50 protein-coding genes, 3 pseudogenes and 3 riboswitches (1 of these 56 running past the window's edge) are annotated in these 57,392 nt (G+C 70.8%); of the genes and pseudogenes, 22 read left to right on the top strand and 31 right to left on the bottom strand.

Translation table 11 applies throughout. From position 1 onward, the window contains the following. A protein-coding gene (locus ACZ6I3_RS16070) for an amidohydrolase family protein (RefSeq protein WP_469415104.1) crosses the window boundary here: on the bottom strand, positions 1-1,104 show its 5' portion. 33 nt of this gene lie to the left of the window's left edge; the window shows 1,104 of its 1,137 coding nt (coding positions 1-1,104); it begins with the start codon at positions 1,102-1,104; its stop codon lies off the left edge, out of view. A 466-nt stretch (positions 1,105-1,570) separates the two neighbouring features. On the opposite strand from ACZ6I3_RS16070, the pseudogene ACZ6I3_RS16065 reads away from it, so the two are divergent. Further along, a pseudogene (locus ACZ6I3_RS16065) lies at positions 1,571-2,378 on the top strand (IS5 family transposase). A gap of 59 nt (positions 2,379-2,437) precedes the next feature. Next, complete coding sequence (locus ACZ6I3_RS16060; protein ID WP_469415406.1) at positions 2,438-2,596, top strand: hypothetical protein; 159 nt, start codon at positions 2,438-2,440, stop codon at positions 2,594-2,596. A gap of 189 nt (positions 2,597-2,785) precedes the next feature. Here ACZ6I3_RS16060 and ACZ6I3_RS16055 read toward each other — a convergent pair. From ACZ6I3_RS16055 to ACZ6I3_RS16040, 4 genes and pseudogenes are all read right to left on the bottom strand, one after another. Next, a pseudogene (locus tag ACZ6I3_RS16055) lies at positions 2,786-3,142 on the bottom strand (inositol monophosphatase family protein); the annotation flags it as partial. Between the two features lie 36 nt (positions 3,143-3,178). Continuing rightward, positions 3,179-3,601, bottom strand: a complete 423-nt coding sequence (locus ACZ6I3_RS16050; RefSeq protein WP_189721349.1) for an acyl-CoA thioesterase — start codon at positions 3,599-3,601, stop codon at positions 3,179-3,181. 96 nt (positions 3,602-3,697) lie between these two features. Further along, a complete protein-coding gene (locus ACZ6I3_RS16045; RefSeq protein WP_469415102.1) occupies positions 3,698-4,336 on the bottom strand; it encodes a hypothetical protein in 639 nt (212 codons plus the stop codon). A gap of 106 nt (positions 4,337-4,442) precedes the next feature. Further along, complete coding sequence (locus tag ACZ6I3_RS16040; RefSeq protein WP_469415100.1) at positions 4,443-5,699, bottom strand: MFS transporter; 1,257 nt, start codon at positions 5,697-5,699, stop codon at positions 4,443-4,445. 129 nt (positions 5,700-5,828) lie between these two features. On the opposite strand from ACZ6I3_RS16040, the gene ACZ6I3_RS16035 reads away from it, so the two are divergent. Next, positions 5,829-6,713 (top strand): winged helix-turn-helix transcriptional regulator, encoded by an 885-nt coding sequence (locus ACZ6I3_RS16035; protein ID WP_469415099.1) that lies wholly within the window; start codon positions 5,829-5,831, stop codon positions 6,711-6,713. A 57-nt stretch (positions 6,714-6,770) separates the two neighbouring features. Here ACZ6I3_RS16035 and ACZ6I3_RS16030 read toward each other — a convergent pair whose 3' ends face one another. Both ACZ6I3_RS16030 and ACZ6I3_RS16025 read right to left on the bottom strand, forming a co-directional pair. Next, positions 6,771-6,968, bottom strand: coding sequence for a DUF397 domain-containing protein (locus ACZ6I3_RS16030; RefSeq protein WP_469415393.1), 198 nt, complete (start codon positions 6,966-6,968; stop codon positions 6,771-6,773). Beyond that, entirely contained in the window at positions 6,968-7,792 is an 825-nt protein-coding gene (locus tag ACZ6I3_RS16025; protein WP_469415391.1) for a helix-turn-helix domain-containing protein, read from the bottom strand. Before ACZ6I3_RS16025 ends, ACZ6I3_RS16030 begins: the two co-directional genes overlap by 1 nt. A gap of 196 nt (positions 7,793-7,988) precedes the next feature. On the opposite strand from ACZ6I3_RS16025, the pseudogene ACZ6I3_RS16020 reads away from it, so the two are divergent. From ACZ6I3_RS16020 to ACZ6I3_RS16000, 5 genes and pseudogenes are all read left to right on the top strand, one after another. Continuing rightward, a pseudogene (locus ACZ6I3_RS16020) lies at positions 7,989-8,447 on the top strand (ATP-binding protein). Between the two features lie 30 nt (positions 8,448-8,477). After that, positions 8,478-9,668, top strand: coding sequence for a hypothetical protein (locus ACZ6I3_RS16015; protein WP_469415098.1), 1,191 nt, complete (start codon positions 8,478-8,480; stop codon positions 9,666-9,668). 60 nt (positions 9,669-9,728) lie between these two features. Then, a complete protein-coding gene (locus ACZ6I3_RS16010) occupies positions 9,729-10,985 on the top strand; it encodes a GmrSD restriction endonuclease domain-containing protein (RefSeq protein WP_469415097.1) in 1,257 nt (418 codons plus the stop codon). Continuing rightward, entirely contained in the window at positions 10,982-12,112 is a 1,131-nt protein-coding gene (locus tag ACZ6I3_RS16005) for an AAA family ATPase (RefSeq protein ID WP_469415095.1), read from the top strand. Before ACZ6I3_RS16010 ends, ACZ6I3_RS16005 begins: the two co-directional genes overlap by 4 nt. A gap of 36 nt (positions 12,113-12,148) precedes the next feature. Then, positions 12,149-13,081 carry a hypothetical protein gene (locus tag ACZ6I3_RS16000; RefSeq protein WP_469415094.1) on the top strand — a complete coding sequence of 311 codons (933 nt, stop codon included), beginning with the start codon at positions 12,149-12,151 and terminating at the stop codon, positions 13,079-13,081. Between the two features lie 43 nt (positions 13,082-13,124). Here ACZ6I3_RS16000 and ACZ6I3_RS15995 read toward each other — a convergent pair whose 3' ends face one another. Then, positions 13,125-14,333: a pyridoxal phosphate-dependent aminotransferase gene (locus ACZ6I3_RS15995; RefSeq protein WP_469415093.1), complete on the bottom strand. Its 1,209-nt coding sequence runs from the start codon at positions 14,331-14,333 to the stop codon at positions 13,125-13,127. 88 nt (positions 14,334-14,421) lie between these two features. On the opposite strand from ACZ6I3_RS15995, the gene ACZ6I3_RS15990 reads away from it, so the two are divergent. Further along, positions 14,422-15,048: a winged helix-turn-helix transcriptional regulator gene (locus ACZ6I3_RS15990; RefSeq protein WP_469415092.1), complete on the top strand. Its 627-nt coding sequence runs from the start codon at positions 14,422-14,424 to the stop codon at positions 15,046-15,048. Positions 15,049-15,115: 67 nt separating this feature from the next. On the opposite strand, the gene ACZ6I3_RS15985 is transcribed toward ACZ6I3_RS15990, so the two are convergent. Genes ACZ6I3_RS15985 through ACZ6I3_RS15975 form a run of 3 tightly spaced genes read right to left on the bottom strand, consistent with a single transcriptional unit; the run spans position 15,116 to position 18,740 of the window. Beyond that, on the bottom strand, positions 15,116-15,919 hold the full coding sequence (locus ACZ6I3_RS15985) for a hypothetical protein (RefSeq protein ID WP_469415091.1): 804 nt from the start codon (positions 15,917-15,919) through the stop codon (positions 15,116-15,118). Continuing rightward, complete coding sequence (locus ACZ6I3_RS15980; protein WP_469415090.1) at positions 15,919-17,199, bottom strand: VWA domain-containing protein; 1,281 nt, start codon at positions 17,197-17,199, stop codon at positions 15,919-15,921. The genes ACZ6I3_RS15985 and ACZ6I3_RS15980 overlap by 1 nt, the downstream gene beginning before the upstream one ends. A gap of 44 nt (positions 17,200-17,243) precedes the next feature. Then, positions 17,244-18,740 carry an IucA/IucC family protein gene (locus tag ACZ6I3_RS15975; RefSeq protein ID WP_469415089.1) on the bottom strand — a complete coding sequence of 499 codons (1,497 nt, stop codon included), beginning with the start codon at positions 18,738-18,740 and terminating at the stop codon, positions 17,244-17,246. A 147-nt stretch (positions 18,741-18,887) separates the two neighbouring features. Between ACZ6I3_RS15975 and ACZ6I3_RS15970 the strand changes: the two genes are divergently transcribed. After that, a complete protein-coding gene (locus tag ACZ6I3_RS15970; protein ID WP_469415087.1) occupies positions 18,888-20,384 on the top strand; it encodes an IucA/IucC family protein in 1,497 nt (498 codons plus the stop codon). On the opposite strand, the gene ACZ6I3_RS15965 is transcribed toward ACZ6I3_RS15970, so the two are convergent. The 8 genes from ACZ6I3_RS15965 to ACZ6I3_RS15930 all read right to left on the bottom strand — a co-directional run bounded on the left by ACZ6I3_RS15965 (position 20,368) and on the right by ACZ6I3_RS15930 (position 28,593). Further along, positions 20,368-21,159: an ABC transporter ATP-binding protein gene (locus tag ACZ6I3_RS15965; protein WP_469415086.1), complete on the bottom strand. Its 792-nt coding sequence runs from the start codon at positions 21,157-21,159 to the stop codon at positions 20,368-20,370. The two genes, ACZ6I3_RS15970 and ACZ6I3_RS15965, sit on opposite strands and share 17 nt — an antisense overlap. Beyond that, positions 21,156-22,232, bottom strand: coding sequence for a FecCD family ABC transporter permease (locus tag ACZ6I3_RS15960; RefSeq protein ID WP_469415085.1), 1,077 nt, complete (start codon positions 22,230-22,232; stop codon positions 21,156-21,158). Before ACZ6I3_RS15960 ends, ACZ6I3_RS15965 begins: the two co-directional genes overlap by 4 nt. Positions 22,233-22,258: 26 nt before the next feature. Further along, positions 22,259-23,269 (bottom strand): ABC transporter substrate-binding protein, encoded by a 1,011-nt coding sequence (locus ACZ6I3_RS15955; RefSeq protein WP_469415084.1) that lies wholly within the window; start codon positions 23,267-23,269, stop codon positions 22,259-22,261. Positions 23,270-23,299: 30 nt separating this feature from the next. Further along, a riboswitch (cobalamin riboswitch) is annotated at positions 23,300-23,481 on the bottom strand. A gap of 54 nt (positions 23,482-23,535) precedes the next feature. Beyond that, positions 23,536-24,285 (bottom strand): class I SAM-dependent methyltransferase, encoded by a 750-nt coding sequence (locus tag ACZ6I3_RS15950; protein WP_469415082.1) that lies wholly within the window; start codon positions 24,283-24,285, stop codon positions 23,536-23,538. Continuing rightward, complete coding sequence (locus tag ACZ6I3_RS15945) at positions 24,254-25,474, bottom strand: MFS transporter (RefSeq protein WP_469415081.1); 1,221 nt, start codon at positions 25,472-25,474, stop codon at positions 24,254-24,256. The genes ACZ6I3_RS15950 and ACZ6I3_RS15945 overlap by 32 nt, the downstream gene beginning before the upstream one ends. 22 nt (positions 25,475-25,496) lie before the next feature. Then, a complete protein-coding gene (locus ACZ6I3_RS15940; RefSeq protein WP_469415079.1) occupies positions 25,497-26,723 on the bottom strand; it encodes an ATP-grasp domain-containing protein in 1,227 nt (408 codons plus the stop codon). Further along, positions 26,720-27,742, bottom strand: coding sequence for a cysteine synthase family protein (locus ACZ6I3_RS15935; protein ID WP_469415078.1), 1,023 nt, complete (start codon positions 27,740-27,742; stop codon positions 26,720-26,722). Before ACZ6I3_RS15935 ends, ACZ6I3_RS15940 begins: the two co-directional genes overlap by 4 nt. Continuing rightward, positions 27,739-28,593, bottom strand: coding sequence for a GHMP family kinase ATP-binding protein (locus tag ACZ6I3_RS15930; protein WP_469415077.1), 855 nt, complete (start codon positions 28,591-28,593; stop codon positions 27,739-27,741). Before ACZ6I3_RS15930 ends, ACZ6I3_RS15935 begins: the two co-directional genes overlap by 4 nt. A gap of 73 nt (positions 28,594-28,666) precedes the next feature. After that, positions 28,667-28,773, bottom strand: a riboswitch (cobalamin riboswitch). Between the two features lie 108 nt (positions 28,774-28,881). Here ACZ6I3_RS15930 and ACZ6I3_RS15925 point away from each other — a divergent pair. Continuing rightward, positions 28,882-29,856 (top strand): ferric reductase-like transmembrane domain-containing protein, encoded by a 975-nt coding sequence (locus tag ACZ6I3_RS15925; protein WP_469415076.1) that lies wholly within the window; start codon positions 28,882-28,884, stop codon positions 29,854-29,856. Between the two features lie 15 nt (positions 29,857-29,871). Next, positions 29,872-29,994: riboswitch (cobalamin riboswitch) on the top strand. A 46-nt stretch (positions 29,995-30,040) separates the two neighbouring features. Beyond that, positions 30,041-30,412 (top strand): (2Fe-2S) ferredoxin domain-containing protein, encoded by a 372-nt coding sequence (locus tag ACZ6I3_RS15920; protein WP_469415075.1) that lies wholly within the window; start codon positions 30,041-30,043, stop codon positions 30,410-30,412. A gap of 13 nt (positions 30,413-30,425) precedes the next feature. On the opposite strand, the gene ACZ6I3_RS15915 is transcribed toward ACZ6I3_RS15920, so the two are convergent. The 11 genes from ACZ6I3_RS15915 to ACZ6I3_RS15865 all read right to left on the bottom strand — a co-directional run bounded on the left by ACZ6I3_RS15915 (position 30,426) and on the right by ACZ6I3_RS15865 (position 43,739). After that, positions 30,426-30,851, bottom strand: coding sequence for a universal stress protein (locus tag ACZ6I3_RS15915; protein WP_469415074.1), 426 nt, complete (start codon positions 30,849-30,851; stop codon positions 30,426-30,428). A gap of 2 nt (positions 30,852-30,853) precedes the next feature. Next, positions 30,854-32,353 (bottom strand): APC family permease, encoded by a 1,500-nt coding sequence (locus tag ACZ6I3_RS15910; RefSeq protein WP_469415073.1) that lies wholly within the window; start codon positions 32,351-32,353, stop codon positions 30,854-30,856. 84 nt (positions 32,354-32,437) lie between these two features. Then, positions 32,438-34,513, bottom strand: a complete 2,076-nt coding sequence (locus ACZ6I3_RS15905) for an iron ABC transporter permease (protein ID WP_469415071.1) — start codon at positions 34,511-34,513, stop codon at positions 32,438-32,440. Between the two features lie 45 nt (positions 34,514-34,558). Next, positions 34,559-35,542: an ABC transporter substrate-binding protein gene (locus tag ACZ6I3_RS15900; RefSeq protein WP_469415070.1), complete on the bottom strand. Its 984-nt coding sequence runs from the start codon at positions 35,540-35,542 to the stop codon at positions 34,559-34,561. Then, positions 35,539-36,408, bottom strand: coding sequence for an ABC transporter ATP-binding protein (locus ACZ6I3_RS15895; protein ID WP_469415069.1), 870 nt, complete (start codon positions 36,406-36,408; stop codon positions 35,539-35,541). Before ACZ6I3_RS15895 ends, ACZ6I3_RS15900 begins: the two co-directional genes overlap by 4 nt. A gap of 59 nt (positions 36,409-36,467) precedes the next feature. Continuing rightward, a complete protein-coding gene (locus tag ACZ6I3_RS15890) occupies positions 36,468-37,019 on the bottom strand; it encodes an MSMEG_1061 family FMN-dependent PPOX-type flavoprotein (RefSeq protein ID WP_469415067.1) in 552 nt (183 codons plus the stop codon). An 81-nt stretch (positions 37,020-37,100) separates the two neighbouring features. Then, entirely contained in the window at positions 37,101-37,907 is an 807-nt protein-coding gene (locus tag ACZ6I3_RS15885) for a hypothetical protein (RefSeq protein WP_469415066.1), read from the bottom strand. A gap of 1 nt (position 37,908) precedes the next feature. Then, complete coding sequence (locus tag ACZ6I3_RS15880) at positions 37,909-40,281, bottom strand: hypothetical protein (RefSeq protein WP_469415065.1); 2,373 nt, start codon at positions 40,279-40,281, stop codon at positions 37,909-37,911. After that, on the bottom strand, positions 40,278-41,915 hold the full coding sequence (locus ACZ6I3_RS15875) for a GH3 family acyl-acid amido synthetase (protein WP_469415064.1): 1,638 nt from the start codon (positions 41,913-41,915) through the stop codon (positions 40,278-40,280). The genes ACZ6I3_RS15880 and ACZ6I3_RS15875 overlap by 4 nt, the downstream gene beginning before the upstream one ends. Position 41,916: 1 nt before the next feature. Continuing rightward, entirely contained in the window at positions 41,917-42,645 is a 729-nt protein-coding gene (locus ACZ6I3_RS15870; RefSeq protein WP_469415063.1) for a DUF6182 family protein, read from the bottom strand. Beyond that, complete coding sequence (locus ACZ6I3_RS15865) at positions 42,642-43,739, bottom strand: hypothetical protein (protein WP_469415061.1); 1,098 nt, start codon at positions 43,737-43,739, stop codon at positions 42,642-42,644. The genes ACZ6I3_RS15870 and ACZ6I3_RS15865 overlap by 4 nt, the downstream gene beginning before the upstream one ends. A 244-nt stretch (positions 43,740-43,983) precedes the next feature. On the opposite strand from ACZ6I3_RS15865, the gene ACZ6I3_RS15860 reads away from it, so the two are divergent. From ACZ6I3_RS15860 to ACZ6I3_RS15820, 9 genes are all read left to right on the top strand, one after another. Then, positions 43,984-45,567 carry an MBL fold metallo-hydrolase gene (locus tag ACZ6I3_RS15860; RefSeq protein WP_469415060.1) on the top strand — a complete coding sequence of 528 codons (1,584 nt, stop codon included), beginning with the start codon at positions 43,984-43,986 and terminating at the stop codon, positions 45,565-45,567. A gap of 2 nt (positions 45,568-45,569) precedes the next feature. Then, entirely contained in the window at positions 45,570-46,877 is a 1,308-nt protein-coding gene (locus ACZ6I3_RS15855) for an aminotransferase-like domain-containing protein (RefSeq protein ID WP_469415059.1), read from the top strand. Positions 46,878-46,979: 102 nt separating this feature from the next. Then, the gene (gene dpgA / locus ACZ6I3_RS15850) at positions 46,980-48,131 is read left to right on the top strand and encodes a 3,5-dihydroxyphenylacetyl-CoA synthase DpgA (protein ID WP_469415057.1); all 1,152 of its coding nucleotides are present in this window, start codon (positions 46,980-46,982) and stop codon (positions 48,129-48,131) included. 23 nt (positions 48,132-48,154) lie between these two features. After that, positions 48,155-48,853, top strand: a complete 699-nt coding sequence (gene dpgB / locus ACZ6I3_RS15845) for an enoyl-CoA-hydratase DpgB (protein ID WP_469415055.1) — start codon at positions 48,155-48,157, stop codon at positions 48,851-48,853. Next, positions 48,850-50,205, top strand: a complete 1,356-nt coding sequence (dpgC, locus tag ACZ6I3_RS15840; protein ID WP_469415054.1) for a (3,5-dihydroxyphenyl)acetyl-CoA 1,2-dioxygenase DpgC — start codon at positions 48,850-48,852, stop codon at positions 50,203-50,205. The genes dpgB and dpgC overlap by 4 nt, the downstream gene beginning before the upstream one ends. Next, positions 50,202-51,008 carry an enoyl-CoA-hydratase DpgD gene (dpgD, locus tag ACZ6I3_RS15835; protein ID WP_469415053.1) on the top strand — a complete coding sequence of 269 codons (807 nt, stop codon included), beginning with the start codon at positions 50,202-50,204 and terminating at the stop codon, positions 51,006-51,008. The genes dpgC and dpgD overlap by 4 nt, the downstream gene beginning before the upstream one ends. Positions 51,009-51,113: 105 nt before the next feature. Beyond that, complete coding sequence (locus ACZ6I3_RS15830; RefSeq protein ID WP_469415051.1) at positions 51,114-51,917, top strand: alpha/beta fold hydrolase; 804 nt, start codon at positions 51,114-51,116, stop codon at positions 51,915-51,917. A 28-nt stretch (positions 51,918-51,945) separates the two neighbouring features. Next, entirely contained in the window at positions 51,946-52,899 is a 954-nt protein-coding gene (locus ACZ6I3_RS15825; RefSeq protein ID WP_469415049.1) for a VOC family protein, read from the top strand. A 529-nt stretch (positions 52,900-53,428) separates the two neighbouring features. Then, entirely contained in the window at positions 53,429-53,794 is a 366-nt protein-coding gene (locus ACZ6I3_RS15820) for a hypothetical protein (protein WP_469415047.1), read from the top strand. A gap of 25 nt (positions 53,795-53,819) precedes the next feature. Here the strand turns inward: ACZ6I3_RS15820 and ACZ6I3_RS15815 are convergent, their stop codons facing one another. Next, a complete protein-coding gene (locus ACZ6I3_RS15815; RefSeq protein ID WP_469415046.1) occupies positions 53,820-54,665 on the bottom strand; it encodes a transcriptional regulator in 846 nt (281 codons plus the stop codon). A gap of 793 nt (positions 54,666-55,458) precedes the next feature. Here ACZ6I3_RS15815 and ACZ6I3_RS15810 point away from each other — a divergent pair. Further along, the coding region (locus ACZ6I3_RS15810) for a condensation domain-containing protein (protein WP_469415044.1) at positions 55,459-57,392 on the top strand (1,934 nt) is incomplete at its 3' end.

The raw sequence follows: 57,392 nt of genomic DNA, 5'->3' as shown, positions 1-57,392 counted from the left end.
CTCTGCATTTCGGAACGCGATCTTTTCCTTGTCTTCGCGTGGCAAATCGACTCCGCGGAACCAGTCGGTCTGCTCCTTTATGTTCGCGAACGGGTAGTCGGTTGCGAACATCACTCGATCCACGCTTATGTACTTCAGCAGGAGATCGAGCAGTTCGGTCTGGGGGAATGCGCTGGTTGTGACCCAAAAGTTGTCCTGGAAGTATTGCCCGATGGGCTTCTCGAGCGAGTCTTTGGTCGGCTCGCCCATGTCATTGACGATCCGCTCGTAGTAGAAGGGAAGACCTTCGCCCATGTGGCCGATGATGATTTTCAGTTTGGGGAATCTGTCGAAAACCCCGTACGCGATCATCCGAATGCATTGGGTCAGCACCTCCTGGTGCCAGCCATACCCAGACCCACTGAAAATGTAGTCTTGGTACTCTTCCGTGTATTTAGACCGTGTGGTGCTGTAGTAGATCTTGAAGACCTCGTCAGCTGGATAGCCGGGATGCAGGTAGATCGGCACATCGAGAGCAACGGCACGTGCCAGCACGGGCTCGAAATCGGGATGATCGAGATACTTCTTCGCGATGTGTCCGTTGGTCAGTGCGCCCAGGAAGCCATCTTCCCGCACCGAGCGTTCCAGTTCGTCCGCCGCCGCCTCCGGGCTCTGTAAGGGCAAGGTGGCGAAAGCTCTGAAGCGGCCCGGATATTTGGCGATTGGCCCGTCTACAAGTTGCCGGTTGAGACGATGGGCAAGGTCGATGCCCCTTTGCCCAGGGATATTTTGTGCGGAGGGTGTATGGGCAGAGAGGATTTGAACGTTGAGTCCCCCCGCATCCATATCGCCGATGCGGCGTTGACCTAGATCCGAAAGGCCAATTTCCTCAAGGAACGCTATGTGATCCTGATTGATGGAGTTCAGCTTCAACAACGTAGGAGTCGAAAAGGTCTCCTCCGTGCCGATGAAGGGCAGGTCCTGGTCCCGCCGTGAAATGTCCGAAGTCTTGTCCGAAGTCGCGTTCTCGCTCGCTTCCGAGGCAATGGCGTACGTGGACAAGCCGGCACCAATGCCAAGTGCCGTGCTGGCGGTGAGAAAGCCGCGGCGTCCCATGGGTTTCATGTCAGTCCCTCTCTTCAGGCGTTTGTGCGGTGAGGTATCCGTACGGCATCCGTCTGCGAAATACTTCAGGGAGTCTTCGTATCCTGCTCGCGCACCGCGGCAGCGCTCAGGTCGAGGAACCGCTCGCCGGTGCGCAGCGGCTGTGGTGGAGCTGACGACCGCCCGAGTGCGCGCTGTGCGGGCCGGCTGCGGCGGGCCCCGCACTGTTGTCGGCGTGTGACCCTGCATGCGGCGACAGGGAACGCCGTCGCCAGCGCCCTGGTGGCCGCCTCGAACCGCAACCGGCCGGGCTGCGCTTTCCCCGATGGTGATGCGTCGACTGCCGTCACTAGCCTCCCGCATACGGGTTGCATGGCTTTTCCGCATGCCTACTTCCTACCGAGCGAACCTGAGGCGAACGTTAGAGAGCTGCTCACGCGCTCTGCTGAGACCGTGTCCTACGTGGTGAGGCGTCGTTGAGCTCGGCATGGGGCGGGGCACGTGGAGTTGGGTCGTTCCGGACGGGTTGTGGGAGATCGCGAAGCCGCTGATCCCGCCGTCGAAGGTGCGGCCGCAGGGTGGCGGAACGCAGGACACGCCTGATGAGACGCTGTTATCTACGTCCTGGTCAGCGGCTGTGCCTGGCGTCAACTGCCGCCTTGCTTCGGCATATCGAAGTCGACCGCCCACCGCCGGTTCTTGATCTGGTCGAGAGCCGGCTTCTGGGGGCGGCTGCATGAGGCCGTGCTGCACCGGCTCGATGACGCCGGCCTCGTCGACGTCACCCGCGTCGTGCTGGACACCGCCCATGTCAGGGCGAAAAAGGGGGCGAACATACAGGTCCGAGCCCCGTGGACCGGGGCAAGCCGGGTTCCAAGATGCACATCCTGCCGGACGCAAACGGCTTGCCCCTCGTTGTCGGCGTCTCGGCCGGCAATACCCACGACAGCGAAGGACTGAAGCCGATGGTGGAGGGTCACCAAACGAGACACGACCCCCACAACGGCCGGTACTTCAAGCCCCAGCGTCTGCACGCGGACAAAGCCTACGATCGGGCCGACCTGCGCAGATGGCTCCGCGGCAAGCGCATCGGTGTCCGCATCGCCCGCAAAGGGATCGAGTCCAGCGAACGATTAGGACGCCGCCGCTGGGTCATCGAGCGGACCATGTCCTGGCTGTCCGGCTACCGAAGACTCAGCCCCCGCTACGAACGCGGCCCCCGCAATTACCTGGCCTTTCTCGGCCTCGCCGCAGCCATGTGCTGCTACAAGCGACTCGTCCGCCTCACCACGTAGGACACGGTCTAAAGTCGAGTACTCGTACGACGGCGACGGCAACCTTGTAGGTGTAGGTGGTGCCGCGCGGGCAGCCCTGGTCAGCGGGCCGCTTCTCCTACGCCAAGGAGGAGAAGTCCGGAACGGTCACCGACTCCTGGCAGTACTGCTACGACCTGTCCGGCAACCTCACCTCGCAACAACGGTGCAGGGGCGCCGCTGATCGGTTTGGCCCCTGACGCTGCGCATCTGCGCCCCGCTCCATCGGGACCGACTCCTCGCGGTAGCCGCCGTGCTCATGAGCTCGTCCGAGAAAGCGCCTCGTCTCCGGCAGCTTCAGCTTCAATGCTGGGGACGAGGCGCTCTGGGGGAGCCTGAACTACAGCACGATCCGGATGTGCTCCACGTCGGTGAACTCCACGCTCAGGCAATCGGGTGGTCGGCGTGGGCGTCAGCAGTGCGTCGTCCGACCTGTCATGCCGCACCCAGGCGATCTCCCCGTCGGTGAAAAGGGCCTCGCCGCTGAACGGGTCGGCCACCGCCGCCGCCCCATCGCGCAGCGCCACATTGACGGCCACCAGCATGTTGCCGACGGCGTAGTTCAGCGTGCCGCACAGGGGATCCACCAACCACTGGCGGACAGTGTCGGCGGCACCCTGCTGCCCGCCCTCCTCGCCGAGGATCGCCTCCTCTGCCTCCACGTCGGCGGCAGTGGCAAAGTCTCCGGCACCCTTGTCAATGCGGCTGAGCCGCTGGCCGTACATGTTACGGACCACGTCCGCGATGAGTCGATCATGCCGCGCAGATTTCCGGTCAGAGCACTAGAGGCCGAACAGGCCCGGGTCCGTGGCCAGTTCCTTGAAGACCTTCGCGGGGTCGGCGACCAGTCTGCGTTCCTTGAGGTCCAGGATGCCGCCGACCGCCGTGATCTCGGCGGCCACCGTGCCGTCGGTCTTGCGGACGGTCTGCTCGATACGGAACGTCTTGCCGCTGCCCCAGTCGAAGGCGCAGGTCACCTCGACCTCGTCGCCCGCGAGCAGCTCACGCTTGTAGCGGATGGTCGTCTCCAGGGCCACCGGGCCCACGCCGGTCCCCGTGAGCGCGGACTGGCTGATCCCCGCGGCGTGCAGCAGCGACCAGCGGGCGTGCTCCGCGTAGTTCAGGTACACGCTCTGGTTGAGGTGACCCTGCACGTCGGTCTCGTAACCACGGACGGTCACAGGGACGGAAAACGGCTCGCTCACGGCATTCCCTTCTCGCACCGGACTCTGACGCACCGGACTCTCATGCACCGGACTCTTCATGCATCGCACAACGATCCACCGATCTTGGCATGTCCATCACGCTCGGCGCGGCGAAGCCAGGAGATACCGGGTTCCGGTGCGCGGTTCGCGGTGGTCACTCACCTGCCAGCCTGCCCCCTCCAAAGTGGCCGCGCAGGCGCGCAGCGCCTCGCCGTCCGGCTCGTGCACGGCCACGGCCTCCGGCTGCGGGGTCGTCCGCACGCGGTACCCGGAGACGCCGGGCCCTGGCCCGGCCGGCTGCTGACCGGCCGCCTCCAGGGCGAGCGCGGCGGCCTCCGCCAGATGCGCCCGCTCCCAGCCGCAGGGCCGGTCCGTGGCCCCGTCCGGGTTGGTCATCCGGCGCAGCTCCAGCAGCCCCTGCCAGGCGCTGTGCACCTCACGGCGCCGGGCCGGACGCCCGGTTTCCGGCGCCGTCTCCTCGCCCCCGACGCGCGCCGCGAACACCCCCGTCGACGCGGGGGCCTCACCGGCCGGCTCGGGCGCCCCCGTCACGCCCTGCCGGACCCGGTGCCCCTCCGGCGTCAGAAAGTGATCGTGCGGCGGCCGGGGGTGCCGGAAGGCAAGACCGCGCTTCACTAGCGCCGTGAGCTGCGCCTCCGTGCCTCTGAGCCGCCCGGTGACCGGGTCGGCGGCGTCGATGACACGCCGCTGCGCGACGGTCGGCGGTCGGGTCACGGCGCGCTCCTCTCCGGCCTCGGACAGTCCCCGGGGCACTCGCCCCACCTGCTCGAAGGCTACGACCCGCCACTGACAATGCGCGCCGGAGCTCGGGGCGTCTGTGTCAGACCAAGTCCCGGCGGCGGCCCACGGGTGCCGTGAGCAGGTACAGCGGCGGCAGGAGAGCGGCTGAGCACACCATCCACAGCGTCGCGTGCGTCCCCGCGTATGTGGCGAGCAGGCCGGCGGTGAGGGCCCCGAGGGGCTGGGCGCCCCAGGAGACGAAGCGGACGGTGGCCATGACCCGGGAGAGAAGCGCGGGCGGAGACTCGGTCTGGCGGTGGGTGCGGGTGGTGATCGACCCGATGGCGGTGCCGAAGGCGAAGCCGGCGCTGCCCAGGGCGAACCAGTACGCGTCGGCGGCGGATGTGGTCAGCGGGGCCAGCAGGGCGGCACCGCCGCCCGCCAGTGCCGCACCGACGAGGCCCCGGGCCGTGCCGAACCGCCGGGTGAGCCGGACCGCCACCGCGGATCCCGCGAGAGCGCCCACTCCGTCCATGGCGAGCACCAGGCCGAGTTGTGCGGGCGTCAGTCCGGCCTCCCGCACCAGGTACAGGGGGGTGAGGGCGACCAGGGCGGCGCAGACGAAGTTCGTGGCGGTGGCCCAGAGCATGCAGGGCAGCATCACCGGATGCCTCGTCACATACGTCCAGCCCTCGCGGATCAGCCGGAGGGTGCCGTCGCCGGAGGGCGGAGCGGGACGGCGCTCGGGGAGGGTACGCAGCAGTACGGCGGAGAGCAGGTAGCTGGCCGAGTCCACGAGCAGTGCGCCGACCGGGCCCGCGGCGTGCACGAGGAGACCGCCCCCGGAAGGCCCGCCGGTCTCGGTGACGGCGTGGGTGCCGGACATCAGGCTGTTGCGGGCGGCGAGCTCCTTGTCCGGGACGATGGCGGGCAGGAAGGTCGAGTTGCCGATGTCGAAGAGTACGGTCGCGGCGCCGGTGACCAGAGCGGCGAGCAACAGGTGCTGGTAGGTGAGCCGGTCGAGCCACCAGGCGAGCGGGATCGATCCGACGGCGGCGAACCGTACGAGATCGAGGGCGACCTGGAGCCGGCGGAGCGGGACGCGCTGGGCGATCACTCCGGCCGGGAGGCTGAGCAGCAGCCAGGAGATCTGTCCGGCGGCGGCGAGCAGGGCGGCCTGTAACGCGGTGGCGTCCAGGACCGTGAGGGCGACCAGGGGCAGGGCGAGGGCGGTGACGGCTGTGCCGGCGCTGCTGACGGTGGCAGCGGCCCAGTAACGCCAGAAGACGGCCGGAGGCGGAGTCGCGTGGTGAACGCTGCGGAGATCGCGCTCCGGGACTGTCGGCGTCTCGCTCATACGATGCCCACCCTTCAGTGAGTCTCTTTTGGGAACTTACTCGACCACAGGTCAGTTCCTATCCGGAACTGACCGTATGGCGCAAGATGGTTGAAAGCCCGGACGTCGGATCCGCGAGACAGGAGACCCATGGTCAGGTCGGTGCCCGAGCGGGACGCCGCCTGTGCGATCGCGCAGGCGGCGGCGGTGGTCGGCGACTGGTGGAGCCTGCTCCTGGTTCGGGAGGCCGCACGCGGGCACCACCGGTTCGACGTGCTTCAGGAGGAGTTGGGGATCTCCCGGAAGGTGCTGACCGAGCGCCTCGCGCACCTGGTGGAGGCGGAGATCCTGGAGAAGGTGCCGTATCAGCGCGGCCCGGTGCGGTACGAGTACCGGCTGACGGAGAGCGGGCGGGGGCTGCTGCCCGTGCTGCTCTCGATGCAGGACTGGGCGGACCGCTGGCTGCTCGGTGACGGCTCGCTGAGCGGCACGGCCGACGGGGAGAGCGCGGAGGCGCTGCGGGTGGCGGGCCTGGTGGGTGAGCGGCTGCCGACCCTCGAACTGCCGGGGCACCGGGACGGTGAGTCGCTGGACCCGGTGGCCGAGGCCGCAGCCACCGTGCTGTTCTGCTACCCGGCGACCGGCCGCCCGGGTCCGTTGCCGGACGGGTGGGCCGACATCCCGGGTGCCATCGGCTGCACGCTGGAGAACCGGTTGTTCCGGGACGCGTACGACGACTTCCGCGCGGCGGGTGCCGAGGTGCGCGGCGTGAGTACCCAACGCCCGGACGAGCAGCGGGTGTTCGCGGTCGAGGAGGGCATCCCCTTCACTCTGCTCTCAGACGTCGACCTGCGCCTCGCCGCCGCTCTGCGCCTTCCGGTGTTCCGCGCCGGGCAGACACTGCGGCTGAAGCGGGCGGTGCTGGTGGTGGACCGCGAACGCGTCGTGCGTCAGGCGCGCTTCCCGGTGACGGACATCCCGGGGGCGGTGCGCGAGGCGCTGGCGGTGGTACGGGCGGTGGCGGCGGGGAACTGAACGTGCCGACGCCCCGGGCCGGTACGGAACCGGACGCGGGGCGTCAGTGGGAGTACTTCAGTGATCCGCGGCGTACGAGACGAAGGCGGCCCACTGCTGAGCCCCGAAAGCGAGTTGCGCGCCCTGTACGCGCTTCGAGTCCCGTATGTGAATGCTCTGGGGCGCGAAGGCGACTTCCACGCACTCCGGGCCCTCGTTCGTGCTGTAACTGCTCTTGAACCACTCCAGCGCGGTCCCCGCCGAGGGGTTGGACATCATGTCTCTCCCAGCACTTTCTCGATGAAGGCCAGCGACTCACGGGGTGTGAGGGCTTGGGCGCGGATGATTCCATAGTGGATCTCAAGGAGCTGGATGTCTTTGGGATGTGAGATCAGCCGACTGATGAGGTGGGCCTCGTTGTGTCCCACGGTGTCCCCTTCCTTGAGCCGGAGCATCTGGAACGGCCCTCCGAGACCGGCGTGGTCCTCACGATCCGTGGGCATCACCTGGATCTCCACGTTTCGCCGCCGGCCGACCTCCAACAGGCGTTCGAGCTGCCTCCGCATCACCATTCTGCCCCCGAGGGGGCGGCGCAGTGTCACCTCTTCCAGGACGAAACTGAAGACGGGGCTCGGCTGCCGGTCGAAGATCTCCTGCCGCGCCAGGCGCGCGGCGACGAGCTGTTCGACCTCGTCCTCGGCGAAGGGCGGACGCCGCATCCCGTACAACGCTCCCGCGTACTCCGGTGTCTGGAGCAGGCCGTGGACGACGGAGTTGGCATAGGCGCACAGCTCGACCGCCTCCGCCTCCAGCTTCGCCAGATCCCGCACCTTCTTCGGATGCCGGGCCTCCTCCACGTCCCTGCGCAGCCCGACGATCAGTCCTCCGGCGTCCAGCACTTCATCGGCCGCCTCCAGAAACGTCCGGCTCGGCGCCCGCCGCCCCCGCTCCACCGAGGACACCTGTTCCTCGCTGTACCCGATGGCCGTCCCCAACTCGGCCTGTCGGAGCCCTTTTCGTTCGCGGCAGGTCTTGATGACCCGGCCGACCGTCCGCAGTACTCCCGCCGACTCCTCGTCGTCGGCACCGTACGGCTCCATCCCGTCCCCGCTCCGCGGCCCCTGCACCGTCACGCCCACGCCCGGACACCTCCTTCTGTCGCCCGACTCCAACTCCCCGTCGTCGCACCGCGTAACGCCACGCCGCCCGGACAGAGCCGGACAGCTACCGGACAGTGACGCTGCGTACCGCCTGCGTTGCTGGTCAGCGTAGAGACATCCGGCCACGCTGAGTGACATGAACGCCGATATTGCTGACTCAACGGAACCGTGCCTCGTGTCCACCCGCGAGTTCACGGTCCGTCTCTCGGTCACCCCCCAGGGGCGCCCGTCTCGCCCGTCGCCTCGCGGTCGAGCAACTCGACCGCTGGGGCTGGCCGTATGACGGTGAGTCCAACCGCACGACTTCACTCCTCGTGGCGGAACTGGCCACGAACGTGATCCGGCACGGCCGGTGCGAGGCCGTGACTTCCGCCTGCGGCTGAGTCTCTACCCAGCGGATCCCGCCCTCCGTATCGAAGTCACGGACCCGCGCCCCGACCGCCGCCCGCCCGCACCCGGCACCCTCCCCGCGCTATGCCCCGACCTCGACGCCGGCCGAGGCCTCCTCCTAGTCGAAGCCCTGTCCACCCACTGGGGAACGTCCTGCGGCGACCCCTACACCAAGACGGTCTGGTGCGAAGTCGCCCTGGGGTGACTGTCAGTGGCGTCTGCGACTCTGTTCGTCATGACGCGGACGGAATTCGGGAGCCTCGCGTTCTTCTGGGGCTGGTGGACCGTCTACGAGGCGGTATGGATCGCCGTACAGTGGCAGAGTCGTTCCCGCGTGCTGGGCGGCGCCGTGTATCGGATGCCCGGCGTTCGGCGCATCGGCCGCAGCGCGGGCGAGAGGCGTGTCGAGGCACTGCTCGCGGAGTTGGAGCGGAGGGGCGTACCGGCGGAAGGCAGGCCGGACAGGGATCAACTCGTCGACCGGTGGCACCGTATGGCAGCCGGGCGGTGCGTCTCCGCACTGCTTCAGGCGGTTCCGCTCCTGGTCGCCGTGCTCCCCTTCGCGTGGACGACAGTGATTGCCCCGGCAACGCCGACACCTCTCTGGATGTGCGCGGCCGTCGCGGGTTTCGCTCTTGTCTCCATGACACTCATGGCCGCCGACGAACGGGCGTCCGTGGTCTCCGACGCGGCCGGAACCGTCACGGTGGAGGCGGTCCGGTTCCTGGAGACGCTGCTCATACAGGACGGTCGCCGTGGACAGGCCTCGGCCCTCGATGTTCACGCCAGAGTGTTCGGACGTCTGTGCCACGCTCTGCGCGCTCAGGCGCGGCACACGGCTCGCAGGTTGCCGCCGGCCGCCCGCGATCGCATGCGGGACATGACGGAACGCCTGACCGCGGCCCTCGCCGACGCCAACCAGCGCTACCTCTTCGGCGAAGGACCCGACCGTGATGCCGCAGCACGCGATCTGTCCCGGCTGGCTGCCGGCGCCCTGCGCCACAGCTGCCGCCCGCGCACCCAGCGTGACAGCCTGGTGATCGTCGACGCCGCACTCCTCGCGGACGCGCCGGAGCCGGATTCGGCGGGTGTGGCGGCCGAGTCGCTCGGGAGCCGTCTGCGGGCAGGGGCGGGTCGGCTCGTCTTGGCTGCGGGGCTCCTCGCCGGGGCGGTCCTCCTGCCAGGAGGGGGAGCGGCTTCGGAGCTGCTCGCGGCCGCGGGCCTCGCGAGTCTCGCCCTGGTCTGTCCGCCACTCCGGGAGGCACTGCACCGGGTCAGGGACCTGCTCGTCAGCTCGTTCACCGAGAACACGGCGCCGGAGCCGGCCACCGGCGTGCCGAGTCCGCCGGCGCCCGCCTCGACCACGCCCTGCCCTCACTGCTCCGACCACTCACCCGTCACCGTGGGATCACGGCCGGTAAGGTGAGATATCGCCAGGACCGATACAGGGCCGGGCATGGCACGAGGGCGAGGGCGACGAGACGACATGGCCGGGCTGGAGGACAGCAGCCAGGGGCGCACGCGGGACCGAGGGTCTGTGTACGAGCGGTACCAGGGAGGTGCCGGAGCGGAGTCCACACAGGAGCCTCTCGCGTTCGCCCTGGAGATGACCGCCGATGGCCATCCGACCGACGTGGAGCGCGAGGAGGCGCCGGAGCGGATCACCTCGCCCTTCGACCCGGACCACATCGACATCGAGACACGCACGACCACGGTCGACCTGCTGTTGTCGCGACTGCGCAACGATATGGTCGACCTCGCCCCGGACTTCCAGCGCCGGGCGGGCATCTGGACCGACGAGAAACAGAGCCGGCTCATCGAGTCGCTCCTCCTGCGCATCCCGATTCCCTCCTTCTACGCGGCCGAGAAGAAGGAGGGCAGCTGGGCCATCGTGGACGGCATCCAGCGGTTGACGTCGATCGCCCGGTTCGTGGAGCCCGTGACCGTCGGCAAGCCTCCGCTGCTGCTGAAGGGGCTGGAGTACCTGGTCGGCTTCGACGGGCAGGGCTTCGGTGACCTCTCCGGGAAGCTGCAGATCCGTCTGCGGGAGACCGAGGTCGTCGTCCACGTGATCCGGCGCGGCACCCCGGAACCGGTGATGTTCAACGTCTTCGCCCGGCTGAACACCGGCGGTGAACCCCTCACCCGGCAGGAGATCCGGCATGCGTTGATTCCCGGCCGGGCACGCGCCTTCCTCGCCGAACTCGCGGAGACCGACGCGTTCCGCAGGGCAACCGGACACAGCGTCGTCGGGGATCGTATGGCCGACCGCGAGATGGTGTTGCGGTTCCTCGCGTTCCGGCTGATCGCTCCGCAGGACTACAGCCGGGGCGATTTCGATGGCTTCCTCGCCGAGGCCATGCACCGGATCAACCGCCTCGGTGCCGACGGGGAGCAGCGATTGCGGGACGAGTTCGAGCAGGCGATGGTGGCGGCCCGGTCGATCTTCGGCGACCATGCGTTCCGCAAGTACCGTCGCGGTCAACGGCGTAAATCCCCCATCAACAAGGCCCTGTTCGAGAGTGTCTCGGTGAACCTGGCGGCGCTGACCCCAGCCGAATGCGACGAGCTCATGGAGTGGGATCTCACCCTGGGCATCGCCCACTGTCTGGATGACCCGGACTTCGAGCGGTCCATCTCCGTGAGCACCGGTGATCCGAAGAGGGTGCACACGCGCTTCGAGGCGATCGAGGAACTGTTCCTCGACGTGCTGAGCGATGTCAGGAAGGAGCGAGAGGCGTGATCACCGGACTTACCATCGTCAACTTCAAGGCATTCCGCCGCCTGGAACTCCCCCTTGGCCCGCTCACCCTTCTCACCGGCCTGAACTCGTCGGGCAAGAGTAGTGTCCTGCAGTCACTCGCCCTGCTTCGCCAGTCGTTCGGACCCGATCGACTGACCTCCCCCGACGAGGGGCTGTTGCTCAACGGCGAGCTCGTGGACATGGGCACGGCGCGAGACGTGCTGCATGACGATTTCGGCCCTGCCGACGATCTGCTTGCCACCGACGCGCCCGTGGTGGGCTTGGTGGTCGAGGCGGAGATCACCGGCAGGTTCATCGCCCGTTACGATCTCCACGAGCCCGACGAGGATGTCATGGAGGCATACGACTTCCCCGGGGCCGCGGCGGTGCCGTTTCTCGGCCTGCCCTTCCAGTACCTCCATGCGGACCGCATCACCCCTGCCGTCACCTACCCGCGCTCCCGTCAGATCGCCATCGACCGGGGCTTTCTCGGTGTGCGAGGCGAACACACCGTCAACTACCTTCGGCACAACGCCGAGCGTGAGGTTCCCGACGGCCCGCTCCGCCACCCTCGTGCCATCTCCCCCCAGCTCGTGGACCAGACCGTTGCCTGGATGCAGGAACTCTGCCCCGGCGTGAACCTCCAGGCCTCCGCGATCGAGGGCACCGACTTCGTCCGCCTCTCCTACGGCTTCGGCGGTACCGCCGGCATCAATGCCACCCGCCGCCGCCGCCCCACCAACGTCGGCTTCGGCCTCACGTATGCCGTGCCGATCGTGGTCGCCTGCCTCACCGCGACCCCCGAGAGCCTGATCCTGCTGGAGAATCCGGAAGCACACCTGCACCCCAAGGGACAGACCCGGGTGGCGGCTCTGATCTCCGCTGCCGCCGCCGCGGGCGCCCAGCTGGTCGTCGAGACGCACAGCGACCATGTCCTCAACGGCGTGCGCATCGCCGTCAAGCGGGGTGAGTTGCAACCGGACGACGCTGTCATCCACTTCTTCCGCGGCAACGGCTCGGGTGCCGAGGTCATCAGTCCCCGCGTCGACAAGGACGGCATGCTCGCCCAGTGGCCCGAAGGGTTCTTCGACGAGTGGGAGAACTCGCTCGACGAACTGCTGGACTGACGACGGGGCGAGGGAATCAAGGGGGAGGGGAAGAGCGTGCCGCTGCTGTTTCTGAACGAGAAGTCGTGGGCCACGGCCTGCGACCAGACACGAGCCGACGCGGCCATGACGGACTTCGTCGACGCGGTGCGTGCTGTCGCGAAAGAAGACCCGGGCGAGACCTCACTGGTCAGCGAAGTGGAGCTCAAGTCCCTGGAGATCGCCGCAGGCTACCCGATCGGCAAGTGGATCGGCAGCAGCCCGAAGAACCACGCCCGCTGGCAGCGCCTCCTGGCGTTACGGAACAGGTCCCCCGTCCGCAGCGTCTACCCGACGCCGGATGCCGACGGCAGCCTCGAGTACCGCTACGGCGGTGAGACGGTCCTGGGCCTGGGCGCGGCGCACTTCATGGACGGCATCGCGGTCAGTCTGCCGGTCACCCGCGAATGGCAGAAGCCCGCGGTCAGCCTGGAACGCAGTGAGCTTGTCGAACTGGACGACGGGTCCCTTGAGTTCGAGCACGAGACCGTCCGCGTGCGGCACGTCTCCGCAATGCCGCACGTGGACGAACACCTCGGCTGGATCCGGAAAACGAACCTGGCCAGGGCGACCACAGGGCGCCAGATCTGGGAACACAGAGTCGACCTGTACCCGCACCTCCAGTTCCTTGCCCGCACAGAAACTCAGCTCACCGACCTGGACCCGCGCTGGGTCGTGCCTGTGCGGCGATGTCTGGAGCGGCTGGACGCAGCGGCCGCCGCATGGAACCCGGCCGTGACGTCCGAGCCGGAGTGGCAGACCAAGGTGACTTCGGAAGGCGAGACGCGTAAGCGGGTGTGCCGGTTCGAGGACTTGGACGGGGCGTGGGAGACATTCCATCTCCACGCCCGCTTCACCCCGGGAGCCGGCCGGATCCACTTCCGGCTGATCGGCGAAGCAGGCAGCATCCGTATCGCGCACGTGGGGAAGAAGATCCGCCCGGACCTCTGACTCTCCGGGGTGCCGGATATCACCCGCGGCGCAAAGCCGGCCGCTACTGGCGGTACCCGCTCAGGAACCGCCCGATCCGCCCGATCGCCGCCTCCAGGTCGTCGGCGTGCGGCAGGGTCAGGATCCGGAAGTGGTCCGGGGTCGGCCAGTTGAAGCCCGTGCCCTGGACGACCTGGATCTTCTCGCGCAGCAGCAGGTCGAGGACGAACTTCTCGTCGTCGTGGATGTTGTGCACCTTGGGGTCGATGCGCGGGAAGGCGTACAGCGCGCCCTTGGGCTTCACACAGCTCACGCCGGGGATCTCGTTGAGCTTCTCCCAGGCCACGTCCCGCTGCTCCAGCAGCCGCCCGCCCGGCCCGGTGAGGTCGCCGATGGACTGCCGCCCGCCGAGCGCGGCCTGGATGGCGTACTGGGCGGGTGCGTTGGCGCACAGCCGCATGGAGGCCAGCATGGTGAGGCCCTCCAGGTAGTCCTTGGCGTGCTGCCTCGGGCCCGTGACCACCAACCAGCCGGAACGGAAGCCCGCCACGCGGTACGTCTTCGACAGGCCGCAGAAGGTCAGGACCACCAGGTCGGGGGCGAGCGCGGCGGCCGAGTGGTGCACGGCGTCGTCGTAGAGGATCTGGTCGTAGATCTCGTCGGCGAACACCATCAGGCCGTGACGGCGGGCGAGGTCGAGGATGCCCTCGACGATCTCCTTGGGGTAGACCGCGCCCGTGGGGTTGTTCGGGTTGATGATGACCACGGCCTTCGTGCGGTCCGTGATCTTCGACGCCATGTCGTCCAGGTCCGGGTACCAGTCGGCCTGCTCGTCGCAGAGGTAGTGGACGGCCTTGCCTCCCGCGAGGGTCGTCACCGCCGTCCAGAGGGGGAAGTCCGGGGCCGGGATGAGGACCTCGTCGCCGTCCTCCAGCAGGGCCTGTACGGCCATGGAGACCAGCTCCGACACGCCGTTGCCGAGGAAGACGTCGTCGACGCCGACCTCCAGGCCCAGCGTCTGGTAGCGCTGTGCCACCGCCCGGCGGGCGGACAGGATGCCGCGCGAGTCGGTGTACCCGTGCGCCTGCGGCAGCATCCGGATCATGTCCTGGAGGATCTCGTCCGGTGCCTCGAAGCCGAAGAGCGCGGGATTGCCGGTGTTCAGGCGCAGCACACTGTGTCCCGCCTCCTCCAGCGCGTTGGCGTGCTCGATGACCGGGCCGCGGATCTCGTAACAGACCTCGCTGAGCTTGCTCGACTGCCGGAACTCCATGCGCGCGCTTCCCCTCGGCCGATTGGTGTTGCTTGGTTTTACCAAGTAGTCGCTTGGAAAGTCCAACAACATGTCTAGACTGCGTCGCATGCCACCTCGCCGAAGCTACGACCAGTACTGTTCCGCCGCCCGCGCGCTCGACCTGGTCGGCGACCGCTGGACCCTGCTGATCGTCCGGGAGCTCCTCGCCGGTCCCCGCCGCTACACCGACCTGCACGCGGACCTGCCCGGCGTCAGCACGGACGTACTCGCCTCGCGGCTGAAGGACATGGAGCGCGACGGCCTCGCCACCCGGCGCCGGCTGCCCCCGCCCGGTGCGGCGAACGTGTACGAAGTCACGCCCCGTGGAAGGGAGTTGCTGCCGGTACTGCAAGCGCTGGGGGAGTGGGGGAAGGCGGAACTGGGGGAGCGGCGGCCGACGGACGCGGTACGGGCGCACTGGTTCGCCCTGCCCCTGCTGCGGCAGTTGGACGGGGACGGGCTCGTCGAAGTCCGGCTGGAGGAAGGGAACTTCCACCTCTTCGCCGGTGCCGAGGAAGGGCCCGTCTACGGCGACGGGCCCGCCCCGGGGGAGCCGGATGCCCTGCTGGTCCTGGACACCGGCACCTGTACGGCCATCGGCCGGGGGGAGCTGACTCTGGCGGACGCCGTGCGGGAGGGCCGGGTCGAGGTGAGCGGCGACGGCGCGCTCGCCAAGGCGCTGCGCGACACATGACAGAAGGCCCGCACGAAGCGGGCCTTCCGAGTCCGAGTCCGAGTCCGAGTTCAGGCTCGGCTTCAGGTCAGGCAGTGGGCGGCACGCCCGACGGCCGCCCCGGGCCGCGCGTCAGCCGGTAACCGGCGACACCCGCCAGCGCGGCCAGCGCCCCGCCCAGCGCGGTCCACACCCACCGGTCCGACCACCAGCCCGACGCCCAGCCGTCCTCGGGTTCGAGCCCGGCCAGGACCGCCGAGGACTCCTCCTCGTCCCCGGACCCGGACCTCGTCGCGATCCCCGGCACCAGCGGCTCGGCCAGCGAGCCGTCCACCGCCGCGGATCCGCCGATGTCCTTGGAGTCCACCCCTACTTCGGAGTCGACCGGGAGGCCCAGGTCGGAGGCGGCGACGCCGGTCGCCGTCAGACGGACGTAGTACGTGCCCGGCAGCGGGTCGTTCGCCCAGGGCTCCGACCAGGCACGGACCGTGCGCAGCACGCAGGCCAGTTCCACGGAGCCGGCGTCCGAGGCGGCGGTGCGCGTCTGCGCGCCGTACTGGCATGCCTGGCGGCGGCGCAGACCGTCGTAGACGTCGATCTGCCAGGTCTGCGGGGCGTGGGTCTCGGGCAGCTTCACTGTCGCCTTGACCGTGGGGCGCTGCCCGGTGTCGGCCGGGAACGACCAGTACAGGTAGTCGCCGGTGGAGCCGCTCGCGGTGGCCTGCTGCCCCTGTTCGATCTCCGTCGCGGTACGGAAGGAGGTGCCCGCCCGCGTGGGTGCCGACTTCTCCGACGCGTCCTGCGACGGACTCGGCGAGGAGTCGGCCGCCGCGGGCGCGGCGGCGAGCCCCACGGCCAGCAACGCGGTGCTCAACGCACGTATCACTCGCATCAGTTGGTCCTCCAGACCGCGATCCGCCAGCGCGACAGCCAGCCCCAGACGAGACCGGCGAGGAAGCCGGTGAGGATCAGCGCGCCGAGCAGCCACCAGCCCCGGCCCAGGCCGAAGGAGGCCACGTCACTCGCGTGCGACGGGCCGTCGACGACGTCCACCGTCAGCTCCAGCGGCAGCCCGGGAGTGGTCTTCACACCGGAGGCCGCCGAGAAGGAGTGGGTGACCGTCAGGCACACGGTCTCCGCGGCCGGCTTGTCGCTGTCACCGTCGGCGTCGTCGCGCTCGGGCTCGGGGTACCTGAGGCCCGTCGAGATCACGTCCGTACGGCCGTTGCCCGCCGCCTCGCCACGTACGATCTCCCGGCCCTTGCCCGTCACGGCCCGCAGCAGCACGCCGTAGCCCGGGTTCACGGCCCGGTCGGCCGCGACACTCACCGAGGCGCGCAGCTCCTGCCCCGGCAGGACCTCCACGCGGTACCAGCGCTGCTGCCCGAACTCCTCCCGGTCGGTGTACAGCCCGGACTTCAGCGTCGGTGCCGCGGAGCACCGGTCGGCGCCCTCGGTCGCCACCGGCGTCACCACCGGATCGGCCGCCCGGTCCACCAACTGGTTGACCTTGTCGGTGAGTTCGTCCTGGTGCTCCACCGAGGTGTAGGTGCCGCCGGTGGCCTCGGCGATGCAGCTCAGCTGCTTGCTCAGCTTGGCGGTAGGCACCAGGCCCAGGGTGTCGATGGTCAGGCCGATGCCCTTCGCCGCGATCTCGCGGGCCACCTCGCACGGGTCGAGCGGGGCGCAAGTGTCCTCGCCGTCGCTGATCAGCACGATGCGCTTGGAGCCGTCGCCGCCCTCCAGGTCGTCGGCGGCCTTCAGCAGGGCCGGGCCGATCGGCGTCCAGCCCGTCGGGGTGAGCGTGGCGACGGCCGTCTTGGCCTCGGTGCGGTTCAGCGGGCCGACCGGGTAGAGCTGCGCGGTGTCCTTGCAGCCCGTCTTCCGGTCGTCGCCGGGGTAGTCGGCGCCGAGGGTGCGGATGCCGAGTTCGACCTCCTCGGGCGTCGCGTCGAGCACCTCGTTGAACGCCTGCTTCGCGGCGGCCATCCGCGACTGTCCGTCGATGTCCCGCGCCCGCATCGAGCCGCTCACATCGAGGACGAGGTCGACCTTGGGGGCGGCCTGGCCCGTGGGTTCGCCGGCGGCCGCTCCGGCCGGGAAGGCTATCCCGGCCGTCAGCGCGGCGAGCAGGGCACAGACGCCCGCCGCCAGTCGTTTACTTGTGATCATCGGCGGATCTTATGGAGCGGCGGGGCCGTGCTCCAAAACGGGGTTCACAGAAGAGGATTGGGTAGTTCCGCCCACTGGTCACCGGGCGTCTGCGGCGAGAGCCGCATCAGCGTCAGCGCCTTGGTGGGCACGGGTTCCGAAAGCAGTGCGGTGAGGTCCGGGGAGCGCGGGAGGCTGGACACGGCCGACTCCAGCGCCGTCGCGAGCGCCGCGCCCGACCCCGCCGTACCGGCCAGCGCGCCCGCCACCAGTGAGCCGAACAGCTTGCGGCGGAGCGTGCGTTCGTCGTCCGTGACCATCCGGGCGGGCAGGTCGGGGACCGTGATGCCGTGCCGGGCCAGGCGGGCCGGGCTGACGCGGATGTCGGCCAGGTCGCGGTAGACGAACCGCAGCGGGTCGCCGTCGGGCGAGAGGACCACGAGGAGGTTCTGGCCGTGCGCCTCCAGGGCCACGCCCAGCTCCAGCAGCCGCAGCCCGACGGTGAGGGCGAGGCGGGCGAAGCCGGCCAGCCAGGCGGGGGAGCGGGACAGCGCGCTGGTCGCGAGCGCCGCCACCGGCAGGACCCGTTCACCGCTCCCGGCGTACGTCTGCGGCGACTCCCGCAGCACGGCCGCGAAGTCGGGGGAGCCGGCCGCAGCCGCTCCCAGGGTGCGGGTGACGTGCAGCAGGCCGTCCGTGCGCGCCGCCGGGATCTCGGCGAAGTCCGACAGCAGCGCGGACGCGGCCACCGAGGGCAGCGAGATGTCCCGCACCGACGATGTCAGCCGGGCACTGAGGGAGGTCTTGACGTGCGGCCCGCCGGGCAGGGCGAGCGTCCGCAGGGACATCAGCGGATGCGCGGCGCGCCGCTCCTCGCACGTCCGCTTCAGCACATGCGCCGCCTGCCAGGGGTGCACCGGCAGCACCACCCGCGGCCCGTCCCGCAGGTCCTGGGGCCACGCCCCGGTCACCAGGCACTCCTCCGCCCGCACCGGTACAAGACCCAGCTCCACGACCGGCCGGTGCTCGGGCCCGTAGGCGAGCTGCTCGGCCACCGAGAAACCGGGCCGGGACCGGCAGGTGGGGTGGAACGGATGCCCGTCGACGATCCGCTGCTCCCACTCCCAGTCGTTCCCCGGCCACTCGTCCGCCGCGAGTCCGTCCTGCCCCGCTCTCGACAGCGCCAAGGAGGCGACGCTGTGACCGAGTTCGGCGGCGAAGGAGGCGGAGTGCGGGACGGCGAGGTCCGTCACCAGCCGCGCCGGATCGTTGTACTCAGCCCCGTCGAGCCCCACGACGGTGACGTAGCCGCCGGTCGCGTACGGATCCGGCGGCGGGCCGTGCAGCCGGCGGCCGTCGGACAGGAACAGGGTCAGCCCGTCCCGGCCCGGCTCCCTGCGGGCCACCCAGGGCAGTGGATCATGGGCGAGACCGCGCCACAGACGGGACAGCACGGCCGCGCGGGCGCCGGGCAGTTCGGCCTCGTACCGCGGCAGCAGTCCGGGCCGTACGGCGGCCAGCTCTTCGGCGACCTCGGCCTCGGCGGTGGGGGGACGGTGCACGGGCGGGCTCCTCGGGTACGAATAGGGCGTCACGGCGCGATGACGTCGAACGGCATACTGATCATCTCCGCCAGGAAGTCCGGAAGTCCCGGAAGGGCTGCGGGGAACTCAGAGAACACAGAGAACACAAGGAACGTACGGAAACGAGTGGATCGCGTGGACCTCATGCCCCCGACCGCCGACGCGTACGCCGCCGTGCCGCTGCTGAACTGCCTGCTGCGGGAGGTGGCCCGGCCGGTCGGCCAGGAGGGCGAGCACCGGATCTACCGCCTGCCCGGCGGGGGCCGTCTGCTGCGGGTGCGCGGGACGCGGCGGCCCGCCGAGCCCGAGGTCGAGGGGCCGGACGGCCGGCAGCGCGTCGACCACACCGAACTGGTCAAACTCGTCGCCGAGGAACTGCGCCGGCACACCGGGGTGTCCAACCACGAACTGCCCGCCGAGATGATCGACAGCAGGGACGCCGTGGCCGCCCTGCTGGAGGCCCGCGACCGCGCGACCCCGCCCGACGACCTCTACCTGCGCTCCGAGCAGTGTCTCCTCACCGGCCACACCCACCACCCGGCCCCCAAGGCGCGCGGCGGCGGCCCGGCCGCGGGGTGGCTGCCGTACGCGCCCGAGGCGTACGCCCGTTTTCCGCTGGTCCTGCTCGGGCTGCGCGAGGACTGCGTCGTCGAGGAGGGCGACACCTCGGCCCTCGACGCCCTCGGCACCGCCCCGCCCGGCTACCGGCTGCTCCCGGCCCACCCCTGGCAGCTCGACCTGGCGGGCACGGAGCTCGCCGCCGCCTTCGAGGACGGGAGGCTGGTCCGGCTGGGCACGACCGCCTTCGACACCTGGCCGACGGCCGCGATCCGCACGCTCTACGCACCTGGACAGGACCTCTTCCTGAAGTTCAGCCTCGACGTGCGCATCACCAACGACATCCGCCGGCTGTGGCGCCACGACCTGCTCGCCCTGCGCCGCACCGACGCGGCCGTGTGCGCCGCCTTCGACGGCTTCGACACGCTCGACGGCCCCCCGGCCTGGCTCGGCGACCGCGGGTACCGCACCGCCGGCTTCGCCTTCGAGGCCCTGGCCGTCCTCGTCCGCGACGGCTTCGCCGACCGTCTCGTGCCCGGCGCGACCCCGCTGCTCGCCGCCGGACTCGTCGAGGGCTTCGACGGCAGCCCGCTCGACCGCGCCGCCGACCCCGGGGCATGGTGGGCGGCGTATCTGGCGCGGGTGGTGCCCCCGGCCCTGGAGGCCTTCGCCCGGCACGGCGTCGTCATCGAGGCTCATCTGCAGAACACCCTGATCGCCGTCGACGCCGACGGCATGCCCGTGCAGGCCCTGTACCGGGACGCCGAGGGCGTGAAGCTGCTGCCGGACGTGGAGCGGGAAGCCGGCTGGGAGCGGCTCGTGTACTGCCTGGTCGTCAACCACCTCACCGAGATCGCCGGCGCCCTCGCCGAACGCCATCCCGGCTTCGACCCGTGGCCCGCCGCCCGCCGCGAGTTCGCCCGCCACGACCTGCCGGAGATCCCCGCCCTGCTCACCTCGCCCACCCTCCCCGCCAAGACGAACCTCCTGCTGCGCTGGACGGGCGCGGACGGCGCCGACGCCCGCTATCTGCCGCTGCCCAATCCGCTCAGGGAAGGAACGTGACCTGGGGAGCGCCCGTGCGCGGATGCACGGTGACCTCTCCCTCCACCCCGTACACCTCGGCCAGCAGCCGGGGCGTGAGGACCTCGGCGGGCGGGCCGGACGCGGTGACCTCGCCCTCGTTCAGGACGTAGAGGCGGTCGCAGTAGTAGGCGGCCAGGTTGAGGTCGTGCAGGGCGAGCAGCACCGTCGCGGGCAGTCGGCGCAGGGCGCCCAGCACCTCCAACTGGTGCCGGATGTCCAGGTGGTTGGTGGGCTCGTCGAGGACGAGCAGCGTGGGCTGCTGGGTGAGGGCCCGGGCGATCAGCACCCGCTGGCGTTCGCCGCCGGACAGCCGGTCGAAGGGCCGCTCGGCCAGGTGGGCGGCGTCGACCGCCGCGAGCGCGGAGTCGATGAGCCCGGCGTCCTCGGGGGTGTCGCCGGCCAGAAGCCGCTTGTGCGGGGTGCGGCCCATGGCGACGACCTCGCGCACGGCCAGATCGAAGTCGGCGCCCGACTCCTGCACCACCGCCGCCACGGTACGGGCCAGCTGCCGCACGGGCAGCGACCAGGCGTCGGCGCCGTCGACCCGCACCTGCCCGGCGTCGGGGCGCAGCACCCGGTAGACGGCCCGCAGCAGACTGGACTTGCCGCTGCCGTTGGGGCCCACCAGCCCGATGGTCTTGCCCGGGCGGGCGGTCAGGGACACGTCCCGCACCAGGTGACGTGCTCCGGCCGTCAGGGTGACGCCCTCGACATCGAGATCGGTCGCGGCCACCCCTGTTCCGATCGCGCTCATCCCACTCCTCGGTCCGTGGACCGCCGGGCGTCCCGGCGCATGAGCCACAGGAAGAACGGCCCGCCGCACAGCGCGGTCAGCACGCCGACCGGCACCTCCATGGGCGCGGCGATCGTGCGCGCGGCGACATCGGCCCAGACCAGGAAGACCGCCCCGCCGAGGGCGGCCGTGGGCAGGACCCGGCGGTGGTCGCCGCCGACGAACAGCCGCACGATGTGCGGCAGCATCAGGCCCACGAAGCCGATCGGCCCGGCCGCCGCGACCAGCACGCCCGTCACGAGGGAGACCAGCACGAACATCCGGGCCCGGAACCGGGCCACGTCGAGGCCCATCGTGGTCGCGGCCTCCTCGCCCGCCAGCAGCAGGTTCAGGTTCCGGGACTGCACCATGAGGACACCGACGCCCAGCAGAGTCGCCAGGCTCGGCAGCCACAGCGTGCCCCAGTTGACGCCGCCGAGACCGCCGAGGGTCCAGGCGAGCACCGCACGGGCCTCGTTGCCCCGGTCGGTGGTCAGCAGCAGCAGATCCAGCAGCGCGGTGAGCACCGCGGCGATCGCCACCCCGGACAGCACGAGCCGCACGGAGGTGATGCGTCCTCCGGTCCGGGCGGTGCTGTACACGAGCAGCAGCGCGCCCAGCGCGCCCGCGAACGCGGCGGCCGACAGCGACACCGGCCCGAACACGCTCACCCCGAACACGATCACCGACACCGCGCCCAGGGACGCCCCCGAGGAGACGCCCAGCAGATACGGCTCGGCCAGCGGATTGCGCACCAGGGCTTGCAGGGCGGTGCCCACGACCGCGAGGCCCGCCCCGGTCACCACCCCGAGCAGCACCCGGGGCGCCCGCACATCCAGCACGATGGTCTCGCGCGCCCGCGACCAGTCAGGCTCCGTCCAGCCCGCGCCCAGCGTGTGCGTCACGATGCCCCAGACCTGCCCGGGCGGCACCTGCACGGAGCCGATCGCCAGGCCCGCCGTGGCGGAGACGACGAGCAGGGCGGTCAGGACGAGCAGCGTGACGGCCAGGCCGGTGCGCCCCGTCCGCTGCCCGGCCGGCACAGGGCGTCGCACCGCGGGAGCCTCGGTGGCCGGCTGCGTCACCGGGAGCTCTCGGGATGCAACCCGCGCGCCAGGTCCCCCACCGCGTACGCCGAGCGGATGCCGACGAGCGTGGCGGTGAGCGGCAGGACCACGAACCGCTTGTTCTTCACGGCGGGCACGTCGGCGAGGGCAGGCTGGGAGAGCAGGAACTTCTTCTTCTGCTCGACGCTTCCGGCACCGGCGTAGTCGTAGATGGCGATGACCTCGGGCCTGCGCTCGACGACCTGCTCCCAGGAGACGTCCCCGAAGACGTCGTCGAGGTCGGCGAAGACGTTCTTGCCGCCGGCCAGCCGGATGATCTCGGTGCCGAGGCTCTTGCCGCCCGCGGTGAAGGCGGTCTTGTCGCCGCTGTCGTACACGAACACCGGCACCGCGGACTCGCCCTCGACGGCGGAGGCCGCCTTGGCGACCCGGCCCTCCAGGTCGGCGACCAGTGCGTCGGCCCGGCCGGAGACGCCGAAGATCTCACCGGCGGTGCGGATCTCGTCGTAGGTGTCCTTCATCGTCACCCGCTTCTTGCCGCAGTACTCGCGGTTGAGGTGGGTGTCGATGCCGGCGTCGGCGAACGCCTTGCGGGAGCGGCCCTCGTTCTCCGCGAAGGCACTGCCGTAGCCGCCGTAGACGAGGTCCGGCTCGGCCTCCAGGACGGTCTCGAACGACGGTTCCTTCTTCGCCAGTTCCGGTATCGCCTCGTAGTCCTTCCGCAGTTCCGGCAGGACGGCCGAGTCGGGGAAGGCGGTGCCGACCATGCGGTCCTTCAGACCGAGGGCGAGCATGAGTTCCGCCGGGTGCTGGTGGATGGTGACGACCCGTGACGGCGGCTTGTCGTAGGTCGTCTTCACCCCGCAGTTGTTCACGGTGACGGGGAAGCCCTCGGGTGCCTTCGACGCCTTCGGGTCCTCGGCGGTGCGGCCGGACGAGCCGCAGCCGGTGACGAGCAGTGCCGCCGACAGGGCGACGGCCAGCGCTGTGACCTGTCGGCGGGCAGGGGAGAGCAGGTGGGACACGTAGAGCCTCCTGGGGAGTCCGCGCTCCTCGGATCGGGCCCGCGGCGGGTCAGTGTCCTGACTCCCGGATCGACGTCCCCCCAAGCCTTCCCGCGCTCGCGCGGTGGCGTGTCGAAGGGGTGCGCTCCCCGGTCACAGTGGCGGGACCGTGCCGGAATCGCACCGGCTTCCTGTCTCCCGTCGCGGCGATGACCTGGTGATAGTACGTTCCGCGCCGTCGCGGTCAACAGGGCGTGCGCGCCCGCCCCGCACGCCCCGTGCCCACGTCACAGCTCCCGGACCGCCCGCAGCACCAGCCGCTCGGCGTTCTCGTCGTAGGGCCGGCCGTCGAAGCCGCCGAAGACCTCCACGCCCCCGAACCCGGCCTCCTCCGCCATCCGCCGCAACTCCACGGCGCTGTACACGAACCACACCAGCGTCGCCCGGGTCACACGCTCACCCCGCACCAGGACCCAGTCGCTGCGCAGCCGCGCCCAGTCGTCCAGCACCGTGTCCGTCTGCACCATCAGGTCCTCACCGCGCGTCACCACCTTGGGCGGGGTGACCTTGCGGGCCAGCAACTCCTTGCCGGCCAGGTCCAGGACGAGCGTGCCGCCCGGGGCCAGGCAGTCGTACATGGTGCGCAGCACGCGCGCGTTGTCGGCGGGGTCCTCGCAGTAGCCGAACGACGTGAACATGTTGAGTACGACGTCGAAGCCGCCCGGCGCCGCGTAGTCGCGCGCGTCGGCCTGGACGTACGTGACGTCGGCGCCGGTGTCCGCCGCCCGCTTGCGCGCCCGGTCCAGCATGGCCGGGCTGAGGTCCACGCCCGTCACCTCGTAGCCGCGCCGGGCGAGCGGCACGGTGAACACGCCGGGGCCGCAGCACAGGTCGAGCACCCGCGCCCCGGGCCGGAAGGACAGCAGGGGAGAGGTGTCCAGAAGTTCCTCGGCCTGGGTGTGGCGCTGCTCGGAGAAGAGGAAGTCGTGGAACTCCGTCCAGAAGTCATCGTCCTGGAACCCGCCCGTCCGTGTCATGCGGCTTCAGTGCTCCTTCTTCGTCGAATGGGACCTGCTTCAGCCGCTCGCCGTGCCTTCGCAGCAAGAGCAGGAGTGGGGGAAGCAGCAGACATTGCGCGGCGGCCAGCAGCCAGAACCAGCCCGTGTGCCCGGCGCGTTCCCCGAGGCCGTACACCTGGCCGCCCAGCACCCCGCTCGCGCAGGCGCCGAGACCGGAGGCCAGCCGCTGCTGACCGAAGACCACGGCGTCGGAGCGCGGGCTGCGGCGCAGCGCCTCCAGGTCGTTCTTCAGGAACAGCACGATGTCGCCCAGGGTGATCAGCGCCCCGCCCGCCAGCAGAGCGGCCCGGCCGCCGATCGCCAGCACGGCCAGTCCGGCCGCCAGGCCCGCGAACCCGACCGTCAGCGCGAGCGCGTAGGGCATGCGCCGGATCAGCCCGGAGGCGAGCGGCTGGACGACGATGACCAGCGTGAAGCAGAGCAGCAGGACCAGGCTGTAGAACTCGCTGGAGGCCCGCTCGACGGCGTAGACCGCCAGGAAGTGCTGGAAGTGGAAGTACAGGTAGAACGCGAGCGCGTTGGCGGCGAACGGCAGGACGGCCACCCCGGCCAGCAGCCCCTGCCGGGTGACCTCGGTGCCGGGGGGCCGCTCCCCGGCCGCGGGCAGCCCGGCGTGGCCCGCCGTGACCGCGAGGAACAGCGCCGTGACGGCCGCGAACAGCCAGCCGGGCGAGGACAGCACGAACGGCCCGGCGATCAACGGGCCCACCGCCATGCCCGCGTTGAGCGCCGCGTTGCCCGCCGACAGGAACGCCGGACGGCGTTCCTCGTCCACCCCGTGCACCAGGTACGCCTTGTTGGCGGGCAGGTACAGGGCGGCGCCGCAGCACGTCAGCACCAGCGCGGCGACCGCCAGGGGAGGCCAGCGCAGGGCCAGCAGGAGGCCGACGAACCCGGCCGTCCGTACGACGAGGGCCCACAGCATCGTGCGGCGCAGCCCGATCCGGTCCGCGAGCGCCCCGCCGACGACGCCGCCGGAGAACTGCACCAGCGCCGCCACGGCCAGCACCACGCCGACCGTGCCGAGCCCCATCCCGAGCCGCTCGTGCAGGAACACCGACATGAACGGCAGCACCATGAAGCTGCCGAGCGGGATCAGGAACGAGCTGAGCAGCAGGAAGCGCAGCGGGCCGCTGAGCGGGAACAACCCGGCGCTCCGCCCGGGCCGTTCACCCACCGGAGGGCTCGGTGAGCACGCGCAGGGCGTTGGCGGCCGCGACCGCCCGGTGCGTGGCGAGTTCCGCGGTCTCCGCCTCGGCGTAGACGATGCCCGCGTAGCCACGGCTGTCACTCAAGTGCTCCACGAGATCCCCGACTTGGCGGACGGGATACCAGGCCGGTGACCCCGGCAGGTCCGCCAGCCGGTCGAGCCCGGCGACCCCCGTGAACACCCCGGGCTCGGCCGGATACCCCAGGACGAAGGCCACGGCCGGACCGCCGGGCAGCTCCGTGTCCATCAGCCGGGGCCGGCGGCCGAGCGCGGCCTCGATCATCGCCTCGTACACATTGACGCCGAGCGCCCGGCACAGGCCCTCACCGACCAGCGCGCCCCCGATCCGGGGGTTGACCTCCACCACCTCGGGGCCGTCGCCGGTCAGCACGAACTCCACATGCGCGAAACGGTCGGTGTACCCGACGGCGGCGAGCACCTCGTCGAGCCACCGCTCCAGCGACACCCGCTGTGCTTCCGGGAAGGCGACGGGGAAGGCGGTGATCTCCTCGCGGAAGCGGGGCTCCGCCGACATGAGCCTGCTCGACACACCGAGAAGCCGCGTGCGCCCGGCCCAGGTGAGGGTCTCGGCGCTGTACACCGGCCCGCCGAAGTACGGCTCCGCGAACAGCCGCCCCTTCAGGGGCTGCCCCGCCGCCTCCCGAAGGACCCGGTCCAGTTCCCTCTCGTCGCGCACCAGCCAGACGTTCTGGCTTCCGGTGCCCGCCGTGTCCTTGAGGATCGCGGGCAGGCCCACCTCCTTGAGAAGCAGCTCCCGGGCCTCCGTCTCCGGACCCGCCGCCTCGGCGGCCCGGCCGCGCGTGAGACCGGCTTCGTGCAGCCGGTTGCGGACGGCGGCCTTGTCCCTGGTGAACCGCAGCACTTCCGGATCGAGCCCCGGCAGGGCGAAACGGTCGGCGAGGTCCGCTCCGGCCAGGGTCCAGGTGTCGGTGGAACTGATCAGGCCACGCAACTCCGGGGTACGCCCCAGCAGTTCCGCCACCCGCTCCACGTCGAAGGTGTCGGTCTCCACGACGTCCAGGGCGCCGACGGGCAGCCGCTCCAGCTCGTAGGCGTAGTAGGCCGGGTCGCGGGTCAGGAGCAGCAGCCGCTCGCCGAGCCGGTCGGCGGCGCGTACCAGGTGCCCGAGCCCGAAGGTCAGCGACTCCAGACAGACGACGGTCATGCCGCCCGCTCCTTCCAGTGGGCGGGGCAGGCCGTGCGCCGCCACGTCATTCTCGACCAGGGCATGCTCATCTCCTCGGGGTCGCGGACCTCGACGGGCTTCAGTGAGGCGGGGTCCAGGGCCTCCGGGTGCCGGGCGAAGACGCGCTCCACGTAGCGGTGTCCGGTGTCGGCGCCGATCACCAGGTGCAGCCGGTCGGGGTGGCGGCGGGCCTCGTACATCGCGGCCAGATATCCGGCGCCGGTGGACAGCCCGGCGAAGACGGCGTGTTCGCGCAGCAGACTGACCGCGCCGGACATGGCGTGCGTGAAGTCCATCCAGTGCACGGTGTCGTAGAGGTGGTGGCGGACGTTGTCGAAGACGATCGACGACCCGATGCCCGCGATGATCGCCTCGGGGTCGTGATGGTCCTGGCTGCCGAAGGTGACGCTGCCGAACGGCTGCACCCCGACCAGCCGCACCGACGGCTCCGTCTCCCTGAGCCGCTCCACGAGGCCGCCCGTCGAGGCGCCGGAGCCCACCCCGCCGACGACGGTGAGAGGGGTATCGGGGAACGCCTGCGCTATCCGGTCGGCGACCTCGTGATAGCCGAGGCAGTGGATGTCGTCGTGGTACTGGCGCATCCAGTGGCAGTCGGGGCGCTCGGCGAGGATCTCGCGCACCCGCCGTACCCGTAACTCCTGGTCGAGCTTGAGGTTCCGGGACGGTTGGACCTGCTCGACACTCGCGCCGAGGATCTCCAGCTGGGCGCGGGTGGTGGCGTCGACGGTGGTGGACGCCACGATGTGGCACCGCATGCCGTGCCGGTGACAGGCCAGCGCCAGGGCGTAGGCGTAGATGCCGCTGGAGCTGTCGATCAGGGTCTGGCCCGGCCGGACCGTGCCCCGGTCGAGTAATCGGCGGACGGCGGCGAGCGCCGAGTAGATCTTCATCGACTCGAACCGGAGCAGCACGAGCCCGTCGGTGAGCCGGACCAGGTCGGGAATCTTCAGGGCGTCGGCGATGTGGGGGTGGATCACCCGTAGCCTCCTTGGGCGAAAGAGCACTGGTGGCCGAGCGAGCGGAAGAACGCGGACAGTTCGGACCTGAGGCGGGAGTCCGGGCGGCGGGCGAAGAGATAGCCGGTCAGACAGCCGGTGTGCGCGACGAAGACACCGTCGGCACCGAACCGCTCCCGGTGGGCCAGCACCCGGTCGAACGTCGCTTTGGGCAGCACCTCCTGGGACAGCGCGGCACTGGTGGTCGCCGCCCGCGCCACGGCCTCCGCGTCACCGCAGGCGAAGCCCTTCAGCAGGTCGGTCAGACACCGCTCGTACTCCTCCCCGCGGCGCCGGTAGTGCGCGAGGAGCGGCGCGGTCACGGCGGCGGTGTCCACCGTGCCCGGCTCGGTCACATAGGCGGTGTGGAAGCCGAGGTCCGTGCCCAGCCGCCGCACCACCCGGTGCCGGCCGCTGAGATGCAGGGCGAACTCGTCGAGGAAGACGCTGTCCGACCGTTCGATCGCCGCCAGAACGCCGAGCACCACGTCGGTGTCGCAGGGCAGTGAGAAGATCCCCGCCAGACAGCGCAGGGTCGCCACGATGTCCGCCGTCGAACTGGCCATCCCGACGCCTACCTGGAGTTCGGAGTGCGTGGTCCAGGTGCCCGGCGGCAGGGACAGGCCGTGATGCTCCAGGAAGAGCCGGGCCGCCGTCAGGGACTTCTCCCCGAGGGGAAACGGCCCCGCGGGCCCCGGTGTGAAGTGCACCCAGGAGTGGCGGTCCACGGGGAACGACACCACCGCGATGTCCGGATCGGGGCCCGCCCGCAGCGGCCCCTGGTACAGCTCGCCGAGCGTGCCGTGACAGACACCGGACACGACACCACCCACGTGATTCCTCCGTCCGCCGACCCAGTCCTCGAGGTCACCGTGCACAGCCCGCGCGTGACGCGCGGGCGCAGTGGCAGGCCTTCGGACTCGCGGGCCGGCGTTCGGCTCCCACTCACCGCTGCGGGACAGTCCCGGACTCCCACCGGGTTCCCCTGCGACTGCGCGCCTCAGCGTAGGGACGCCCCCAGGGGATGGAAAGGGTGCCTCCGGGGGCCCGTCGGGTCCCGGCCGTCCCTCTGGCCGGATTGCGTCTCGGTAACCCACCTCCCCTCGGTGAGACTGTGCTCGATGCTGGTGAACCCGAGGTCCGACGAGAACGGGACGAGCGTCCCGAGACCCGGCGCCGAGCGCGTGGCCCTGCGCGGCGACCTCCGCTCCGCGCTGCCCGACGCCGCAGCGGCGGTCGTGGTCACGGCGGCGGTGTTCGCGCTGCTGTGGGCCCGGATGGAGTCCGGCACCTCCGACACGGTCGCGGTCATGCCGTTCATGGACGATCCCGGCACCTACTGGATGTATCTGCTCAGCCAGGCGTTCGGCTGGTCGGGCCTGCTGTGGGCCTGGGGCACGGTCATGCTGGGGCTGCTCCTGTCGGGGCCGGGCCCCGGCCGGCTGCCGGTCTCCCGGCAGGTCCTGGAACGCTGGCACCGCACCACGAGCCTGACCACCATGGCCCTGATGTTCGCGCACGCCCTGATGTTCGCGGCGGAACTCGTGCGCTACGAGGCACAGCTGGGGTGGGCCGAGCGGCTCTGGGCCGGCTTCGCGGACACCTTCGTGCCCGGCTGGTACGACTCCGGGACCGGCCGCATCGCCATCCCGCTCGGCCAGGGCGCCCTGTACGTGGCGATCCCCCTGGGCCTGCTCTTCTACGTCCGGCACCGCATCGGCGCGAACACCTGGCGCCGCCTGCACCGGTTCGTGATCGTCGTGTACGTCCTCAGCGTCTGGCACACCCTGCTCTACGGCACCAACGTCTGGTACGGCGAGTGGCCGCGCACCGTGCTGTGGCTGCTGCAACTGCCCGTCGCCGCCCTGCTGGTGCTGCGCCTGCTGCGGCCCGCCCGGCGGTCCGAACGCCTCGCCGCGCCGGGTGCGGGCACGGGCGTGACCCGGTCGGCCTGGACGGCACGGGCGGCGGGACGCATCGCCGCCGGGGCCGTGGTCGTAGGGCTCCTCGCCGTGATCGCCTCCGGCCGGGACGGTGGCCGCGAACGCCCTGCCGAACCGCCGGCCACGCAGCCGCACGCCCACGAGACGGACTGAAGCCCCGCACCGGCCGCATGGAATGATGGCCGGCGACATGGCGACGGCGGAACGAGGAAGCCGGTGTGAATCCGGCGCGGTCCCGCCACTGTGACCGGCCTCGGCCGGGAGCCAGGAGACTCACGCGGTCGCCTCCTCGACGAACCACCGGGGCGGATCTCCCCGGAGAGAGGACAGGTGCGGCATGTCCGCAACCCCGGCCGGAGGGGTTCCGTGCCGCGTCGTCGTCTGCCGGGACTGCTGCTGCGGCACCCGCAAGGTGACCGGCGTCGACCACACGGCCCAGACCGAGCGGCTGCGCGAGGCGGCGCCCGTGCGGGTCTCCGAGTGCCTCGATGTCTGCGACCAGGCCAACGTCATCGTCGTACAGCCGTCCACGGCGGGCCGGGCCGCCGGGGCCCGGCCGGTGTGGCTCGGGCTGGTCAACGACCCGGCCGCGACCGAGGACATCGTCACCTGGGTCCGCGACGGCGGCCCCGGCGTCGCGCCCCTGCCCGACATCCTCGGCCTGTACGCCTTCAGCCCGCTCGCGAAACGGCGCGCGGGCAGTTCCTGACCAGGCCCGGCTCTCAGGACTCCTGTTCCTCCGCCGGCACGCACAGGACCGGGACGTTCGACAGGTGCAGCAGCTTGTGGGGGGTCGAGCCCAGGAGCGCCCCGCGCACCGGGCTCTCGCCCCACGTGCCCACCACGATCACCCTGGCGTCATGGCGTTCCGCGGCGTCGATCAGCGCCTGCGCGGGCCGCTCGTCGATGAGTTCGACCGTGCTGGGCACACCGGCCTCGTCGGCGACCCGGACCGCGTGACCGAGCACGGTGGTTCCGGCCTCACGGACGGCCTTCTGATGAGCGCCGTACTCCTCGCCCGTGACGCCGGGGGCCGCGGCGCCGTAGACGATCACCAGGGGCTCGCCGTACGCGGCCGCCACCTCGATCGCCACCCGCAGCGCGCGCAGGGCGCCCGGGGACTCGTCGTAGCCGAGGATCACCGACATCTTCAGGACTCCTTGCGGTCAACGAGGTCGGGGTCGACCGTGCTCGGGCGCTCCGACCAGAACGCGGGGGACATCAGTCGCCAGACGACCATGATGATCACGCCCGCGACGGCGACGCCGATGCCGATGACGAGCGGCGGGCCGAGCCCGAACCAGGCGGTGCCGGTGACGGAGTTGGCCGGATCGGCCATGTCCTGGACCGACTCCACCAGCAGCCACGCCAGCAGCCCGGCGCCGATCAGCGGGCCGAGGCCGATCAGGAGGAGATCCCGGACACTCCTGGTCAGCAGGCGCCGGTAGTAGACCGCGCAGGCGACACCGGTGAGCGCGTAGTAGAACGCGATCAGCAGGGACAGCGCCGTCAGGGAGTCGAAGAGGGCGTTCTCGCTGATGTTGTAGACGACGAGGTACCAGGCGGTGGCGATGCCCGCGACCCACCAGGTGCTCACGTCCGGGGTGCGGAACCGGGGGTTGATGTGCCCGAAGTGCTTCGGCAGGGCGTACCGGCGGGCCATGGACAGTCCGGTGCGGGACGCCGGGATGATCGTCGTCTGCGTGGACGCCAGTGCCGATGTCGAGACCGCCAGCAGTACGACCCAGTCCCAGCCGCCCATCGCCTCTTCGGCGAGCAGCGCGAAGATGAACTCCTCCTCGGCGGCGTTCTCCTCGAGGTAGGCCGTGCCCGCGTAGGCGACGACCGCGAAGGCGACCGCGAGGTAGGTCACCAGCAGCAGCACCGTCGACCAGATGGCCGCCTTGCCGGGCGCCGTGGCGGAGTCCTCCACCTCCTCGGTGAGGTTGACCGCCGACTCCCAGCCCCAGTAGATGAACACGCCCAGCAGCAGGGCGCCGGTCAGGGACCCCCCGCCGGCCCCGAAGGGGTTGAGCCAGCTGAACTCCGGGTCGATGGATTCGAGGGTGCCGGTGTCGGCGTAGACGCGGTACAGCGCCACCACGGCGAAGGCGAGCAGGCAGACGACCTGCGCCAGGATGAGGGTGTTCTGCACCTTGGCCGACACCTCGGTGCCGATCACACAGATGGCCGTCATCACCACGATGAGCAGCACGGTGAGCACCTGGCGCAGGACGTCGTTGTCCGCCCAGCTGTCCAGGCCCACGGCGAGCAGGAAGAAGGTCACGGCGACATCCGCCAGCGACCCGACGACCAGGACACCCGTCATCGTGATGGCCCAGCCGCCCAGCCAGCCCGCCCACGGCCCCATGGCCCGGGTGACCCACGAGAAGGTCGTGCCGCAGTCCTGGTCGACCTTGTTGAGGTAGTAGAACGCCGACGCGATCAGCAGCATCGGCACGAACGAGGCGACCATCACCCCGGGGGCGTAGATGCCCACCAGGGCGACGATCGGGCCGATGACCGCCGCCACCGAGTACGCCGGTGAGGTCGCGTTGAGCCCGATGACCAGCGCGTCGAGGAACCCGATCGCATTGGGCTTCAGGCTCGCGGACGGTGGCGGGCCCGCGTCCGCAAGGTCCTTGGCCATGCTCCTCCCTCACTCCCGTTGTGCGTGGATCCATACAACAGGCAGGGGTGAGGCATTTTGGCGATTGACGCCCTTTTAGGTGGCCTATGTCGCTTTACGGCCCCGTACCAGCAGCCGCAGGAAGTACGGCGTGCCGATCACCGCCGTCATCAGTCCGGCGCCCAACTGGGCCGGGGCGATGACGGTCCGGCCGAGCAGATCCGCCGTACAGACGAGTGCGGCCCCGAGCAGGACGGCGACCGGCACCACCCGCACATGCCGCCGGCCCACGAGGGCACGCGCCGCGTGCGGCGCCACGAGACCCACGAAGCCGATGGTCCCGGCCGAGGCGACGGCGGTCCCGGCGAGCAGGACGCTCACCACCAGGAAACCGAGCCTGGCCCGGGGCAGTCCGAGGCCGAGCAGCCGAGGGGTGTCCTCGTCCAGGGAGACGAGATCCAGCTCGGTGCGCCGCGCGACCGCGACGACCACGCCCAGCGCCAGCACGAGCGCGACGGGCACGACGTCCGGCATGGTCCGCCCGTACGTCGAACCGGACAGCCAGGTCAGCGCCTTCGTGGCGTTGAACGGGTCGGTGAGCACGATGAGCAGGCTGATCAGGGCCGTGGACCCGGCGGCCATGCCGATCCCGACGAGGACCAGCCGGTTCTGCCGGTAGCCGCCCCGGGCCGCGAGCCCGAAGACGATGGCGGAGGCCAGCGCGGCACCCCCGAACGCGGCACCCGCGATACCCCAGGAGCCGGCGGCGGGCACGGTCGTCACCAGCAGCACGGCGCCCAGCGCGGCGCCGCCCGAGACGCCCAGTACCCCTGGCTCCGCGAGCGGGTTGCGGGTCACGGCCTGCACCAGCGTCCCGGCCAGGGCGAGCGCGGCGCCCGCGCACAGGGCCGCGAGCACCCGCGGCACCCGCGTGTCCAGGACGAAGGAGACGGCCTGACCTGCCCGCCCCTGCGCCCAGTTCGCGACATCGCCGAGCAGGAGCTTGCTGTCGCCGAGCAGGACTCCGGCCAGCGTGACACCCACGACCACGGCGGCCAGGACGCCCACCGTGACCAGGAACGCGGTCCGGCTGGGGATGCGCAGCCGGTCCGGCGCGTCGGCCCCGGCCGTGTCCCGCAGCCGCAGGGCCGTCACCACCAGGAACACGGCACCGACCAGGCTGGTGACGATGCCGGTGGGCACGGCGACCGCCCGGTCCGCCGGGACGAGGGCCCGCAGCAGCACGTCCGACCCGAGCACCAGCGCGGCACCCGTGAGCCCGGCCACCGGCAGGGCCGCGCGGGCGCGGACGAAGCCCCGGAACCGGCGCGCGAGCGGACGCACCAGGGCGGGGGCGCAGAGCCCGACGTAGCCGATGGGCCCGGCGAGGGTGACGGCCGCCGCCGACAGCAGCGCCGCCAGCACGACCACCGTGACACGGGTGGCGTGGACCGGGACGCCCAGCCCGCGCGCCGCGTCGTCCCCCAGGGCGAGCGCGTCGACCCGCCGCGCGACCAGCAGCAGCCCGGCGAGTCCCACCAGGGCGACGGGCAGCAACTGCAGGACACCGTCGAAGCCGTTCTGGCCGATGCTCCCCTGGTTCCACTCGTAGAGGCCCTCCGTCTGCTGCGGGAACAGCAGGAGCAGCCCCTCCGTCACCGAGTTCAGGCCCAGCGCGAGCGCGGTGCCCGCGAGGACCAGCCGTACGGTGCCCGTGCCGAGCCCCGACAGGGCGAGCACGACGGCCGCCGCCACCAGCCCGCCGGCGAAGGCGACGCCCGAGGAGGCCAGCAGCGGCAGGGAGACGCCGGTCGCGCCGACCAGCCCGAGCGCCAGATACGAACCGGCGTTCACCGCGAGGGTGTCGGGCGAGGCGAGCACATTGCGGCTGACGGCCTGGAGGACGGCGCCCGCGATGCCGAGGACGACGCCGACCAGGACGCCGGCGGTCATGCGCGGCAGCCGGGAGGCGATGACCACGGATGCGTCGCCCGGATCGGCCTGCCCGGTCAGGGCCTTGAACACCTGCGCCGGTCCGACGGCGGCGGTGCCCTGGGTGATGTCGACGACCGCGAGAGCGGCGACGAGGAGGACGAGCCCGGCCGTCACCGCGGCCGCGCCCGTACGGGACGCGGCCGCCGCAGGGCGGGTGGTGCTGGGGGGTGCTTCGGTGACGGCCATGGCTCCGGTGCTTCTGCTTCGTCCGAGCGGCTGTTTCGCCGGCTGCTACTTCGTCAGCTCGCCGACGAGGGCGTCGATGTACGCCTCCATCGACTCGGGGCCGCCGAACATCCAGATGCCGTCGGGCAGCCGGTGCACCTTGTCCGCCTTGACGAACGGCAGGGACGTCCACACGGCGTTCTTCTTCAGCTGGCCGGAGAACGGGTTGCTGGACTTGTCCTCGTCGTTGCCTATGTAGGCGAACTGCACGTCCTTCGGCAGGGCCGTGAGGCCCTCGACGTCGGTGGTGCCGAGGCCGTAGGCCGGGTCGCCCTTGACCTTCCAGGCGTTCTTCAGACCGAGCTGCTTGTTGACCGACCCGATGAGGGAACCGTCGGTGTACGGGCGCAGGGAGACCTGGTTGGCGGTGACATAGCCGTCGGAGAAGGCGATGTCGGAGCCGTCCAGCTTGGCGTCGGCGAGGGCCTTCTTGCCCTCGGCGACCTTCGCGTCGAAGCTCTTGCGGGCCGCCTCGGCCTTGTCGGTGGTGCCGGTCGCCTTGGCGATCAGGTCGAGGTTGGTGAACATCTGGCCGATCTGGTCGGAGGCGTCCGCCGACTTGATCTCCAGCACCGGGGCGATCTTCTTCAGCTGCTTCACGGCCGCGTCGGGCAGGTCGGAGCTGGCCACGATGAGGTCGGGGGAGAGCGAGGCGACGGTGTCCATGCTGGGCTCGCCGCGGGTGCCGATGTCCTTCGGCTCGTTCTTCAGCGGGACGGCGGTGTCCCAGGTCTTGTAGCCCTTGACGTCGGCGACGCCCACCGGGTCGACGCCGAGGGTGATGAGGCTCTCGACCTCGTTCCACTCGGTGGCGACGACCTTCTTCGCCGGGCCGTCCAGCTTGACCTTCGCGCCCGTGGAGTCGGTGAGGTTGATGGCCTCGGAGGTCTTCTTCGAGGAGCTGTCGGCGGCCGGCTCGGTGGTGCCGCAGGCGGCGAGGGTGAGCGCCGCGGCGGTGGTGGTGGCCGCGGTGAGCAGGATGCGTCTCATGAGGTGGTGCCGAGCCTTTCGCTACGGGTGTTACGGGTGTGGTGCCGGCCGATCGGACGGGTCCGCAGTCGGCCGGTGTGGGGGTCTGTGTCGACGTCGATCCGGATGCCGTAGACGGCGGTCAGCCGTTCCGGGGTCAGGACCTCCTCGGGCGGGCCCTCGGCGACGATCCGGCCCGCTTCGAGCAGCGTGATCCGGTCGGCGATGGCCGCGGCCTGGTCGAGGTCGTGCAGCACGACCCCGACGGCGATCCCGTGGTCGTCCGCCAGGTCGCGGACGAGGTCGAGGAGTTCGATCTGGTAACGCAGGTCGAGATAGGTCGTCGGCTCGTCCAGCAGCAGCACACCGGTCTCCTGGGCGAGGCAGCTCGCGAGCCAGACCCGCTGCAACTGCCCGCCGGAGAGGTGGTCGGCGCCGCGCTCGGCGAGGTCGGTGACCCCGGTCAGCGCCAGCGCCCGCTCGACCGCGGCCGACGCGTCCGGGTCGGGGCGTCCGAAGCGGCCCCGGTAGGGATAGCGGCCGAACTCGACGAGGTCCCGCACGGTCAGCCCGCTGGGCGTGGGCCGGCCCTGGGTCAGCAGGGCCACGTACCGCGCGAACTCCCGGGCGGTCAGAGCCAGGCCGTCGGTCGCGTCATCGATCCTGAGCGCGGCCTCGCGGGCCCGCTGCAGCCGGGCGATCGTCCGCAGCAGCGTCGACTTCCCGCTGCCGTTGGGGCCGACCAGGACGGTCACCTCACCGGGCCGCAGCGCGATCGCCGCGTCGTGCACGACGTCCACGCCGTCGTACGACACGGTCACGCCCGTGGCCGAAAGTTGATGCCCGCGCAGACGCTGTCCGCCGGCCGTTTCTTCACCAGATCTCACGCGGCGAAGGTTAGCCTAACCTAAGTGCAGGTCGGGAGGGGGGTGCCGGAATCGTGATCTCAGCCCGTCTGCCACGTGGCCGGATTCCACACCCCCGAGCGGCGCAGCGACTGCGGGCAGTGCAGATAGATCTCGTCGATCTCGAGCACGAGGGCGAGGGCGGGGCGCTTGCCGTCCTGCGCCGTCATGGCGTCGAAGAACGGGGCGTCCGTGAGGATCCGGGCCCTGCCGTTGACCCGCAGGACCTCCTTGCCGCCGGGTATCAGATACAGCAGCCCGGCGTGCGGGTTGTCCAGGATGTTGTGGAGGCTGTCGCCGCGCCGGTTCCCCGGCCGGTCGGGGAGGGCGAGCGTGCCGGAGTCCACGACGTGCGTGAAGCCGGGGGCGTCCCCGCGCGGGGAGGCATCGCAGTTGCCCCGCGCGTCGGAGGTGGCCAGCAGGCAGAACGGGGAGCGGGCGATGATGTCCCGGTCCTGGTCGGTGAGCCGGTCGTGCACCTTCTCGATCACCACGGGCCAGGGCTCGCCCAGCAGCTCACGCAACTCGGCGGCCGATCCCAGCTCGGCCCAGCCCTCCTCGCGCGCGGCGACGGTCTCGGTCGTGTGCGGCAAGGCGGGCTCCCGGGGTGTGTGCGTCGGTTGTTCGGTCCGCACAGCCTACCTAGAGCGAGGTAAGCCTACCCTTACTGAGGTTCATGGTCGGCGCCGCACTCCGCCCCTTCCCTCCGGGGTGATCGCGGCGCGAACCGCATCGGTCACCTCGGCCGCGGTGCGGCCGCGGCAGTCGACACGGTGGACGGAGATCTCGGGACGGGTTCGCGACAGCCAGGCCAGAGCGGTCTCGTAGTGCTGCCGGACCAGCGACAGCAGATCCGCCGTCTCGTGCAACTCGCCCCCGCTCTCCCGGTCCCTGGTCCGTGCCAGGGCGTCCTCGACGGGCAGGTCGAGCAGCACCACGGCGTTCGGCAGCGTCACACCCAACGAGCGGCTCAAATGGTCGAGCACGTCCTGCGGCGGCCTCGTCGCCCGGTACAGGAGGTCGGTGCCCAGCGGCCACGGGTCGGCGCTGCCCGTACGGGCGACGAGCCAGTCGCGTACCGCGCGCGCGTCCTGTGGTTCCTGCCCGCACCACCAGGCCTCGATGTCCGTGCCGGGAGCGTCCTCCCGTTCGGCGCGGGCGAACATCGGCAGATACGCCAGCGGATCGATCAGCGGATGCCGGTCGGAGACCAGGATCCGGCCCTCACGTAGAGCCTGCCGCTCCGTCGGGCCGTACAGGCAGAGCTGCAGATACAGCACGGCCAGCTTCAACTGGACCCGGCCCAGCGCGTCCGCCACGGCCGACGCCCCGGCCAGCGCCCTGGACAGCTCGGCGTACGGACTGTCCGGCTCGTCGTGGGCCCGTATGGCGTGCACGACCGCGATGTCACCCCGCTCGCGCATCCGGCGCAGCACCGTGGTCTTGCCCGTGCCGTCGATCCCCACGACAGCGGCCCGCATCTCAGTCCTCCTCCCGGGCCTCTTCGAGGTGCCACAGCCGGAACGCGGTCTCCACGACGCGGGGCAGGAAGCCGAACTCCCGCTGGCTGTGCCCGGCGAGGTACAGCGCCAGCCGGGTCGTCAGGAACGTGCGCAGGGCCAGCCGGTAGCCACGGCGCCAGTCGCACCCGGCCACCAGCGCAGCCGCCTCCGGCGACACGGCGGCCACAGCTCGTGCGTGCACGGCGAGGGCGTGCCCGACGTCGTCCTCCGTGGCGTCGGGACCGAGGGTGGAGGCGAGCAGCTCCACCACGTCGCGCTGCGGCACGTCGACCGTGGCGAGTTCCCAGTCGTACACGACGACCCGCTCTCCCCGCACCGCGATGTTGCGCGGGTTGAGGTCGTTGTGGACCAGCGTCCGGGGGAGGGCGTGCAGGGCCGGCGCCCACTGCCCGGCATCCTCCACGAGCCCGGTCAGCACGTCCGTCCGGACAGGGCCCAGCAGCTCGGGCTGCTCCTGCGCGGCGTGCCGGACCAGCGCCCCCCACAGCTCGTGCGCCTTGGCCAGGTCCGCAGGCTCCGGCACCCGCCGCAGCCAGCCCTCGGCGAGCAGTTCCTCGTCCCGGCCGAGCCAGTGCCCGTGGACCCGGCCGACGCCCCGCAGCACGCCGTCGATCCGGTCCCGCGTCCACGGCTCGCCGTCGTCGGACAACCGCTCCATGAGGACGACGTACGCCTCGCGCTCGTCGTCCTCCAGGATCCCGTAACAGCGCGGGAGGAGTTCCGTCAGCGCGCTCTCCGTGCGCCGGTACACCGCCAGTTCACGGCGGTGCGCGTCGGAGAACCCGGTGACCGCGCTCCAACGCTCCCACTCCCGCGCCGGATCCGGGCCGCACAAGGACAGCACCATCGCGATCCCGGCGACGATCTCCTCCCCTCGGGGCTTGACCTTGGCGACGAGGTCGACCGCGGTGGGGGTCCCGCCGCCGGATGTCCACTCGACCCGCAGCGGGTGCAGCCCGCTCAGTCTGCGCCGTTCGGCGAGCGCACCGAGTTCGCCGGCGATCCCGTCGCCGCGCAGGGGCGGCGCCGACTCCACCCGGGTGACGTGCAGTCCGGGGTCGTCGAGCCCACGCGTCAGCATCGGCTGCAGCAGGGCCGCGTCGAGATCACCGTCCTGCAGCCAGTCCACCCGCCGGGCCCGCCCCAGCCGCTGGTGCGCCTGGGCGAACTGGCCGCTGACCAGCGCCGCCATCGTCGACAGATCCAGGGCCAGCGCGAACCCGGCGACGATCTCGGCGAAGCGTCGGCCGCCGCCCGCGCCCGCGCAGCCGAGCAGGGCGAGCAGCTCACGCTGGTGCGGCAGCCCGGTGCCCCCGCCGACCGTCCCCACGACCAGGTTGGGCAGCAGGATCGTGGCGACCAGGTCGTCGCCGTCCTGCTCCATCGAGAAGATGGACACGCCCGACTCGTGGACACAGGCCACGTCCTGTCCCGTGGCGACGAACAGAGCCGCGACGATGTTCGCCGCGTTGACGCCGTGCCCCGGCATGCCGATCTGCTGAGCGCCGAGAACCGTGGAGACGTGGTTCTTGACCATGGCCTCGGGCGTGGTCTTGAGGACCGAGGCCACCGTGCCGCGGCTCAGGCGGCACTCGGCCGTCACCCGGGTTCCGCGACCGGCCAGCATGGAGCCGACGGTCGCCTTCTTGTCACCGCTGAGATTGCCCTCCAGCAGCATGTTCCTGGGCCGCAGCCCCTCCTCGGCGGCGAGCGCCTCGGTCAGCCAGCGGCAGATCTGCCAGGTCGCCGCCGTCGTCATGTTCTGCCCGGCCGCGTCGGCGGTCTCGAAGACGAACCGCACATGGAGGTAGCGGCCGATCTGGTGCGGATCGACGTCCACCAGGCGGGTGTGCCGGGACACCAGCCCGACCTGTGTCTCCAGCGCGACCCGTCGCTCCCGGAGCCACCCGGTGAGGCGGTGCGCGGCGGCGATGTCGGCGCACTCGAACACGGGCGCCCGCGTCATCCGCTGCGACAGCACCTTCGTCGACACCCCGCCGGACGCGGTCACGGCCCGGGCGCCACGGGACGCCGACGCGACCAGGGCACCCTCGGTGGTCGCCAGAGGGGCCGTCACGTCGCCGCGCACCGAGTCCCCGACGAACAGCAGAGGCCCCGCCAGGCCCACCGGGACCTCGACCGAACCGATGAAGTTCTCCACGTTGCCGACCAGGTTGTACGGGTCCAGTCCGGTCCTCTCCAGCGAGGTGAGCGCGGCACCGCTGTGCGCGCGAAGCCACTCGAGCCGCTGTCTGCGGGCTGCCTCGGTGTACTGCCCCCGGCCGGGGACCACATCGGCCGCCCCCTGGTCCGCTGCGGTCTCCCGCTTCACGCCGCCACCTCCGGCGCGGTGGCGACGATCCTCGCCCAGGTCTCCTCGTGGGGCGGGAAGACACGGTCCTTGATCCGGGGCGGACGCTGCCCGGAGCGCGCCGCGCGCTCCCACTCCCGCAGAAACGCGTCCGGGTGGACGGTGATCATCTCGACAGGCCCGATCGGCCCGGACGCGCGGCCGGCGGCATAGCCGGCACACTCCCGCGACAGCCGCCGGTCGAGCGCGGCGGCGAGTTCGGGTTCCGGTGGCCCCGCGAAGGAGACGGCGACCTGGTAGTGCCCGCCGGTCCCGCCGCCGTCGGGGCACAGGCGGAACGCCGCGTTGCGCAGCTCCGCGCCGGTGTCGTGGCACGCGGCCCGCAGAGCGCGGAGCGCGACGGCCTCGGTCAGTCTCTCCCCGGCCGCGGACCGGACGACGTCACGCCCGGCGTACTCGATGCGCGGGGTGCGGCCCACCCGACCGACCACCGTGACCACGTCCGTGACGGCGCACCGGTACAGCCCGCCGACGTGGCTCAGCACCAGGTGGTAGTCGCGCCCCTCCTCCACCTCGGTGGCCCGCAGCGTCTCACTGTTGGCGGTGACCGGCCCCTCGGCGGGGACGAACTCGTACACACAGCCGGGCAGATACAGCGGCGCCCCGTGGGGATGCCGGTCGACCGGCACGGCCGCCGGTCCCTCGCACGACGCGATCGGTGCCGGGAAGATCCGCACCCCCGGCCCGTACGTCTCCCGCACCCGGGGGAGGTACGACCGCGCGAGTCCGCTGTTCCACACGAACACGGCGGCCAGGTGCGGCCACAGATGGTAGGGGTGGACCGTGCCGAACGTCTTCGCGTACCCCTCGATCTGCTCGGCGCGCTCCGGGTCCGGCGCCGAGTGCCGGTGACCGCCGAGAGTTCCGGCCCGGATGTCGTCCACCAACCGCGGCCACATCTCCCGCAGTTGGTACGGCAGCCCTGCGACCATCGCGGGATTGACGCCGATCACCACCCGGATGTCCTGTTCGGCGGCCAGGCGCAGCTTGTAGTAGGAGCGCTCCCACGGGTCGGCGCCGGCCAGTACGTCGGGGATGCGGCTCCACTGGGCGTCGTTGCCGAGGCCCACCGCGGAGTCCTCACCGAACTTGCGGTAGTCGACCTGACTGGCGCCGATGTGCGGCCGGCCCTGCGGGGTGCGGGCGATCGGCGAGGACGGATCCTGCCAGAGGTTCAGCACACCACCGGGCACGGCCTGCGCCTGCGGCAGTGTCCGCAGCAGCGGCGCGAAACTCGCGTGGTAGAAGGGCAGGAACGTCTGCCGCATGTAGGTGCGGGTGACGGGGATGTGCTTCTCCCGGCCCGTGCTCCCGCTGGACGAGAAGTAGACGACCGGGTCGTCGGCGGTCAGTACCTTCGGCTCGCCGTCCATGGCGCGCTCGATCCAGGGCATCACCGCCTCATGGGTGCGGATCGGCACGGCCCGGCGCAGCTCGTCCAGGGTGCGGACCGAGGCCAGCCCGTGCTCACGCCCGAACGCTGTGTCCGCGTTCCGTTCCAGCATGTCCCCGAGCAGGTCGCGTTGCACTTCCTCGGGGTGGTCCAGGCACTTCAGGAACCGGCGGTGCTCCGCGAGCACTCGTTCGGCCTGCACGTCAGTGGTCTCCTTCGCTGCGGTCCGACGTCAGCACGCCGAACAGGGCCGGTCGGTCGGGGTCGGAGGCGCTGCCGGCGATCCGGGTCTGGACCGCACCGGCCCGGGCGGGGTCGAGGGCGTCGTGGAACTCCGCGGGGTCGAGGAACGGCCGGTGGCCGACCCGGAGAGTGTCACCGGGGCCGACCAGTCCGCGCAGCACGGCCTCCGCGATCAGGTGGTGGACATGGACGAGGTAGGCGCCGGTGCTGACGCCCCCGACCGCGACCGCCGCCCGTGCGGTGTGTCCGGTGGGCGGCCCCGGCACGGTCACGGTCAGCGGTCCGGCCGGTACCTCGACCGGCCGGGGGCCCTGGAAGGAGCGCAGCAACCGGGACAGGGGCAGCATCGCCCCGCGCGCGGCCGGCCCGTACCACGCCAGGTTCCCGTCCGGCGTGACGAGCTCGTGCGCGTGCCGGAGAGCCACGGCCGCCGGTCGGCCCGCCAGGAACACCGTTCTGGTGAAGGTCCGGTACCACCCGTCCCGCAGTTCGGCCGGGATCCCGACGGCGAACTGCGCGGCACCGCGGACGAACGCCGCGACGTCGAGGTCGGCCACGACCACGGCGACTCCCAGCCCCCTCCCTACCGGGCCGTCGCCCAGCCCCGCACGGACTGCCGCCACCCGGGACAGCGCCGCGGCCGTCAACGCCTCCCCGCCCGCGGGTGCCGCGGCCGGCGTCGCGCTCACGTGTAGATCCTCAGGAGTTCGGGGGCCGCGGGAACCGGGCCGAGCAGTGACGTCGTCAGCCGGTAGGGATCGACGTAACCGCTCGGGGCCCCGCACCGGGAGAGCGTCGCCGTCAGGGATCCCCCGTCGGCCGGGGCACGCGTGAGCAACCGGGCGGCACGTCCCACGCACCGGCGCAGCAACGGCATGCGGAACGGCTGCGCCGAGCGCCGGGGCAGCACCCCCGCGAAGTACAGCCGCATTCCCAGCCGGTAGGCGGCCCTGTCGGCCGAACCGGAGACGGCCGACAGGTCGGAGAGCGTGGTCCCGCTCCAGCCGCCGAACCGGCTGGAGCGTACGGTTCCGCCGACGGGCACCCGGCTGAACGCGAGCCGGACCGAACGGCCGCCGAACGCGGCCAGCATCCGGTCGAGCAGCAGATAGTCGGCGGCCAGACCGTCGTCGAAGACGAGCAGGAACACCCGGCCGGGACCGATCGCCGGGATCAGCTCGCGCAGGATGGACAGCAGGTAGTTGGGATGCCCGTCGCTGCCGACCAACTGCCGCAGCGGCAGGCCCCAGCGAGTGCCGTCCAGGTGGACGGGGCCGCCGAACCGGCGGTGGTCGACCAGCAGCCCCCGCTCCGCCAGCGCCTCGAGCGTCGTGTCCGCCGCCGCGGCCAGCGGCCGGTCCTCGCCGAGGCCGAGATCGCCGACACCCAGCAGATCCAGCTCGGCACGCCACGAATCCAGCACACGCCGGCCCGCCGGGTGGATCCACCCGCATTCGTCGATCCGGTCCAGATACGCGCCCACCGCCCGGGGGTCGCTCCTTCCACCCTCGGCGTGGAAGCGGACGTAGCGCTCACCGATCAGGGCCGCTGACTCGCGGCTCCAGTCCGTGTCCGGCTCGATCCGGTCCAAGTGGTGCCAGAACGCGGTCGACTGGGTCGTGAGGGTCGCCATGCGGGTGTTCCACAGCAGCCGCACTCGCCCGACCGACGCGCTCGCCTTGACCAGTATGTCGGTCCACAGCAGGCCTTTGACATGGGTCGGGGTGAGCGGTTTGGTCGGCGTGATCGTCACCGGAGCCACCACGAGTTCGTCGAGGACCACGTGATCGATCCTTTCTGCATAGAATTCGGCGGCAATTCACGGGGAAGGCGACGGAAGGGCGCACGGGAATGGGGCAACCGTAACAATGCTCCAAGGACGTTCAACTGCGGCGAGGGAGCAGTTGAACGCAACGCCGTTGAATCTGTTGGACATTGATGGACCGGCCCTGCCATGTCTAGCTTGAGGGCGCGTTCCGGCAGTTGCCTCGCCCCTCCTGTGCAAAAGTCCAATAGATGGGAAACCCATGGCTGATCAGCAGCTGTTCCTGCGCTCGAAAGTGATCGTCGAACCGCTTATCGACAGATTCTTCGCGTGGCCGTACACCACGGCACCGGTGCAGTCGGCGATGAACCTCGCGTTCCTCCAGGTACCGCTGCTCGAGTCCTATCTGCAGTCCCCCCAGGTCCACGTGGCGGCCAGCGAGAACCCCGACCTCCGCGGCGGCTACTTCATCAACATCCCGGAGGAACGCGCCGACGAGGTCCGCGACCTGCTCGCCGCGATCAAGCGGGACCGCGCGCACATCCTGCGCTTCGCCGACGCGATCGTCGCCGGTCAGGAACTGCTGCGCGCCAACGCCACCGGCTTCGACCTCACCCCGCTGTACCCGAAGATGCCGCCGGAGCTCGGCGGTCTGATCGAGCTCGCCTACGACACCGACAACCAGGCGCAGCTGCGCTTCATGGAGCCGGTCGTCTACAAGAGCGAGATCTACCAGGAGGCGCGCCAGTCGGTGCAGCTGTCCTTCGAGACCGGTATCGAGCGCCCCTTCGTCCTGAGCACCCCGCGACTGCCCTCCCCGGACGTCCTGGAGATCGACATCCCCTTCCGCCACGAGGGCCTGGCGGAACTGTTCCGGACCCGGGTGCGGCCCACCACGCTCGGCCACCTCCGGGAGGCCCTCGGCCTCGACGACGCCCAGGCCGGACAGCTGTCGCACATGCTCAGCGAGCAGCCCGCCCTCTCCGAGGACCGCCACATCGAGTCGGGCGGCCGCATCCGCTACTTCGGCCACGCCTGTCTGGTGATGCAGACCCCGCAGGCGGCCATCGTCACGGACCCCTTCATCAGCGCCGACAGCACCGCCGGCGACCGCTACACCCTCGACGACCTGCCCGACTTCATCGACCTCGTGCTGATCACCCACGGGCACCAGGACCACATCGTGCTGGAGACCCTGCTGCAGCTGCGCGGCCGGGTCGGCGCGATCGTGGTGCCGCGCTCCTCACGCGGCAACCTGGCCGACCCGAACATGGCGCTGATGCTCAAGAACCAGGGCTTCCCCGTGATCGAGGTCGACGACTTCGACGAGGTCGAGTTCCCCGGCGGCAAGGTCACCGCCACACCGTTCCTCGGAGAGCACTGCGACCTCGACATCCGCGCCAAGTCCACGTACTGGGTGCGACTGGCCGACAAGAACGTCTTCGCCGGCGCGGACTCCTCCGGCATCGAGCCCTCCCTGTACCGCTACATCAAGCAGGACCTGGGCACCGCCGACTACGCGTTCCTCGGCATGGAATGCGACGGCGCCCCGCTCACCTGGCTCTACCGGGGCCTGCTCACCATCCCGATCACCAAGAAGATGAGCAACTCCCGCAAGCTGTCGGGTTCCAACGCCGAGCAGGCCGCCGCGATCATGACCGAACTGGGCGCCAAGGAGGCGTACGTGTACGCCATGGGCGAGGAGCCCTGGCTCGGCCACGTCATGGCGACGACGTACACCCCCGACACGTACCAGATCAAGCAGATCGAGGAGTTCCTGACCTGGTGCGCGGACCGCGGCATCAAGGCCGGTCACCTCTACGGCCAGCAGGAATGGCGCTGGTAGACATGGCACCCGCCACCCTCCGGAGGGCCGAGCTGCACGCGAGCGTCGGCGACCCGGTCCTCGGCACGATGAACTTCCTGAACGAGATCACCCACCGCTACCCCCGGGCCGTCTCGTTCGCCCCCGGCCGCCCGTACGACGGCTTCTTCGACGTCGAGGAGATCTTCCGGCACATCCGCCGCTACCTGGACCACCTGGTGGAGCGCGGCGCCTCGCCGGGCGAGATCCGCGACGCGCTGTTCCAGTACGGACCGACCGGCGGACAGATCCGCGAACTCGTCGCTCGGTCACTGCGCGAGGACGAGGACATCGACGTGCGGCCCGAGGCCGTGGTGGTGACCGTGGGCTGCCAGGAGGCGATCTTCCTCACCCTGCGCGCCCTGCTCGCGGGGCCGCGGGACGCCCTGCTGGTCTCCAGCCCCTGCTACGTCGGCGTCACCGGGGCCGCCCGTCTGCTCGGCGTCGAGCCGACCACGGTGGAGGAGGGCCGGGACGGCTTCCGCAGCGCCGGCCTGGAGGCCGCCGTCGCCGCCGAGAAGGCGCGCGGCCGCCGCCCCCGCGCCTTCTACGTCGTTCCCGACCACTCCAACCCGTCCGGCTCCACCATGTCGCTGCAGGAGCGGCACGCACTCCTCGAACTGGCGCAACGCGAGGACTTCCTGATCCTGGAGGACAGCCCCTACCGGCTGGTGAGCCCCGGCGGCCGGCTGCCGACCCTGAAGTCCCTCGACCGCGACCGGCGGGTCGTCCACCTGGGCTCGTACTCCAAGACCCTGTTCCCCGGCGCCCGCGTCGGCTTCGCCGTCGCCGACCAGATCGTCGTGGACGAGGACGACGGGCAGGGCCTGCTGGCCGACGAACTCATAAAGATCAAGAGCATGGTCACGGTGAACACCTCGCCCCTGAGCCAGGCAGCCGCGGCGGGCATGCTCCTCGCCGCCGACGGGCGCGTCTCGGAACTGAACACCGAGACCGCGGCGTACTACGGCGAGGCGATGCGGGCCATCCTGAAACGGCTCGACGAATGCTTCCCCGAACCCGAGCGCAGCGCGCTGGGCGTTCGCTGGAACGAACCGGACGGCGGGTTCTTCCTCACCGTGGACGTCCCCTTCCCGGCCGACGACGCCGCCCTTGAACGCTCGGCGCAGGATCACGGCGTGATCTGGACGCCCATGTCCTACTTCTATCCCCGGGGCGGCGGTGAGCACAGCCTGCGCCTGTCCGTCAGCTACCTGACACAGGCCGACATCACCGAGGGCACAGCCCGGCTGGCCCGGTTCATCGAGGCAGAAGCGGGCCGGGCCCGCTGAACCACTTCCGCTCCGTCCCGTCACTCACAGAAAGCGACTTCCCGTGTCGACAGCACGACGTCTCATCCGCAGCAAGCCACGTATGTGGGGGTGGACCTTCCGATGACCGCCGACGCAGATCTCCACGGCACCGCCCTCCTCGAAGCCTCCGTCACCACGCCGGCCAAGGGCCTCGGCAGCCCCCGGATCATGAGTGTCGGCACCGCCGTCACCGACCGTTCGTACTCCCAGCGGGAGGTCCTCGACCTCTTCGCCATCACCGACTCCAGGGTGCGCTCGGTCTTCCTCAACAGCGCCATCGAACGCCGCCACCTCACCCTCCCGCCCAGGGACACCGACGGCGCCGTCCTCCCCGAGGCCCAGGGCGAACTCCTCGCCAAGCACAAACGCACCGCCCTCGACATGGGCGCCCGAGCCGTACGCGCATGCCTGGAGAACGCCGGCCTCGACCTCGCCGACATCGACTACCTCTGCTGCACCACCACCACCGGATTCCTGACCCCCGGCCTCAGCGCCCACCTCATCAAGGAGATGGGCCTCCTGCCCCGCACCAGCCGTGTCGACGTCGTCGGCATGGGCTGCAACGCGGGTCTCAACGCTCTCAACGCCACCGCCGGCTGGGTCACGGCCAACCCGGGCAAGGTCGCCGTGATGCTGTGCGCGGAAGCCTGCTCCGCCGCCTACGTCATCGACGGCAGCATGCGCACCGCCGTCGTCAACAGCCTCTTCGGGGACGGCGCCGCGGCCGTCGCGCTGACCGCCGACCCACCGGACGCGGCCTACGGCCCGGCGGGCACGCCACCGGCGCAGGACGGCCCCCGGGTCCTCGCCTTCGCGAGCCACCTGATCACCGACGCCATCGACGCGATGCGCTACGACTGGGACGACGACCAGAGCAAGTTCAGCTTCTACCTCGACCCGCTCGTCCCCTACGTCGTCGGCGCCAACTCCGAGCAGGTGGTCGACCGGCTGCTCACGGACGCCGGCCTGCGCCGCGGCGACATCGCCCACTGGCTCGTGCACTCGGGCGGCAAGAAGGTCATCGACGCCGTACGCGTCAACCTCGGCCTCACCCGCCACGACGTACGGCACACCACCGCCGTTCTGCGGGACTTCGGCAACCTGTCCAGCGGGTCCTTCCTGTTCTCCTACGAGCGACTGCTCCGGGAAGGAGCCGCCCACGCCGGCGACTACGGCGTCCTGATGACGATGGGTCCCGGCTCCACCATCGAGACCGCACTGGTGCAGTGGTGAACACGGAACAGGTGAGAGAAGCGATGAAGAGCACACCGACGGCCGCGGCACACACCGCGTCCGAGGAGATCCCCCTGCGGATCGACGGACGACAGCCCCTGTCACCCGACACGGTGGCGGCCGTATCCGCGGTCTGCGATGCCGCCGAGGACCTCGACGGACGGGCCGGCGTCGTCGTACGGGTCTCGGGCGTCCCGCGCGGACCCTGGCCGGGTGGCCTGACGGTGTCCCTCGTGAGCAAGTGGGAGCGCGTCCTGCGCCGCCTGGAACGGCTGCCCGCGACCACCGTCGCCGTCGCCGACGGCGACTGCGGAGGACCCGCCCTGGACGTGCTGCTGGCCACCGACCACCGCATCGGCACCGGCTCGGTGCGCCTGGTCGTCCCGGTCGAGGGCGGCGGGACCTGGCCGGGCATGGCCCTGTACCGGCTCGCCGGCCACGGCGCGAACGCGGCTCCCATCCGCCACGCGGTCCTCTACGGCACCCCGGTCGACGCGGCCGACGCCCTGGCCCTGCACCTGGTCGACGAGCTGACCGACGACGTGCCCAAGGCCCTCCTGCTCGCCGCTGAACGCGCACGCGCCGTCTCGGGCCCCGAACTGGCCATCCGGCGCCAACTGCTGCAGGAAGCGGCCGGCACCAGCTTCGAGGAGGCGCTGGGAGTCCACCTCGCGGCCTGCGACCGGGCCCTGCGCCGCGCCACGACAGGAGCTGAAGGATGACCGTCGACGCGGAACCCACCACCCCGCACACGGATCCGGACGACGTACGAGCGCCACTGCCCCGGGCCAGGGAGACCCTGAAGCAGGCGGCACGGCACTGCCGCGGACTGCTGGACGGTCTGCCCCCGCACGGCGAGCGCTCCGTGCGGCAACAGGCCCTCGCCGAAACGGCCGCCGACACCGTCCGGACCCTGCGCGCCGCGTTCATGGACACGCACACCGACGCGGTCTACGACGAACTCACCGACCGGCGTACCCGCCCTCTGCGCGTCGACGAACTGGCGAAGGCCGCCGCGACCGCCTTCCCCGGCCTGGTGCCCACCGACGACCAGCTCGCCACGGAACGCGACAGGCCACAGGCCCGCAAGGAGGGCCACGAGATCGACCAGGGCATCTTCTTCAGCCGGGTGCTGCGCTCACCCCGGGCCGGCGGGCACCTGCTCGACGCGATGCTCCGGCCGACCCCGCGCGCCACCGCGCTGCTGCCCGAGTTCACCCGCACGGGCCACGTCGACCTGGGATCCGTCCGCCTCGAACGCACCGGCGCGGTGGCCCGCCTGACCATGTGCCGCGACGACGCCCTGAACGCCGAGGACAACACCCAGGTCGACGACATGGAGACAGCGGTCGACCTCACCCTGCTCGATCCGGCCAGCGAGGTCGGCCTCCTGCGCGGCGGCGAGATGACCCACCCCCGGTACCGGGGACGGCGGGTGTTCAGCGCGGGCATCAACCTCAAGGCCCTCCACAGCGGAGACATCTCCCTGGTCGACTTCCTGCTCCGCCGCGAACTGGGCTACATCCACAAGCTGCTCCGCGGGATCCTCACCGACGAACCGGGCTGGCGGTCACGGACCACCGACAAACCCTGGGTCGCCGTCGTCGACTCCTTCGCGATCGGCGGCGGCGCCCAGCTGCTCCTCGTCTTCGACCACGTCATCGCGGCCGCCGACGCCTACGTCAGCCTCCCCGCCGCACAGGAGGGCATCGTCCCGGGCGCCGCCAACTTCCGGCTGACCCGCTCCGCGGGGCCACGCCTGTCGCGGCAGGTGATCCTCGAAGGAAGGCGGATCTTCGCGACCGAACCCGAGGCCCGGTTCCTCGTCGACGAGGTACACGACCGGACCGACCTGGACCTCGCGGTGGAACGCAGCGTGGAGCGCCTGCGCGGCAGCGCCGTACTCGCCAACCGCCGGATGCTGAACCTGGCGGAGGAGTCACCGGACGACTTCCGCCGCTACATGTCCGAGTTCGCGCTGCAACAGGCCATCCGCCTCTACAGCTCTGACGTGATCGACAAGGTCGGCCGCTTCACCACCGCCTCGGCACCCGCGGCCGGGCGCACACCGTGATCGGCGGCGGAAGCTCCGGCGTACGGTACGAGAAGGACGGCCAGATCGCCCGCGTCACCCTCGACCGGCCCGAGGTGCTCAACGCGATGAACCAGCGCATGCACAGGGAACTGGCGCTGGTCTGGGACGACGTCGAGGCCGACGACGACATCCGGGCCACGGTGCTGACCGGCGCCGGCGAGCGCTCCTTCACCGTCGGACAGGACCTGCGCGAGCGGGCCCGGCTGGACCGGGAGGGCACCCCGCCGACCAGCTTCGGCAGCCGGGGCCAGCCGGGATCGCCCCGGCTGACCGACCGGTTCGACCTGTCCAAGCCCGTGATCGCCCGCGTCAACGGCTACGCCCTCGGCGGTGGGTTCGAACTCGCCCTGGCCTGCGACCTCGTCGTCGCCGCCGATCACGCGGTGTTCGCGCTGCCGGAGGCCACGCTCGGACTGGTCCCCGGCGCCGGCGGCGCCTTCCGGCTGGCCCGGCAGATGTCCCTGAAGCCGGCGATGGGGTACCTGCTGACCGGACGCCGCATGAGCGCCGCCGAGGCCCTGCGGTTCGGCCTCCTCAACGAGGTCGTCCCGCTCCGGGACCTGGACACCGCCGTGGACGCCTGGACCGACGCCCTGCGGCGCAGCGCCCCGCTCTCCGTACGGGCCCTCAAGGAAGCGGTGCGGCGGTCCCTGGACATGCCGCTGGAAGAGGCATTCACGGCGACCTACGCGTGGGAGGAGAAACGACGCCGCAGCCATGACGCCGTCGAGGGCCCACGGGCCTTCGCGGAGAAACGCGCTCCCGTCTGGCGCGGTGCCTGACGGCCTCGCCCGGCGTGCACGCCCGCCCACCCGGCAACGCTTGATCGCCGCTCAGGTGCGATGCGATCGTGAGCCGACGTTGCCCCTCTCGAGAACGGGCTCGACATGCCATTCGTGAACACCAACGGTGTGAGGCTCTCCTATCAGAGGTCCGGCAGCGGCACACCGGTCCTGCTGATCATGGGCTCTTCCGCGTCGGGCCGAGTATGGACGATGCATCAGACACCGGCGCTGAACCGCGCCGGATACGAGACCGTCACCTTCGACAACCGGGGCATCGCACCGTCGGACGCCCCGGAGGGCGACTACCGCCTCACCGAACTGGTGGCCGACACCCGCGGACTCATCCAGCAGCTGGGACTCGGGCCCTGCCACATCGTGGGAACCTCGCTCGGCTCCATGATCGCCCAGGAACTCGCCCTCGCCGCACCCGAACTGGTCCGCTCGGTGGTCCTGATCGCGTCCCGAGCCCGCTCGGACGCCCTCCGGCGCGCCCAGAGCGCCGCCGACCGCGCGCTGCGGGAGAGCGGCGTACGGCTGCCGGCCGGCTACAACGCCGTGAAGACGGTCACGGAGATGTTCTCCCCGGCGACCCTCAACGACGACACCGCTGTCACCACCATGCTCGAACTCTTCGAAGTCACCGGGGGCGGCAACTCCTCCGCAGGCCAGGCCGCCGCCGTCGACAGCCTCGGCGACCGACGCGAAACACTGCGCGGTATCACCGTGCCGTGCCGGGCCATCGCCTTCAGCCACGACCTCGTCTGCCCGCCCCACCTCGTCGCCGAGGTGGCCGACGCCATCCCCGGCTGCGACCTCGTGGAGATCCAGGACTGCGGCCACCTCGGCTACCTGGAACGCCCCGACGAGGTCAACTCGGCCCTGATCGAGTTCCTCGACAAGTACTGACCACGCGGCAGCGCAGGAAGGAACACCTATGGCAGGGCACGGCATCGCGTACGTCGAGTTGTACGCCAAGGACAAACAGCGGACCGCCCAGCACCTCGTCTCGGCCCTGGGATTCGCCTGCGTGGCAGACTCCGTCGCCTCCGACCGCAGCTCCCTGCTGCTGCGGCAGGGCACGACCCACCTCGTCGTCACCTCGGGACCCGCCACCTGGAAGTTCCTGGACGCACACGGCGACGGCATCGCCGACATCGCACTGCTCTGCGCGGACGTCACCGCGACGGCGGAGCGGGCACAGCGGGCCGGCGCCCGTGACGTCGGCTCCGTACGCGGCAACCCGATCCTCTCGGGGGCCGGCGGCGTGACCCACACCCTGCTGCCCGCCGAGCACACCCGGAGGGGTTGGCCGGCCGGTCACCGCTGGGCGCCACTGGCGCGGAGCTCCGGCCGCGCGGCACCGGCCCGGCAGCTCGAAGGCGTGACGGCCGGTGTCGGGGCAACGAGCCTGCAGGAGTGCGTCCGCCTGTACCAGGAAGGTTTCGGACTCACCCCGCGCCGGTCGCAACGCAGCGCACCGGACCGGACGACCCGCGCCGTGGAACTCGCGGGACTCCAGGACGGCATGACACTCACCCTCGTGGCCGGAGAACCCGACAACGACTTCCGACACGGGGCGGCGCCGCACCCGACCACCCCCACGGACCGCACGGAGCAGCGACTCACCTTCCGTGTGGACGACATCGCCCACACGGCCCGCGAACTCCTCGACAAGGGCGTCGAGTTCCGCGCTCCGGTACTGAGGGAGGAGCCCTCCGGACACCGCGGCCGACTGCATCTCGTAGGCCGCTCACCACACTTGGGCGGCACGCTGCTCATCGAACTCGTCCGGCACGGCGGCCCCGACGCTCCCGGAGGCGACGGCCTCCAGGATCTGTACCAGGTGGTGGACCAGGTGGTGGACCAGCACAGGCTGGCCGCCCGGTGACCGGCACGGAGGGCCCCGCCCGGAGGAGTACGCCCTGAGGATGACACACCCAGGGGAGTAGCCCCTCCGGCGGTCACGGACGGAAGAACGTGGCTCCGCAGAGGACACGGGGTCGTCACCATGGGGGACGCGGTCCGGCGGGTGAGGAACCTAGCCTCATACCGTCAAAGGGCCTTCCGCCCGGCAACGGCGGCAGCGCGGTGACACGACCCGGAAGGACTGATGCGCAGTGGCACACCACGGAGGGTCGGGGCGCGGGAGCGTCGACGGGCCACAGACCGAGGCATCCGTGCTCCACACAGCGGATGGCCCGCGCGGTCCCGCCCTCGCGCTGCCCGGGCACCGGCCCTCCCAGGAACCCGGATCCGCCTCCCCGGTGGCCCAGGACCGGCCGCACAGGCCGGTCCCCCATCCGGAAGCGGCGGGACTGGACCAGTTGGTGTCACCCGGCGCCGTCTGCCTGGACGTCGGGGCCGGCTGCCCGCGGTGTACCGCGGCGCTGAGAAGCCTGGCGGGTCCGGAGGGGCGAGTGCACCGTCTCGTGCCGAGCCACCCGGGCCGCCCGCGCAGGGCGGCCACGGTGGACGATCTCTGCCGGCGGGAGGACCTGACACGGGTCGACTTCATCCGGATCCAGTTCGGCGAGGACGAACTCGACGTCCTGCTCGGGGCGTTCGCCACGCTGCTGCGCGACCGCCCCGCCCTGCTGCTGCGGTGGGGGCGCCGACAACCCGACCGGCGACGGACGGCCGAAGCCGTCCGCAGCCTCACCGTGTCCCTGTCGTACACGATGCACGGCTGGCAGGACGGCAACTGGCGGCCGGTGACGGACGCCCTGCAGGGGTGGGGTGGCTTCCTGTTCCGGCCAAGTCCGGTTCCGCACCGATTACCGTGACAGCGGCAGCAGGGCCCGGCGGCCCTCACCCGCTGGCGAGAAACCCGGCCTGGAGGCGCTCGTCCAGTTCCTGCGCAAAACCGAGCCACGTCTTGGCGTACTCCCGGGCGAGGCTCGCCACCGTTTCCCTGGAATGGGCTGACAGAGCGGTGCTCAGCGCGGGCCACTCCTGGGTGGCGATGGCGTGCTGCTGGAGCAGACGCAACAGCTGCCGCCCTTCCTCCCGGTGACGCAGCGACGGGTCGCGCGACAGCTTGTCGAGCACCACCCCCGGATCCTGTGCCACCAGACGCATCCTGCGGTGCGGCTTCCGACCGGCCGGCTGGGGATGTACGGCGGCGGGTCGGCCGGTGTCCGGGCCCTTGTCCGCCTGGCTCCTGGTCCCGGAGCGCTCCGGAGCGGGCGGCTCGCCGGAAGCGAGACGTCTGCGGACGTCGCTGACGGTGGCCGGTGAGACGCAGGCGAGCCGCGCCAGTTCACGCAGGGAGGCATCGGGACGTTCGGCCAGCAGCTCGGCGACCCGGTGCCGAGCCTCGGAGCTGTTGAGCGGACGGACCTTGCCGTCCTGGCCCACACGGGCGTTGAGTTGGGGTGCCTCGTCCATCCGACGGCGGATGGTGGCCACGACCTTGGCGCCCAGCCCCGCCGCCTTGGCGATCGCGCGGTCGGACATGTGGGGCAGGGACGCGATGATCCTGGCGGCCGCGGCTTTGCGCTCGGCGGGTGAGAGCGGGAGCCCGTGGACCGAGTTCGCCTGCACGGCCCGGAGATACGCCTCTTCGGGTGTTCCGTCGAAGAATTCGACTTCGATCGTCTTCTGGCCGTTCGAAAGAGCCGCCAGATAGCGGTGCATTCCGTCGATGACCCGCATCGTAGGTCGGTGCACCAGCACAGCGGGCAAAGGCCCTTCGATTTCGGCCAGCCGGGCGATGTGCTGGGCGTTCACGCCTTCGGAACGAGGCGAGTCCCCCGGCAGTAGTAGTGCGGTGGGTACGGTCGTGATCCGGCGGTCCGCAGTCCTGGAGTCATGCTCCGGCGAAGACATGACCCTTTCACTTCCGGATTGCGTCAAGATCAACCCCCAGATTAATCAGTATCTCGGATCTGCTGTTCGTGGGTCGTGCCGTGCATGGGCCGGATCGTGCCACGTACTTTTGCGAGAACTTGAAGCGGTGGGTGACTCTGGCGCGGTGTCCGTACGGACGTTCACGGCTGCTGGGCGGCCGTCAGACGACCGTACGGCGATTGCCGGACGCTCTCCGGGATCCACCCTACATTCACTTCTCCGCAGCGGCAGGCGGGTTTATTCGGAGCCAGTTGTTCCGCATTCAGGCCATCACGGAGCGTTGCCCACAGACGGGTAATGCCCTCCCGGAAGGCCGGCCGCGCCTGTTCAAGTGCGGTCGGGGCGCAGTTGAACGGCCAGTGGATTCAATCGCCGGGATTGATCAGACATGCGGCCTGGCCACATAGTGAACTGGCTCGGCCCAAGGCTGCCCGCGGACACGTCTTGTAAGGAACAGCTGCGGCCCCTGACGAAACCGGCAGTTGATTATCGAGCCGCCGCTATTGCGGAGGCTGCGAAGGCATGCCCCTCAGGATGCGACACCTCACATGGGGAGCATGATCCCCGCCGCGGTTATGCGTAAACAGGAGGAATCCCGATGATCCCGTTGTCGTATGCGCAGCGCCGGCTGTGGTTCTTGACGCAGCTGGAAGGGCCGAGCGCGACGTACAACATTCCGATCGCGGTGAGGCTGACCGGGGCACTGGATCGGGTGGCGCTTGAGGGTGCGCTACGGGATGTGCTGGAGCGTCATGAGGTGCTGCGGACGGTGTTCGCGGTTGCGGACGGTGAGCCGTATCAGCGGATTCTGCCGGTCGAGGAGACCGGGTTCTCGTTGACGGTCACTGAGGTGAGCGCGGAGGAAGTGGACGGCGTCGTGGCGGAGGCAGTGCGTCATGTCTTCGATCTGAGTGCGGAGATCCCCTTGCGGGCACGGTTGTTCTCGGTGGGTCCGGGTGAGCATGTGTTGTCGGTGGTGGTGCATCACATCGCGGGTGATGGTTGGTCGATGGGGCCGTTGGCGCGGGATGTGTCGGTGGCGTATGGGGCGCGGTGTGAGGGTCGGGTGCCGGGGTGGGCGTCGTTGCCGGTGCAGTACGCGGACTATGTGTTGTGGCAGCGGGAGATGTTCGGGTCCGAGGATGATCCGGAGAGTGTGCTGTCGCGTCAGGTGGGGTTTTGGCGTGAGGCGTTGGCGGGGGTGCCGGAGGAGTTGGCGTTGCCGTATGACCGGTCGCGTCCGGCGGTTGCTTCGCATGAGGGGCATGCGGTGGGGCTGGAGGTGCCGGCTGGGGTGCATGCGCGGTTGCGTGAGGTGGCCCGTGAGCGTGGTGTGACGGTGTTCATGGTGCTCCAGGCGGCGTTGGCGGTGACGTTGTCGCGGTTGGGCGCGGGCACGGACATCCCGATCGGTTCGGCGGTCGCGGGCCGTACGGACGAGGCGCTGGATGATCTGGTCGGGTTCTTCGTGAACACGCTGGTGGTGCGGACGGATCTGTCGGGGGATCCGACGTTCGGGGAGGTGTTGGAGCGGGTCCGGGAGACGAGTCTGGCCGGGTTCACGCATCAGGATGTGCCGTTCGAGCGGCTGGTGGAGGAACTGGCGCCGGCTCGCTCGCTGGCGCGGCATCCGTTGTTCCAGGTGATGTTGACGTTGCAGAACAACGCGCAGGCGGTGGTCGACCTGCACGGCATCGAAGTCGAAGGGGTCACTACTCAGCAGCTGTCGGGCTCGAGAAGCACGAAGTTCGACCTGGACGCGATGCTCACCGAGGCTTTCGACGCGGACGGTGCCCCGGCCGGCCTGACCGGCCGGATTGTCGTGGCTGCTGATGTGTTCGGGGTGGGGGCGGCTGAGCGGTTCGCGGAGTGGTTGGTGCGGGTGGTCGAGGCGGTGGTGGGGGCTCCGGACATCCGCGTGAGTGCGGTGGATGTGCTGAGTCCGGGTGAGCGGGCTTTGGTGGTGGAGGAATGGAATGCGGCGGGTGTGAGTGCCGGTCGGGTGGAGGGGTTGGTTCCTGACCGTATTGCGGAGTGGGCGGTTGCTGATCCGGGTGCGGTGGCGGTGGTGTGTGAGGGGGTGGAGTTGTCGTATGGGGAGTTGGATGCGTGGGCTTGCCGGTTTGCCGCGTTGTTGAGGGTGCGGGGTGTGGGTGCGGAGTCGGTGGTGGGGTTGTGTCTGCCGCGGGGTGTGGAGATGGTGGCGGCGGTTGTGGGTGTGTGGCGGGCGGGGGCGGCGTATGTGCCGTTGGACCCGGAGTATCCGGCGGAGCGGCTGGAGTTCATGCTCGCCGACAGCGGTGCCGGGGTCGTTGTCGGACGCGGTGGCATGGCAGCCGAACTGTCAGTGCCGGCAGTACAGGTGGTGAACCTGGATGACACGCGGGTGGCACGTGAACTGGCGGCGGCGCCGGTCACCCCACCCGAAGTCGCTTTCCAGGCCGATGGTTTGGCGTACGTCATCTATACGTCGGGTTCGACGGGGCGGCCGAAGGGTGTGGCGGCTACGCATGGTGGGTTGGCGAGTTTGGT

It is taken from the genome of Streptomyces sp. NPDC041940, from assembly GCF_055589465.1.
The sequence above is the reverse complement of the archived record's forward strand: the minus strand, read 5'-3'. Positions and strand labels throughout refer to the sequence as shown.

Coding starts and splice junctions, on each gene's coding strand:
- ACZ6I3_RS16015 (WP_469415098.1), top strand. CDS start 8,478: ATGACGCGGACGGAATTCGGGAGCCTCGCGTTCTTCTGGGGCTGGTGG.
- ACZ6I3_RS15815 (WP_469415046.1), bottom strand. CDS start 54,665: ATGCGGGTCATCGACGGAATGCACCGCTATCTGGCGGCTCTTTCGAAC.
- ACZ6I3_RS15825 (WP_469415049.1), top strand. CDS start 51,946: ATGGCAGGGCACGGCATCGCGTACGTCGAGTTGTACGCCAAGGACAAA.
- ACZ6I3_RS15855 (WP_469415059.1), top strand. CDS start 45,570: ATGGCACCCGCCACCCTCCGGAGGGCCGAGCTGCACGCGAGCGTCGGC.
- ACZ6I3_RS15910 (WP_469415073.1), bottom strand. CDS start 32,353: ATGGCCAAGGACCTTGCGGACGCGGGCCCGCCACCGTCCGCGAGCCTG.
- ACZ6I3_RS15860 (WP_469415060.1), top strand. CDS start 43,984: ATGGCTGATCAGCAGCTGTTCCTGCGCTCGAAAGTGATCGTCGAACCG.
- ACZ6I3_RS15925 (WP_469415076.1), top strand. CDS start 28,882: ATGCTGGTGAACCCGAGGTCCGACGAGAACGGGACGAGCGTCCCGAGA.
- ACZ6I3_RS15885 (WP_469415066.1), bottom strand. CDS start 37,907: ATGCGGGCCGCTGTCGTGGGGATCGACGGCACGGGCAAGACCACGGTG.
- ACZ6I3_RS15920 (WP_469415075.1), top strand. CDS start 30,041: ATGTCCGCAACCCCGGCCGGAGGGGTTCCGTGCCGCGTCGTCGTCTGC.
- ACZ6I3_RS15990 (WP_469415092.1), top strand. CDS start 14,422: ATGCCACCTCGCCGAAGCTACGACCAGTACTGTTCCGCCGCCCGCGCG.
- ACZ6I3_RS16030 (WP_469415393.1), bottom strand. CDS start 6,968: ATGTCCAACCCCTCGGCGGGGACCGCGCTGGAGTGGTTCAAGAGCAGT.
- ACZ6I3_RS16035 (WP_469415099.1), top strand. CDS start 5,829: ATGGTCAGGTCGGTGCCCGAGCGGGACGCCGCCTGTGCGATCGCGCAG.
- ACZ6I3_RS15985 (WP_469415091.1), bottom strand. CDS start 15,919: ATGCGAGTGATACGTGCGTTGAGCACCGCGTTGCTGGCCGTGGGGCTC.
- dpgA (WP_469415057.1), top strand. CDS start 46,980: ATGACCGCCGACGCAGATCTCCACGGCACCGCCCTCCTCGAAGCCTCC.
- ACZ6I3_RS15900 (WP_469415070.1), bottom strand. CDS start 35,542: ATGAGACGCATCCTGCTCACCGCGGCCACCACCACCGCCGCGGCGCTC.
- ACZ6I3_RS15940 (WP_469415079.1), bottom strand. CDS start 26,723: ATGACCGTCGTCTGTCTGGAGTCGCTGACCTTCGGGCTCGGGCACCTG.
- ACZ6I3_RS15905 (WP_469415071.1), bottom strand. CDS start 34,513: ATGGCCGTCACCGAAGCACCCCCCAGCACCACCCGCCCTGCGGCGGCC.
- ACZ6I3_RS16025 (WP_469415391.1), bottom strand. CDS start 7,792: ATGGAGCCGTACGGTGCCGACGACGAGGAGTCGGCGGGAGTACTGCGG.
- ACZ6I3_RS16010 (WP_469415097.1), top strand. CDS start 9,729: ATGGCCGGGCTGGAGGACAGCAGCCAGGGGCGCACGCGGGACCGAGGG.
- ACZ6I3_RS15915 (WP_469415074.1), bottom strand. CDS start 30,851: ATGTCGGTGATCCTCGGCTACGACGAGTCCCCGGGCGCCCTGCGCGCG.
- ACZ6I3_RS15980 (WP_469415090.1), bottom strand. CDS start 17,199: ATGATCACAAGTAAACGACTGGCGGCGGGCGTCTGTGCCCTGCTCGCC.
- dpgC (WP_469415054.1), top strand. CDS start 48,850: ATGACCGTCGACGCGGAACCCACCACCCCGCACACGGATCCGGACGAC.
- ACZ6I3_RS16040 (WP_469415100.1), bottom strand. CDS start 5,699: ATGAGCGAGACGCCGACAGTCCCGGAGCGCGATCTCCGCAGCGTTCAC.
- ACZ6I3_RS15830 (WP_469415051.1), top strand. CDS start 51,114: ATGCCATTCGTGAACACCAACGGTGTGAGGCTCTCCTATCAGAGGTCC.
- ACZ6I3_RS15995 (WP_469415093.1), bottom strand. CDS start 14,333: ATGGAGTTCCGGCAGTCGAGCAAGCTCAGCGAGGTCTGTTACGAGATC.
- ACZ6I3_RS15950 (WP_469415082.1), bottom strand. CDS start 24,285: ATGACACGGACGGGCGGGTTCCAGGACGATGACTTCTGGACGGAGTTC.
- dpgB (WP_469415055.1), top strand. CDS start 48,155: ATGAAGAGCACACCGACGGCCGCGGCACACACCGCGTCCGAGGAGATC.
- ACZ6I3_RS15965 (WP_469415086.1), bottom strand. CDS start 21,159: ATGAGCGCGATCGGAACAGGGGTGGCCGCGACCGATCTCGATGTCGAG.